55 protein-coding genes (2 of these 55 running past the window's edge) are annotated in these 55,720 nt (G+C 59.7%); 23 read left to right on the top strand and 32 right to left on the bottom strand.

The window, feature by feature from the left end:
- The 5 genes from J2Y86_RS00555 to J2Y86_RS00535 all read left to right on the top strand — a co-directional run.
- Window positions 1–1,189, top strand: the 3' portion of a protein-coding gene (locus J2Y86_RS00555; protein WP_253427292.1) for an L-lactate permease. The gene continues 575 nt to the left of window position 1, outside the view; the window shows 1,189 of its 1,764 coding nt (coding positions 576–1,764); its start codon lies beyond the left edge, outside the window; the stop codon is at window positions 1,187–1,189.
- Between the two features lie 936 nt (window positions 1,190–2,125).
- Window positions 2,126–3,625 (top strand): glycolate oxidase subunit GlcD, encoded by a 1,500-nt coding sequence (gene glcD, locus J2Y86_RS00550; RefSeq protein WP_253427291.1) that lies wholly within the window; start codon window positions 2,126–2,128, stop codon window positions 3,623–3,625.
- Window positions 3,625–4,689 carry a glycolate oxidase subunit GlcE gene (glcE, locus tag J2Y86_RS00545; protein WP_253427290.1) on the top strand — a complete coding sequence of 355 codons (1,065 nt, stop codon included), beginning with the start codon at window positions 3,625–3,627 and terminating at the stop codon, window positions 4,687–4,689. The genes glcD and glcE overlap by 1 nt, the downstream gene beginning before the upstream one ends.
- 3 nt (window positions 4,690–4,692) lie before the next feature.
- Window positions 4,693–5,934 carry a glycolate oxidase subunit GlcF gene (gene glcF / locus J2Y86_RS00540; protein WP_253427289.1) on the top strand — a complete coding sequence of 414 codons (1,242 nt, stop codon included), beginning with the start codon at window positions 4,693–4,695 and terminating at the stop codon, window positions 5,932–5,934.
- Window positions 5,931–6,332: a heme-binding protein gene (locus tag J2Y86_RS00535; protein WP_253427288.1), complete on the top strand. Its 402-nt coding sequence runs from the start codon at window positions 5,931–5,933 to the stop codon at window positions 6,330–6,332. Before glcF ends, J2Y86_RS00535 begins: the two co-directional genes overlap by 4 nt.
- 30 nt (window positions 6,333–6,362) lie before the next feature.
- Here J2Y86_RS00535 and J2Y86_RS00530 read toward each other — a convergent pair whose 3' ends face one another.
- The 3 genes from J2Y86_RS00530 to J2Y86_RS00520 form a co-directional block, all read right to left on the bottom strand.
- Window positions 6,363–7,847, bottom strand: coding sequence for a bacteriocin immunity protein (locus tag J2Y86_RS00530; protein WP_253427286.1), 1,485 nt, complete (start codon window positions 7,845–7,847; stop codon window positions 6,363–6,365).
- Between the two features lie 83 nt (window positions 7,848–7,930).
- Window positions 7,931–8,206: a bacteriocin immunity protein gene (locus J2Y86_RS00525; protein ID WP_253427284.1), complete on the bottom strand. Its 276-nt coding sequence runs from the start codon at window positions 8,204–8,206 to the stop codon at window positions 7,931–7,933.
- Window positions 8,196–10,760: an S-type pyocin domain-containing protein gene (locus J2Y86_RS00520; RefSeq protein ID WP_253427282.1), complete on the bottom strand. Its 2,565-nt coding sequence runs from the start codon at window positions 10,758–10,760 to the stop codon at window positions 8,196–8,198. The genes J2Y86_RS00525 and J2Y86_RS00520 overlap by 11 nt, the downstream gene beginning before the upstream one ends.
- A gap of 188 nt (window positions 10,761–10,948) precedes the next feature.
- Between J2Y86_RS00520 and yghX the strand changes: the two genes are divergently transcribed.
- Window positions 10,949–11,836 (top strand): YghX family hydrolase, encoded by an 888-nt coding sequence (gene yghX / locus J2Y86_RS00515; RefSeq protein WP_253427280.1) that lies wholly within the window; start codon window positions 10,949–10,951, stop codon window positions 11,834–11,836.
- Window positions 11,837–11,848: 12 nt separating this feature from the next.
- On the opposite strand, the gene J2Y86_RS00510 is transcribed toward yghX, so the two are convergent.
- Window positions 11,849–12,667 (bottom strand): aldo/keto reductase, encoded by an 819-nt coding sequence (locus J2Y86_RS00510; protein WP_253440048.1) that lies wholly within the window; start codon window positions 12,665–12,667, stop codon window positions 11,849–11,851.
- Between the two features lie 1,303 nt (window positions 12,668–13,970).
- Between J2Y86_RS00510 and J2Y86_RS00505 the strand changes: the two genes are divergently transcribed.
- Window positions 13,971–14,759: an alpha/beta hydrolase gene (locus J2Y86_RS00505; RefSeq protein ID WP_253427278.1), complete on the top strand. Its 789-nt coding sequence runs from the start codon at window positions 13,971–13,973 to the stop codon at window positions 14,757–14,759.
- A gap of 9 nt (window positions 14,760–14,768) precedes the next feature.
- On the opposite strand, the gene J2Y86_RS00500 is transcribed toward J2Y86_RS00505, so the two are convergent.
- From J2Y86_RS00500 to J2Y86_RS00490, 3 genes are all read right to left on the bottom strand, one after another.
- Entirely contained in the window at window positions 14,769–15,098 is a 330-nt protein-coding gene (locus J2Y86_RS00500) for a hypothetical protein (RefSeq protein WP_253427276.1), read from the bottom strand.
- Between the two features lie 91 nt (window positions 15,099–15,189).
- Window positions 15,190–15,510: a DMT family transporter gene (locus J2Y86_RS00495; RefSeq protein WP_214384298.1), complete on the bottom strand. Its 321-nt coding sequence runs from the start codon at window positions 15,508–15,510 to the stop codon at window positions 15,190–15,192.
- A 69-nt stretch (window positions 15,511–15,579) separates the two neighbouring features.
- Entirely contained in the window at window positions 15,580–16,035 is a 456-nt protein-coding gene (locus J2Y86_RS00490) for a carboxymuconolactone decarboxylase family protein (RefSeq protein ID WP_253427274.1), read from the bottom strand.
- 199 nt (window positions 16,036–16,234) lie between these two features.
- On the opposite strand from J2Y86_RS00490, the gene J2Y86_RS00485 reads away from it, so the two are divergent.
- The 3 genes from J2Y86_RS00485 to J2Y86_RS00475 all read left to right on the top strand — a co-directional run bounded on the left by J2Y86_RS00485 (window position 16,235) and on the right by J2Y86_RS00475 (window position 18,975).
- Complete coding sequence (locus J2Y86_RS00485) at window positions 16,235–16,888, top strand: FMN-dependent NADH-azoreductase (RefSeq protein ID WP_253427272.1); 654 nt, start codon at window positions 16,235–16,237, stop codon at window positions 16,886–16,888.
- A complete protein-coding gene (locus J2Y86_RS00480; protein WP_253427270.1) occupies window positions 16,854–18,272 on the top strand; it encodes a PLP-dependent aminotransferase family protein in 1,419 nt (472 codons plus the stop codon). The genes J2Y86_RS00485 and J2Y86_RS00480 overlap by 35 nt, the downstream gene beginning before the upstream one ends.
- Window positions 18,273–18,378: 106 nt before the next feature.
- The gene (locus J2Y86_RS00475; RefSeq protein WP_253427267.1) at window positions 18,379–18,975 is read left to right on the top strand and encodes a TIGR00730 family Rossman fold protein; all 597 of its coding nucleotides are present in this window, start codon (window positions 18,379–18,381) and stop codon (window positions 18,973–18,975) included.
- A gap of 10 nt (window positions 18,976–18,985) precedes the next feature.
- Here J2Y86_RS00475 and J2Y86_RS00470 read toward each other — a convergent pair whose 3' ends face one another.
- Window positions 18,986–20,026, bottom strand: a complete 1,041-nt coding sequence (locus tag J2Y86_RS00470) for a GGDEF domain-containing protein (protein WP_253427265.1) — start codon at window positions 20,024–20,026, stop codon at window positions 18,986–18,988.
- Window positions 20,027–20,157: 131 nt separating this feature from the next.
- Window positions 20,158–21,177, bottom strand: a complete 1,020-nt coding sequence (locus tag J2Y86_RS00465) for an ABC transporter substrate-binding protein (protein ID WP_253427263.1) — start codon at window positions 21,175–21,177, stop codon at window positions 20,158–20,160.
- 525 nt (window positions 21,178–21,702) lie between these two features.
- On the opposite strand from J2Y86_RS00465, the gene J2Y86_RS00460 reads away from it, so the two are divergent.
- A complete protein-coding gene (locus J2Y86_RS00460; RefSeq protein WP_437180675.1) occupies window positions 21,703–22,293 on the top strand; it encodes a helix-turn-helix domain-containing protein in 591 nt (196 codons plus the stop codon).
- Window positions 22,294–22,471: 178 nt separating this feature from the next.
- Here J2Y86_RS00460 and J2Y86_RS00455 read toward each other — a convergent pair whose 3' ends face one another.
- The 6 genes from J2Y86_RS00455 to J2Y86_RS00430 all read right to left on the bottom strand — a co-directional run bounded on the left by J2Y86_RS00455 (window position 22,472) and on the right by J2Y86_RS00430 (window position 28,066).
- Window positions 22,472–22,981 (bottom strand): hypothetical protein, encoded by a 510-nt coding sequence (locus tag J2Y86_RS00455; protein WP_253427261.1) that lies wholly within the window; start codon window positions 22,979–22,981, stop codon window positions 22,472–22,474.
- A gap of 136 nt (window positions 22,982–23,117) precedes the next feature.
- Window positions 23,118–23,465, bottom strand: a complete 348-nt coding sequence (locus tag J2Y86_RS00450; protein WP_253427259.1) for a hypothetical protein — start codon at window positions 23,463–23,465, stop codon at window positions 23,118–23,120.
- 8 nt (window positions 23,466–23,473) lie between these two features.
- A complete protein-coding gene (locus tag J2Y86_RS00445; RefSeq protein WP_253440042.1) occupies window positions 23,474–24,820 on the bottom strand; it encodes a glutamine synthetase family protein in 1,347 nt (448 codons plus the stop codon).
- 23 nt (window positions 24,821–24,843) lie between these two features.
- The gene (locus J2Y86_RS00440) at window positions 24,844–25,398 is read right to left on the bottom strand and encodes a helix-turn-helix domain-containing protein (RefSeq protein ID WP_253427258.1); all 555 of its coding nucleotides are present in this window, start codon (window positions 25,396–25,398) and stop codon (window positions 24,844–24,846) included.
- Between the two features lie 26 nt (window positions 25,399–25,424).
- Entirely contained in the window at window positions 25,425–26,714 is a 1,290-nt protein-coding gene (locus J2Y86_RS00435; protein WP_253427256.1) for an NAD(P)/FAD-dependent oxidoreductase, read from the bottom strand.
- A gap of 149 nt (window positions 26,715–26,863) precedes the next feature.
- Entirely contained in the window at window positions 26,864–28,066 is a 1,203-nt protein-coding gene (locus J2Y86_RS00430) for an NAD(P)/FAD-dependent oxidoreductase (protein WP_253427253.1), read from the bottom strand.
- 239 nt (window positions 28,067–28,305) lie between these two features.
- Here J2Y86_RS00430 and J2Y86_RS00425 point away from each other — a divergent pair, with 239 nt between their 5' ends.
- A complete protein-coding gene (locus J2Y86_RS00425) occupies window positions 28,306–28,869 on the top strand; it encodes an RrF2 family transcriptional regulator (RefSeq protein WP_253427251.1) in 564 nt (187 codons plus the stop codon).
- Between the two features lie 3 nt (window positions 28,870–28,872).
- Here J2Y86_RS00425 and J2Y86_RS00420 read toward each other — a convergent pair whose 3' ends face one another.
- Together J2Y86_RS00420 and J2Y86_RS00415 are read right to left on the bottom strand one after the other, a co-directional pair.
- Window positions 28,873–29,208 carry a hypothetical protein gene (locus tag J2Y86_RS00420; protein ID WP_253427249.1) on the bottom strand — a complete coding sequence of 112 codons (336 nt, stop codon included), beginning with the start codon at window positions 29,206–29,208 and terminating at the stop codon, window positions 28,873–28,875.
- 68 nt (window positions 29,209–29,276) lie between these two features.
- Window positions 29,277–29,486 carry a hypothetical protein gene (locus J2Y86_RS00415; RefSeq protein ID WP_214384326.1) on the bottom strand — a complete coding sequence of 70 codons (210 nt, stop codon included), beginning with the start codon at window positions 29,484–29,486 and terminating at the stop codon, window positions 29,277–29,279.
- A 170-nt stretch (window positions 29,487–29,656) separates the two neighbouring features.
- Here J2Y86_RS00415 and J2Y86_RS00410 point away from each other — a divergent pair, with 170 nt between their 5' ends.
- Complete coding sequence (locus J2Y86_RS00410; protein WP_253427247.1) at window positions 29,657–29,941, top strand: hypothetical protein; 285 nt, start codon at window positions 29,657–29,659, stop codon at window positions 29,939–29,941.
- 34 nt (window positions 29,942–29,975) lie between these two features.
- On the opposite strand, the gene J2Y86_RS00405 is transcribed toward J2Y86_RS00410, so the two are convergent.
- Window positions 29,976–30,179 carry a DUF2188 domain-containing protein gene (locus J2Y86_RS00405; protein ID WP_253427245.1) on the bottom strand — a complete coding sequence of 68 codons (204 nt, stop codon included), beginning with the start codon at window positions 30,177–30,179 and terminating at the stop codon, window positions 29,976–29,978.
- Between the two features lie 221 nt (window positions 30,180–30,400).
- Between J2Y86_RS00405 and J2Y86_RS00400 the strand changes: the two genes are divergently transcribed.
- Complete coding sequence (locus J2Y86_RS00400) at window positions 30,401–30,763, top strand: NUDIX hydrolase (protein ID WP_253427243.1); 363 nt, start codon at window positions 30,401–30,403, stop codon at window positions 30,761–30,763.
- Between the two features lie 12 nt (window positions 30,764–30,775).
- On the opposite strand, the gene J2Y86_RS00395 is transcribed toward J2Y86_RS00400, so the two are convergent.
- From J2Y86_RS00395 to J2Y86_RS00360, 8 genes are all read right to left on the bottom strand, one after another.
- Window positions 30,776–31,549, bottom strand: a complete 774-nt coding sequence (locus J2Y86_RS00395; protein ID WP_253427241.1) for a 1,6-dihydroxycyclohexa-2,4-diene-1-carboxylate dehydrogenase — start codon at window positions 31,547–31,549, stop codon at window positions 30,776–30,778.
- Window positions 31,550–31,724: 175 nt separating this feature from the next.
- Entirely contained in the window at window positions 31,725–32,738 is a 1,014-nt protein-coding gene (gene benC / locus J2Y86_RS00390; protein WP_253427239.1) for a benzoate 1,2-dioxygenase electron transfer component BenC, read from the bottom strand.
- 10 nt (window positions 32,739–32,748) lie between these two features.
- Window positions 32,749–33,237: a benzoate 1,2-dioxygenase small subunit gene (benB, locus tag J2Y86_RS00385; protein ID WP_253427236.1), complete on the bottom strand. Its 489-nt coding sequence runs from the start codon at window positions 33,235–33,237 to the stop codon at window positions 32,749–32,751.
- Window positions 33,234–34,598, bottom strand: coding sequence for a benzoate 1,2-dioxygenase large subunit (gene benA, locus J2Y86_RS00380; protein ID WP_253427234.1), 1,365 nt, complete (start codon window positions 34,596–34,598; stop codon window positions 33,234–33,236). The genes benB and benA overlap by 4 nt, the downstream gene beginning before the upstream one ends.
- 320 nt (window positions 34,599–34,918) lie before the next feature.
- Window positions 34,919–35,878, bottom strand: a complete 960-nt coding sequence (locus J2Y86_RS00375; RefSeq protein WP_301308627.1) for an AraC family transcriptional regulator — start codon at window positions 35,876–35,878, stop codon at window positions 34,919–34,921.
- Between the two features lie 222 nt (window positions 35,879–36,100).
- Window positions 36,101–37,030, bottom strand: coding sequence for a catechol 1,2-dioxygenase (catA, locus tag J2Y86_RS00370; protein WP_253427232.1), 930 nt, complete (start codon window positions 37,028–37,030; stop codon window positions 36,101–36,103).
- Between the two features lie 51 nt (window positions 37,031–37,081).
- Complete coding sequence (gene catC, locus J2Y86_RS00365; RefSeq protein WP_017339354.1) at window positions 37,082–37,372, bottom strand: muconolactone Delta-isomerase; 291 nt, start codon at window positions 37,370–37,372, stop codon at window positions 37,082–37,084.
- A 10-nt stretch (window positions 37,373–37,382) separates the two neighbouring features.
- Window positions 37,383–38,531, bottom strand: a complete 1,149-nt coding sequence (locus J2Y86_RS00360; protein WP_253427230.1) for a muconate cycloisomerase family protein — start codon at window positions 38,529–38,531, stop codon at window positions 37,383–37,385.
- A 127-nt stretch (window positions 38,532–38,658) separates the two neighbouring features.
- On the opposite strand from J2Y86_RS00360, the gene J2Y86_RS00355 reads away from it, so the two are divergent.
- Window positions 38,659–39,570, top strand: coding sequence for a LysR family transcriptional regulator (locus J2Y86_RS00355; RefSeq protein WP_253427228.1), 912 nt, complete (start codon window positions 38,659–38,661; stop codon window positions 39,568–39,570).
- Between the two features lie 27 nt (window positions 39,571–39,597).
- Here J2Y86_RS00355 and J2Y86_RS00350 read toward each other — a convergent pair whose 3' ends face one another.
- The 3 genes from J2Y86_RS00350 to J2Y86_RS00340 form a co-directional block, all read right to left on the bottom strand.
- A complete protein-coding gene (locus tag J2Y86_RS00350; protein ID WP_253427226.1) occupies window positions 39,598–45,462 on the bottom strand; it encodes a calcium-binding protein in 5,865 nt (1,954 codons plus the stop codon).
- A 275-nt stretch (window positions 45,463–45,737) separates the two neighbouring features.
- Window positions 45,738–46,637 carry a polysaccharide deacetylase family protein gene (locus J2Y86_RS00345; protein ID WP_253427223.1) on the bottom strand — a complete coding sequence of 300 codons (900 nt, stop codon included), beginning with the start codon at window positions 46,635–46,637 and terminating at the stop codon, window positions 45,738–45,740.
- A gap of 100 nt (window positions 46,638–46,737) precedes the next feature.
- Window positions 46,738–47,685, bottom strand: coding sequence for an ABC transporter substrate-binding protein (locus J2Y86_RS00340; RefSeq protein ID WP_253427221.1), 948 nt, complete (start codon window positions 47,683–47,685; stop codon window positions 46,738–46,740).
- A gap of 300 nt (window positions 47,686–47,985) precedes the next feature.
- On the opposite strand from J2Y86_RS00340, the gene J2Y86_RS00335 reads away from it, so the two are divergent.
- The 6 genes from J2Y86_RS00335 to J2Y86_RS00310 all read left to right on the top strand — a co-directional run bounded on the left by J2Y86_RS00335 (window position 47,986) and on the right by J2Y86_RS00310 (window position 52,281).
- The gene (locus tag J2Y86_RS00335; protein ID WP_253427220.1) at window positions 47,986–48,972 is read left to right on the top strand and encodes an aliphatic sulfonate ABC transporter substrate-binding protein; all 987 of its coding nucleotides are present in this window, start codon (window positions 47,986–47,988) and stop codon (window positions 48,970–48,972) included.
- A 62-nt stretch (window positions 48,973–49,034) separates the two neighbouring features.
- Window positions 49,035–49,877: an ABC transporter permease gene (locus J2Y86_RS00330; RefSeq protein WP_253427219.1), complete on the top strand. Its 843-nt coding sequence runs from the start codon at window positions 49,035–49,037 to the stop codon at window positions 49,875–49,877.
- A 3-nt stretch (window positions 49,878–49,880) separates the two neighbouring features.
- Entirely contained in the window at window positions 49,881–50,594 is a 714-nt protein-coding gene (locus tag J2Y86_RS00325) for an ABC transporter ATP-binding protein (protein ID WP_253427218.1), read from the top strand.
- Between the two features lie 41 nt (window positions 50,595–50,635).
- Window positions 50,636–51,316: an SOS response-associated peptidase gene (locus J2Y86_RS00320; RefSeq protein WP_253427217.1), complete on the top strand. Its 681-nt coding sequence runs from the start codon at window positions 50,636–50,638 to the stop codon at window positions 51,314–51,316.
- A 272-nt stretch (window positions 51,317–51,588) separates the two neighbouring features.
- Window positions 51,589–51,861, top strand: coding sequence for a hypothetical protein (locus tag J2Y86_RS00315; protein ID WP_253427216.1), 273 nt, complete (start codon window positions 51,589–51,591; stop codon window positions 51,859–51,861).
- Between the two features lie 192 nt (window positions 51,862–52,053).
- Window positions 52,054–52,281, top strand: coding sequence for a DUF6555 family protein (locus J2Y86_RS00310; protein WP_253427215.1), 228 nt, complete (start codon window positions 52,054–52,056; stop codon window positions 52,279–52,281).
- A gap of 674 nt (window positions 52,282–52,955) precedes the next feature.
- Here J2Y86_RS00310 and J2Y86_RS00305 read toward each other — a convergent pair.
- The 3 genes from J2Y86_RS00305 to J2Y86_RS00295 form a co-directional block, all read right to left on the bottom strand.
- Window positions 52,956–53,117: a hypothetical protein gene (locus J2Y86_RS00305; RefSeq protein WP_253427214.1), complete on the bottom strand. Its 162-nt coding sequence runs from the start codon at window positions 53,115–53,117 to the stop codon at window positions 52,956–52,958.
- 65 nt (window positions 53,118–53,182) lie between these two features.
- Window positions 53,183–53,494: an AzlD domain-containing protein gene (locus J2Y86_RS00300; RefSeq protein ID WP_193393033.1), complete on the bottom strand. Its 312-nt coding sequence runs from the start codon at window positions 53,492–53,494 to the stop codon at window positions 53,183–53,185.
- Complete coding sequence (locus tag J2Y86_RS00295) at window positions 53,494–54,192, bottom strand: AzlC family ABC transporter permease (RefSeq protein ID WP_253427212.1); 699 nt, start codon at window positions 54,190–54,192, stop codon at window positions 53,494–53,496. Before J2Y86_RS00295 ends, J2Y86_RS00300 begins: the two co-directional genes overlap by 1 nt.
- A 171-nt stretch (window positions 54,193–54,363) precedes the next feature.
- Here J2Y86_RS00295 and J2Y86_RS00290 point away from each other — a divergent pair, with 171 nt between their 5' ends.
- Together J2Y86_RS00290 and J2Y86_RS00285 are read left to right on the top strand one after the other, a co-directional pair.
- Window positions 54,364–54,765, top strand: a complete 402-nt coding sequence (locus tag J2Y86_RS00290; protein WP_253427209.1) for a DUF2784 domain-containing protein — start codon at window positions 54,364–54,366, stop codon at window positions 54,763–54,765.
- Window positions 54,766–54,817: 52 nt separating this feature from the next.
- Window positions 54,818–55,720, top strand: partial view of a LysR family transcriptional regulator gene (locus J2Y86_RS00285; protein WP_253427207.1) — the 5' portion only. 15 nt of this gene lie beyond the right edge of the window; only the first 903 of its 918 coding nucleotides appear in the window; it begins with the start codon at window positions 54,818–54,820; the stop codon falls past the right edge of the window.

Genomic DNA, 55,720 nt, shown 5'->3' with positions numbered 1-55,720 from the left:
GATGGTCGGTCGGCAATTGCCGTTTTTCTCGGTGATCGTGCCGTTCTGGTTGATCTGGGCTTTCGCCGGCTGGCGCAAGATGCTGGAAATCTGGCCGGCCATCCTGGTCGCCGGCGTCAGTTTTGCCGTGCCGCAGTTCCTGGTGTCCAACTACCACGGGCCGATGCTGGTGGACGTGATCGCCGCGCTGATTTCCATGGCCTGCCTGACCGGTTTCCTCAGGGTGTGGAAACCTGCGACCGTGCACACTTCTGCTGCACTATCCGGACGTGTCGACAACTCCAAGATAGCCGAGGAGCATGACGAAAAACCCGTCGCCAGCACGACCTTTGCCAGCGATGCCAAGCCTGCCGTCATGCGCGCGTGGATGCCGTGGATCATCCTTACGGTGTTCGTTTTCGCCTGGGGCACCCAGGGCTTCAAAAACATGTTCGATACCCGCCCGGCGATCGATCCGGTCACCAACTCCGCCAAGCTCGACCCTCAAGGCAAACCGCTGCGCGAAGCGAATCCGATCTTTGCCCCGGTCATCACCTTCGGCACGATCCACCAGCAAATCGAAAAGGTTCCGCCGGTGGTGCCTGCGCCTAAAACCGAGGAGGCGGTCTACAAGTTCACCTGGCTGACCAGCACCGGCAGCGGCATCTTGCTGGCGGCGATCCTGGGCGGGCTGTTGATGGGGTATTCCATCCCGCAACTGATCAAGCAGTACCTGAAAACAATCTGGGTTGTGCGTTATTCGCTGATTACCATTGTGGCGATGCTCGCCCTCGGCTTCCTCACCCGCTATTCGGGACTGGACGCCACCATGGGCCTGGCGTTCGCGGCGACGGGGATTTTCTACCCCATGTTCGGCACCCTGCTCGGTTGGCTCGGCGTGGCGCTGACGGGTTCGGATACGGCGTCCAACGTGCTGTTCGGCGGTTTGCAGAAAGTGACTGCCGAGCAACTCGGTCTGAGCGCGGTGTTGATGGCGGCGGCCAACAGTTCCGGTGGGGTCATGGGCAAGATGGTTGATGCGCAGTCGATCGTGGTGGCTTCCACTGCTACACGCTGGTATGGCCATGAAGGGGAGATTCTGCGTTATGTGTTCTTCCATTCCATCATTTTGGCGATTCTGGTGGGTGGGTTGGTGACGTTGCAGGCGTATGTGTCGCCGTTTACGCAGATGGTTGTGGGTGGGCATTAGCGGATGCGGTTGGCTTGGTTTTCGTTGTGCGGTTGGGGGCATATCCGTTTTTTGGTAACGGCGGCTATTGGTTCCGCCCTTACGGCGGGTTACTTGGAGAAGCGCCAAGTAACCAAGCGCCCAGCGCCCCTGACGTACGGTGGCTCGCTAATGCTCGCCATGCCCTCGCTCCGGTCCTGCTCCGTGGGCCCGCCGCCATCGGCCATCCATGGCCGGGGGCGGCTAACCCGGCATCCATGCCGGGTTGCCCACTGCGCAGAACCTGCGCTCGGCCTTCCGACGGGGCAGATCAAGATCAAAAACAAAGCGAGGCGGCCTGATAGCCGGCCTGAAGTTCGTCAGGATCATCGGGGGTGAACACCCATGTCATGCCCGCCAACAATCCACTGTGGGAGCGGGCTTGCTCGCGAATGCGGCCTGACAGACGACCTGTTCTTGCGGATGTATCCGGAACCCTGTGGGAGCTGGCTTGCCAGCGATGGACGTCCAGTCACCGCGTTCCTTCAGACCGCACGCGTTATCGTTAACGACCATCGCTGGCAAGCCAGCTCCCACAGGGGAATGCATACACCTGAAGAACCAGGTCGGCCCGCAGGCCGCCTCGGTTGCATTGGCGGTGGTCGCCCCCTCGTGAGGCCGAGTGGAGGTTCTGCGCAGTGGGCAACCCGGCATGGATGCCGGGTTAGCCGCCCCCGGCCATGGATGGCCGATGGCGGCGGGCCCACGGAGCAGGACCGGAGCGAGGGAACCCTGAGCCTAAGCGAAGGGCCGAACGAAAGGGGCAAAAGCGCTTGGTTACTTGGCGCTTCTCCAAGTGACCCGCCGTAAGGGCGGAACCAATAGCCGCCGTTACCGCAGAAACGGATATTCACCCAAACGCTCAAACAAACAGACCGCTGCCCCGGCAATGCACGAACGGAGTATCGTAAAACGACTATGAACATTCTCTACGATGAACGCGTTGATGGTGTGCTGCCGGACATCGACAAGGACGCCCTACTGCGGGCCCTGCAAACCCGCTTGCCGAAGCTGGAAGTGCTGCATCAGCAGGAAGAGCTGAAACCGTACGAATGCGACGGCCTCTCAGCCTATCGCACCACGCCCCTGCTGGTGGTGCTGCCCCGCCACCTCGAAGAGGTACAAGGCGTGCTTCGACTCTGTCATGAAATGCACGTCCCGGTGGTAGCCCGTGGCGCCGGTACCGGTTTGTCCGGCGGCGCGTTGCCACTGGAAAAAGGCGTGCTTTTAGTGATGGCCCGCTTCAACAACATTTTGCACATCGACCCCGCCGCCCGCACGGCACGGGTCCAGCCGGGTGTGCGCAACCTGGCGATTTCCCAGGCAGCCGCGCCGTTCGGCCTCTACTACGCGCCCGACCCGTCTTCGCAAATTGCCTGCTCAATCGGCGGCAATGTCGCTGAAAACGCCGGCGGCGTGCATTGCCTGAAATATGGCCTGACCGTGCACAACCTGCTCAAGGTCGACATTCTGACGGTCGACGGCGAACACCTGACGCTGGGCTCCGATGCCCTCGACTCGCCCGGCTTCGACCTGCTTGCGCTGTTTACCGGCTCCGAAGGCATGCTCGGGGTGATCACCGAAGTCACGGTCAAACTGCTACCCAAACCGCAGACCGCCAAGGTTCTGCTGGCGGCGTTCGATTCCGTCGAAAAGGCCGGTCGCGCGGTCGGTGACATCATCGCTGCCGGCATCATTCCCGGGGGCCTGGAAATGATGGACAACCTGGCGATTCGCGCCGCTGAAGACTTTATCCACGCCGGTTACCCGGTGGACGCCGAAGCCATTCTGTTGTGCGAACTCGACGGGGTCGAAGCCGATGTCCACGACGACTGCGACCGCGTGCGCCAGGTACTGGAAAACGCCGGCGCCACCGAAGTGCGCCAGGCCAAGGATGAAGCCGAGCGCGTGCGTTTCTGGGCCGGGCGCAAGAATGCCTTCCCGGCAGTGGGTCGCCTTTCGCCGGATTACTACTGCATGGACGGCACGATCCCGCGTCGCGAGTTGCCCGGCGTGCTGCGTGCGATTGCAGCACTGTCCACCGAGTATGACTTGCGCGTCGCCAACGTTTTCCACGCCGGCGACGGCAACATGCACCCACTGATTCTGTTCGACGCCAACCAACCGGGCGAGCTCGACCGTGCCGAAGCCCTGGGCGGCAAGATCCTCGAATTGTGCGTGAAGGTCGGCGGCAGCATCACCGGAGAACACGGCGTGGGTCGCGAGAAAATCAACCAGATGTGCGCGCAGTTCAACAGCGATGAGCTGACCGTGTTCCATGCCGTCAAAGCGGCGTTCGATCCGAGTGGTTTGCTCAATCCGGGCAAGAACATTCCGACCCTGCATCGCTGCGCCGAGTTTGGCGCCATGCACGTGCACATGGGTCAGCTGCCCTTCCCTGATCTGGAGCGATTCTGATGCGCAGCGAACGGGATATCGATGACAGCGCCGCGCTGCTGGAGCAGGTCAACCAGGCACTGGAAAATGCCACGCCACTGCGCATTCAGGGCTCCAACAGCAAGGCTTTTCTGGGCCGTATCGTCGCGGGTGAGGTCCTCGACACGCGCGCGCACCGTGGCATCGTCAGCTACGACCCGACCGAACTGGTGATCACCGCCCGTTGCGGCACCCCCTTGTCGGAGCTGATGGAAGCGCTGGATGAAGCACAGCAGATGCTGCCCTGCGAACCGCCCGCCTTCGGTGACGACGCCACCGTCGGCGGGATGATCGCCTGCGGACTGTCGGGCCCCCGTCGACCCTGGTCGGGCTCGGTGCGCGACTTCGTCCTCGGCACACGCGTTATCACCGGCCATGGCAAGCACTTGCGCTTCGGTGGCGAAGTGATGAAGAACGTCGCCGGCTACGACCTGTCGCGCCTGATGGCTGGCAGCTTCGGTTCCCTGGGCGTGATCACGGAAGTCTCGCTCAAAGTGCTGCCCAAACCACGGCAGTGCTTGAGCATCAGCCTGGAAATGGACAGCGAACGCGCCTTGTTGCGACTCGCGGAATGGGGCCAGCAACCGCTGCCCATCAGCGCCGCGTGCCATGACGGGCAGCGCCTGCACCTGCGCTTGGAAGGGGGCGAAGGCTCGGTGGCGGCGGCCCATGACCGGTTGGGGGGCGAGTTGTTGGACAGTGCTTACTGGACGGATCTCAACGAACATCGGCTGAGTTTCTTCGACGAGGATCAACCGCTTTGGCGCTTGTCCGTGCCGCACAACACCGCTCGGTTGTCCCTGCCCGGCCGGCAATTGATCGATTGGGGCGGCGCCCAGCGCTGGCTCAAGTCCGACGCTGAAGCGGCGTTCATTCGCAAGGTCGTCGAAGAGGTGGGCGGCCACGTCACCTGCTACAGCCATGGCCTGATCGACAACCCGTTCCAGCCGTTGCCGGCCGCGTTGATGCGCTATCACCGCAGCCTGAAGCAACAACTCGACCCACGGGGCATCTTCAACCCCGCACGCCTGTACGCGGAGCTTTGAACCATGCAGACCACCCTGAGCGACACCGCCCGACGCCTGCCCCGCGCCGAAGAAGCCGAAAGCATCCTGCGCACCTGTGTGCACTGCGGGTTCTGCAACGCCACGTGCCCGACTTATCAATTACTGGGCGATGAACTCGATGGGCCACGGGGCCGCATCTACCTGATCAAACAGGTATTGGAAGGCAACGAAGTCACGCAGAAAACCCAACAGCATCTGGACCGTTGCCTGTCCTGCCGCAACTGCGAAACCACCTGCCCCTCCGGCGTCGATTATCACAACTTGCTCGACATTGGCCGCGCAGTGGTCGATGCGGCGGTGCCCCGTTCCATCGACCAACGCCTGTTGCGCGAAGGATTGCGCAGCGTCGTGCCCAACCCGGGCCTGTTCAAGGCGCTGGTCAGCAGCGGTCAAGTGTTTCGGGCGCTGCTGCCCAGCGCCTTTCAGGCCAAGTTGCCTCGCCACGTTTATCCCTCCAGGCCTCGCCCCGTCACCCGCCATGCCCGCCAGGTACTGATGCTCGAGGGCTGCGTGCAACCGAGCCTGTCGCCGAACACCAATGCCGCGACTGCGCGGGTGCTGGATCGACTGGGCATCAGTGTCACCCCGTCCAGGGAGGCCGGCTGTTGCGGCGCCGTTGACTACCACCTCGATGCGCAGGCCGCCGGACTCGACCGCGCACGGCGCAACATCGATGCCTGGTGGCCGAGCATCGAGAACGGCGCCGAAGCCATCGTGCAAACCGCCAGTGGCTGTGGCGCCTTCATCAAGGACTATGGCCATCTGCTCGAACGCGATCCGGCCTATGCCGAGAAAGCGAAAAGAGTCAGCGCGCTGGCCAGGGACCTGGTGGAAGTGCTGGGCAACGAACCGCTGGAAACCCTCGGCGTCCACAGCGACCAGCGCCTGGCCTTCCATTGCCCCTGCACCTTGCAACATGCGCAAAAACTCGGCGGCGCGGTGGAAGCGATACTGATTCGCCTCGGTTTCAACCTCACGGCCGTGCCCGACAGCCATTTGTGTTGCGGTTCGGCGGGCACCTATTCGATCACCCAACCCGAACTGTCCCGGCAACTTCGCGATAACAAGCTGAACGCGCTGGAAAGCGGACACCCCGATGTCATTGTCACGGCCAATATCGGCTGCCAGTCGCACCTCGACGGTGCCGGCCGAACCCCGGTCCGGCACTGGATCGAACTGGTCGAAGCCGCGCTGCCCTCAACCATCCCCGGAGAAGCCCCATGAAGAGCAAAGCCATCCTCAGCCAGGCCGAAGTCAGCCAGATCCTCGCCGCCGCACGCACCGAAGCGCAGAACAACAAATGGGCCGTGACCATCGTGGTTGTCGACGACGGCGGCCATCCCCTCGCCCTCGAACGCCTCGACGGTTGCGCCCCCATCAGCGCCTACATCGCCACCGAAAAGGCCCGCACCTCGGCCCTGGGTCGGCGTGAGTCGGGGAGTTACGAAGAAATGATCAATGGCGGGCGCCAGGCGTTTTTGTCGGCGCCATTGCTGGTGTCCCTGGAAGGCGGTGTGCCGATCATCGTTGACGATCAGGTGATCGGCGCGGTCGGGGTGTCTGGCGTCAAGGCAGAGCATGATGCGCAAGTCGCCAGGGCCGGCGCGCAATGCCTGCACTGATGGATCGTTCCCACGGTGTCCGGTAAAAGTCTACTGTGCAGGTCGGTTGAAAACGATGTAAAGCGGGTCAATCCCAGACGAGACCGGGAATATCAGGATGTAGTCGTCGAATCGGTCATGCGCGTGCTCTGCATTGGCCTCAATCGTCGGTACTCGCGCGGACTGAACAAATCCCACACGACGCTGTTGGGTCGGTGTTGCATCCGGACCGGTTTCAAGGGAAACCGGCGCAGTCCAGTGGACAGCGACTCCAGAAGAATCCTCCGGAGTAAAACTGAAACGGTTCCGATGCTGATCCTGCTTCACCGCCCTGACCCTGACGCCAGTGATCGAACGACAGCCTCTGCAAGCCGTGACGTAAACCTGAGACAACGTTTTGATCTCGCGCAAACCCTGGAACATTTTTCCGGGCTTGGCGGGGACTGCCGTTGTGCTTATGCGGAAAGGCACATCGAACTCAGTCTGGTTCGCGGCCAGGTGCTGCCAATCCTGACCTTCGATGGGCAAAAGTTCGGACAACGGGACGCTGACACCGAACAGCTGAGCGTCTGCCCGACTGGAAAAGGCGAAGCTCAAAACGGCAGCTCGCTGGTTTTCAGCGTCCAGATTGCCTGATGTGTTCTGCCAGGAAAACTCGGCAACCGTCGAGCGTATCGCGTTAAGCAGATCCGCCTGCTGAGATGCCAGCATTACCGGCGAACCGCCAGTCAGTAAAAGATCGGGACGTTTATCGGCAGAAGCGAGCGAGGCGCTGATCGTGTGCACCGTTTGTGTCGTACTGCGCGAATCAATCAAGTGTTGATGCGCCGCTATCAGCAATGTTTCCGCGTCATCATGCAGAGCGCGATGGCGCTGGTTAAAACTCGCTGAACGAGTCACGTAGCGCTTCTGGATATCGTTGCTCTGTTGCACGACGCTCTGCCATTGCGCTTGCTCGGATCGCGCATAGGTCAGGTTGCGCTGGGCAGCGCTTTGGACGAATTCCACTCTCATTTTCCAGGACTCAAACTTTCTGACGGCTATCAGTGCTTCATGCTGGGCATGTTCCAGCGCGCGTATGCCGGTTTCCTGATTGAGGATGTCCGGACGGGTGTGCTTTTGACTTTGAAAGTTCCTGGTCTGTAGCTCGAAATGACCGAAAGCCTCTTCAACAACCTGTCCTGAAACAGCCACATCCGCCGCGATTTTTTCGACTTCGGCCAGGCTTCTGGCCAAAGGGGTTAGTGGCGCAACAGGTGGTTTGGCAACAGGAACATCCTCGCCTTTGAATGCCGGCATTCCTTGTTGGTGATGCCATTTCCTGACGTGGTGGACAACGGCTTCCGGGGTGTTGGAGTTGTACTTGTCCGTCGGGTAGAACAGCAGATCTGCACCTTGGGGATGACCGACGATCCGGTCGAAATGGTTGATCAGTTGGTCGTGGTCCGGTTTCGGCAGGTCAACGGCCCATATTTGGTTGACCAATGCCTGGAATTCCGACGCGGTGTAATCCTTGAGTGTGGTTTTAAGTTCCATCTTGGTTCTTCCTTGTTCTTTCGCACGACGAAGACGGCGCACCTGCTCGCTTCCATGAGCAGGTGCGAATCTGATACGGCAAGTTATTCCGGTTTGAATCCCGGTTTGTTATTGGCTGCGCGCCATTCCTTGACTTCTTTCAGGATGCCTTCGGGGCTGTCTTCCTGGCCTTCCTTTGGGTAGAAGATGACGTCGGAACCATCCGGGTGCTCTGTAATGACCAAAAAGTGTTCAAGAAGACGATCCAGATGCACCTCCAAGGCTTTACCGTGAAGCCCCTCGGGAAAGAGGCTAAACCCTTGCAGGAAAGCCAAAAATTCCGCTTCGGTGTAGTCCTCTAATCGCTCTTTAAAGATCATGATTTTTTCGCTCCTTGTGTAGCTGTATATGGCGCCGTGGCGTCATGACTGAAATGTTATCAATCCCGTAAACATCGCCTCCCATTGCAACTTCGAGGTCATGATGGAGTTCGAAAGTTTGGCGTCCGCCACTTTGGTCGCTGAGTTTAGGATAGGGAGCCAGCCCCTCGCGCATCCGGTTTAAGTTGTGGGAATTGAACTGTTTTCGTAGTTCCGCATCCATCTCTACCGCCTTCCAGAACGCCCGCCTAAACTCATGAAAATTACGAAACTCCTTCCACCGCAACTGTTCTGCAATTTCCCATGGCACTGGTGCTCCCTCACCCCGCGCATCGTCTCCAAGCCAAACCTCCGAGACGTCTGATCCCCATCCTGTAGCAATGCCGGGATCATCACGTCGATCTCGGAACAGCACATCCGACGAGGGCAGCTCCATATCCCCCGGGAACCCGGGAATACTCGCACCAATCTCCCCTTCATCAACCGCCGGAAATGTCTCGTTTTGCGGTAGGACCGGGATGGCCGGGTTGCCGGGATAAACCGCGGGTGGAATGGACGGGATTGGTGATGTCGTCGTACCCAGATGCTCACTGCCCGGCGGCACCAACGGTGTCCAGGTGCCAACCGGCGGAATCGGCCAGGGCACAACGGCCGGTACGATGCCCAACCACCCTTCGGCAGTTTGCGGTGTCTTGATGCTGATTTTGTCGAGGTTGAACGGATCGACCCAGAACTCCGGCCGTTCCTGATACCGCAGTTCGAATTCTCGGTTTGCACCCACCCATGTGCTTTTCGGCGCGTAAGGGGCGAAGCCTTGTTCGACTCGTTTCTTGTTCACCTCATCGAGTGGACGGGTCAGGGCCGAGTGTTCACCGAGCGATCGCCACAAGGCTTCGTCGAACGCCTCGAACGACTTGAATTCCCGGCCCCGGAACTGATCGCCAATCTGACTCGGGATCGCAGCGCCGGCCGTCTGGCTGACGCCCTTCCACCAATCAGCCGTCGGCGGCTGACCGGTTCCAGTGACAACGCCAGTGCCCATGGCCGGAACGTTGAAAGACAGGTAGGTCGGTGGCAGACCAGGCACGCAGACAATGCAATCCTGAATGCGCCAATCAACACCTGTCGGGCTGTCCTGAATCTGCGGTTCCGTGACGGTCAGTCGAGTCTGGCCGGTGATGTCCGCTTGAGGCGTGGCGTCTGGGGTGAACTGCACATGCCGGGTGGGTGATCCGGGAATCTCGGCGGTGTAGATGCCTGTCTGCAGGTCGAGCACGGCATTCACGACCGAAACGCGGGAATCGATATCGCCCCCCGTCGCGGCGACAACGATCGCGGTTCCTTCCGGTGTCGCTACAGGTTTGAGCCGGTATTCCACCTCCACCGAACCGCCTGCCTCAGCAGCGGCCCGCATCTCTTGAGGGTCATAAAGCTCCAGGGTTTGAGCCGGGACGGCGACGGCCTCGGACAATCGATGTCGTTGCTCGGACGTCAACTCGCCATTGCCCAGTTCGCTGGGATAGGCCATCCCCACCACGAAAATTACGGCTTGCCCTACCGTGAGCGTCGCGACGACGGAGCCCAGTTCGGTGATTGCTCGCGAAGCGGCAATGACCAGTTTGTCGGCATCAACCCATTCCCCGCCGTGACTGGGCAGTACGCCGGCAGAAAGCGCTGACGATGTGGCAGGTAATTGGAAGGTGTTGGCCTGCCTGACCTGTTCGAGGCGAGCATCCTCATCAACCTGTTGCTTGAACCGAATGCGCGCATCACGCTGTTCGGCGTGCTGCCGATGGCGTTCCCAGAGTGCCTCCCGCTCATGCCAGATGATGGTCTGCTCGGCATGATGAGCGGCCAACGCATTGGATTTATCGTTGAGCGCGTCGATTTGCGTTGGCAGCAACCGGGCTTCATGAGCCGCGTTGTAAGCGCTCTCCCAGAGCTGATGGCCACCCGTCAGCGCATCACCGAACTGCCCGAGTCGGGCCTGATAGTCGTCGGCGGTTCGCGTGAGTGGATCGTGCCCGTCGAATGACAGGGCAAGCGCATTTTTTTCGTTGAGCTCCGCGTTTTTTCGGGAGATCAACCCATCGATTTCGTTCTTGTCTTTGGTGATGAGATAGAGCTGCCAGCGCTCACTCGAGTCGCCAGCATGGTGCCGTTTTGCCGCCGATATTTCGTTTTCGAGTGACGAAGCGAGTTGCTCGGCTCTGGCGGCAAAACTGCGGTCAATTTCGGTTCTGGTTACGTTTTGAAGCTGGGTGAATTGAGCGAGTAATTGATTGCGCGCATAGATGCGTGCCTGCTCCCGGGCTTGCGCAGCGGCGGCCACTGCCTGCGCTTCCTGCTCTGCCTGAATCCGGTAGTGCTCTTCCTTGGCCCACTTTCTGGCCTGTTTCGTGTTTTGGCTTGGGCCGCTGAATGCACCGGAGGCCCCGACGCGGTTGCCTCCAGAACCTCCACCACCGCCCCAGCCACCACCGCCGCCCGAAGCAGGCGGCCCGGACCTGATGACGACGTCTCCTGACGTCCCATCGTTGAATCGTTGTGCCATACAGTCTCTCCTTGTCTGTAGGGCACAGCATGTCGATGGGGGAATGGCGAGGTGCGGTACATATGTATCGCGGGGGGATTCATTTCGGGAGTTGGCGCTTTATGAATGGCTGTGTCGCGAGCCTACAAAAACCCGGTTCATGCGCTTAACTGACAGGGGTCCGTCAACGTCAAAGAGGAAGCGCACCGATGACCCGTCTTACTGCGAAAGACTTCGCCCCGGAACTGCTCGAACTCTACGACTACTACGCCCACGGCAAGATCAACCGGCGCGAATTCCTCGACCGTGCGGCGTTGTTCACCCTGGGCGGTTTGACGGCCGGCGCCCTGCTTGCCGCGCTGAGTCCCGACTATGCGCTGGCCGAGCAGATTGAGTTCACCGACCCGGACATCATCGCCGAGTACGTCACTTATCCCTCGCCCAAAGGCAACGGGTCGGTTCGCGGTTATCTGGTGCGCCCGGCCAAGGCCACAGGCAAGGTGGCGGCCGTGGTGGTGGTTCATGAAAACCGCGGGCTCAACCCGTACATCGAGGATGTCGCGCGGCGGTTGGCCAAGGCCGGTTTCATCGCGCTCGCGCCGGATGGACTGACCTCGGTGGGCGGTTATCCCGGCAACGATGACAAAGGTCGGGAGCTGCAGGCGACCGTTGACCCGGAAAAGCTCATGAATGATTTTTTCGCCGCCATCGAATGGCTGATGAAACACGACGCGAGCAGCGGAAAAGTCGGCATCACCGGCTTCTGCTACGGCGGTGGCGTGGTCAACGCCGCAGCCGTGGCCTATCCGGAGCTTGGCGCCGGTGTGTCATTTTATGGCCGCCAGGCAGAGGCCAAGGATGTTCCTCGAATCAAGGCACCGTTGATGCTTCATTACGGTGAACTGGACACGCGCATCAACGAAGGATGGCCCGCCTATGAGAAGGCGTTGAAAGCGGCGGGTAAAACCTACGAAGCCTATATCTATCCCGGCGCCAACCACGGTTTCCATAACGACTCCACGCCCCGATACGATGACGCCGCCGCCAAACTGGCCTGGGACAGGACGCTGGGGTGGTTTCGGCGTTATCTGGTGTAGCGATAACCCCCCCTACCCCACCACATCGATCAACTGCTCGCGCTGCGCCCCCGTCAGCATCGGGCCGAAACCCGCACCGGCATTTTCCGCCATGTAGCGCGGGTTACCGGTGCCGGGGATGACGCAGGTCACCGCCGAATGCGCCAGCAAATACTTGAGCGTCAGTTGCGCCCAACTGGTGACGCCCACTTGCGAGGCCCATCCCGGCAGCGGCTTGCCCTTCAAACGAGCGAGCAAATCACCGCCGCCGAAGGGCCGGTTGCAGATCACTGCCACGCCGCGTTCGCGACACAGCGGCAGGATGCGTTTCTCGACGCCGCGGTCGTCCAGCGCATAGTTGATCTGCAAAAAATCCAGTGGCTCGGCTTTCAGCACTGCTTCCACTTCGTCGTACGCCGAGGCGGTGTAATGGGTGATGCCGATGTAGCGAATGCGCCCTTCTTCCTTCCATTCGCGCAGGGTGGGCAAATGGGTTTTCCAGTCCAGCAGGTTGTGAATCTGCATCAGGTCGATCCGGTCGGTCTGCAGCAATTTGAAGGACTGCTCCATCTGCGCAATGCCTTCTTCGCGGCCACGGGTCCACACCTTGGTCGCCAGAAACGCCGGTGAGCGCGGCCTGTGGATCGACAGCAATTCACCGGTGGTCTGCTCGGCGCGGCCATACATGGGCGAGCTGTCGATCACCGTCCCGCCCTTTTCGAACAACGCACTGAGGACGGCGGCCAGGTTCTTGTAGGCCGGATCGGCAGGCGCGACATCAAAGCCGCGATAGGTGCCCACGCCGACAATGGGCAATGGCTCGTTGCTGGAAGGAATGGCGCGGGTCAGCATGTTCTTGCCTCCTGTTTCCTTCGACGGCGCGGTGGCTGCAAAGGCCGGATCGAAAGTGAGCACCGCCGTAGCACCGGCAGCCAGCGTGAGTATTTGTCGACGCGTGTATCCATCAGTGTGGCTCATGGTTTCGTCTTTCCACTTTTTACTGCCTGCCTGTTGCGCGGTCAGCCACACACATAAACCGGCAAACGATACGATCAACAGCGCCACCCAGGCTGCTGCTGGCTACAACAGAATAGCTGTCGGTGACAATTAGTCCCGGCTCGGAATACAACGAGGTTGTAAGGGAAGGTGTGCAGCGGCTATCGCTTAGGTGAATGTCCGTTTTTTGGGTGATGGCTGATATTGGTTCCGCCTTTACGGCGGGTTACTTGGAGAAGCGCCAAGTAACCAAGCGCTTTTGCCCCTTTCGTTCGGTGCCTCGCTAGTGCTCGCCATGCTCTCCTTCCGGTCCTGCTCCGTGGGGGCGACTACCGCCACAGCACCGCGAGGCGGCCTTCGGGCCGACCTGGCTCTTCAAGTGTGCGCATTCCCCTGTGGGAGCTGGCTTGCCAGCGATGGTCGTTAACGATGACGCGTGCGGTCTGAAGGAACGCGGTGACTGGACGTCCATCGCTGGCAAGCCAGCTCCCACAGGGTTCTGGGTACATCCGCAAGAACAGGTCGTCTCCCACAGGGTTCCGGATACATCCGCAAGAACAGGTCGTCTGTCAGGCCGCATTCGCGAGCAAGCCCGCTCCCACAGTGGATTGTTGGTGGGCGTGACATGGGTGTTCACCACCGATGATCCTGGTGGACTTCAGGCCGGCTATCAGGCCGCCTCGCTTTGTTTTTGATCTTGATCTGCCCCGTCGGAAGGCCGACCGCAGGTTCTGCGCAGTGGGCAACCCGGCATGGATGCCGGGTTAGCCGCCCCCGGCCATGGATGGCCGATGGCGGCGGGCCCACGGAGCAGGACCGGAGCGAGGGAATGGCGAGCCTAGGCGAGCCACCGTACGTCAGGGGCCAAAGCGTTTTGGTTACTTTGGCGCTCTTCCAAAGTGACTCGCCGTAAGGGCGAAACCATGAGCGGCCGTTACCGCAGAAATGGATATGTACACCATCAAAATCCATGTCACCTGACACACCGCCATCGCTGGCAAGCCAGCTCCCACAAGGGTTCGGAGAACCACCGCAAGTCCACGCCGAGAACAATTTCTCAAGCGGACACCAAAAACCCCGGACCCGGCGCGCCCCGCTGTCGTTCAACTACACTCTGACAGCGATCAAGCCGTCGCAGCCGTCAGGCCCAGAGCAGTCAATGCCACTCACTAACGCCAGCCGAATGTCCCGCGCCCTGATGTATATCGTCGTCATCGTCGTCGCGCTGTACCTGACGCTATGTGTCGCGCTGTTCGTGTTTCAGCGCGCCCTGATCTACTTCCCGCAACCCTCTGCGCTCGGAGCGCCCGAAACGCTGCTGACGCTGACAGTGGCAGACGCACAGGTGCAGGTCAGCGTCAGACCGCACGCCGGGCCCAATGCATTGATCTATTTTGGTGGCAACGCCGAGGACGTTTCGCGAAACCTGCCGGAGTTCTCCCAGGCATTCCCCGACCACGCACTCTATTTACTGCATTACCGGGGTTTTGGTGGCAGCACCGGGTCGCCTTCCGAGGAAGCGATTTCACGTGATGCCATGACCTTGTTCGACAAGGTCTACAACACTCATCCGCACATTGCCGTGGTGGGCCGCAGCCTAGGTTCGGGCGTCGCCGTGCGCCTCGCGAGCCAGCGCCCGGCCGCGCGACTGATCCTGATCACGCCCTACAACAGCCTTGAGGACATCGCCGTCCGCCAGTACCCGATTTTCCCGGTGAAATGGTTGCTGCAGGACAAGTTCGAATCATGGAAATACGCCACGCATATCTCGGTTCCGACACTGTTGCTGGCGGCCCAACAGGACGAAGTCATCCCGCGTTCAAGCACGGAAAAACTCTACGAACATTTCGCCAAAGGTGTGGCCACCCTGAAAGTGATTCCGGGCGTGGGGCACAATTCGATCTCCGACAGCCCCGAGTACCTGAAGCTGATGGAGAACGGGCTATAGCCCACTCGATCATTTGCGCGCCAACTTAAAGCGTACACAATCTTCATAGAAACTCTGCCGCAGCGCCGCGGGCTTGATCCGCGACGGGCTGTCGTAGGTTTGCTCGGTAATCCCCATCGCCGTCATGCGCATCCACGGCTTGCTGAACTTGAAGGTCTGCAATTTCTGCCGGGCGGCGTACAGCGAAACGCCCGCCAGTTTGAGTTCCTGGGCTCTTGCTGCGGTGCCCGCGCCCCAGCTGCACATATACCGGTCATTGCTTTGCAGCTCTTTGGCCTGGGCCGAGGCGGCGCTGCCCGCCAGGCCCAACGAAATCAGTGCGATCCATACATTGCGCATTTAAAGCCAGCCCTAACCACCTGAAATTAAAGTGATTCTGTCTGTAACTTTGAGGCTTCGGGGCCAGCAAAATGCCTTGATTGGAACCGCCTCAGTTTCCCGAGACCAGTTTGAGGCCGATCACGCCGCCCAGGATGACAACAATGCACAACACCCGCAGCAGTGTGGTGGAGTCGCCCAACACCGCCATCCCCAGAATGGCGGTGCCCGCCGCGCCAATCCCGGTCCACACCGCGTAGGCAGTGCCCACCGGCAATGTTCGCAGCGACAGTGAAAGCAGGAAGACACTCGACAGGCCGGTCGCGGCTGCCAGCAGTCCGGGGGTCAATCGGGTAAATCCATCCGAGCCCTTCATGAAGAAGGCGAAGGCGATTTCGAGAATGCCTGCGATGCCGAGTAGTGACCAAGCCATGATATGGGCTCCGTTGGTTGACCCGCCGAGCCAGACAGCCCGGCAGGTGCTACTGATTCAAGAGGATGCTCAGGCGTTGTTGGCCGCGGCGGGTTTCGCACGGAACGTCACGCCGAATCGGTTGAATGCGTTCATCAGGCCGATTGCATAGGTCAGGTCCGCCAGTTCCTTGTCGCCGAATTCGGCAGCGGCGGCGGCATAGTCGGCATCGGGAACGCCGGTTTCCGCGACGCGGGTCACCGTTTCAGCCCAGTTCAGCGCGACACGTTCGCGAGCACTGAAGACGGCACCGGCGTCACGCCATACCGGCACCAGGACCAGTTTTTCCACGCCGACGCCGAGCTTGACCAGATCGCGGGAATGCATGTCGATGCAGAAGGCGCAGCCGTTGATTTGTGACACTCGCAGATAGACCAGGTCGATCAGTTCGTGGGAAAGGCCGCTGTTCTGCAGGTAGACATAAACCCCGCCGAAAGCCTTGTAACCTTCAGGTGAAGCCTTGGCGTAGTCGAGACGATTGCTCATGATGAATCCTTGTGATGGCTGATTGAGAGACACCATCGTGTCGCTTCTTGGCCTTGCTGATAAGGTCCATGATCGGCCTTGAGTTCTGGGCCATGATCCTGCAAACATGGCCCAGTCATTAACCCGATTCATGGACCTTTGGCCTGGGTCATCGGCTCCATAGAATGATTCCCCTCTCACACTGAAAACCGGGTGAATCATGAAAATCCTCCACGTAACCTGCAGCCCTCGCGGCGAAACATCCGAAAGTTATCGACTGTCGAAAAACATCATTGGTTTTTTGCTGAAGGCCCATCCAGCGGCAACCGTGATCAACCGGGTGGTGGGTGGTGACGCGCTATCCGCTATCGATGAGCCTTACGCGATTTCCCAACAGGCGTCCGCCGACGTCACGGAGACAGGCTCCATCGCCCGTTCGGATGCACTGATCGAGGAATTGCAACAGGCCGATGTGCTGGTGATCGGAACGCCGATGCATAACTTCACCGTGCCCTCGACGCTGAAGCTCTGGATCGATCATGTCGCTCGCGTCCGGCGCACGTTCAATGTCGGCGCGCAAGGCAAAACCAGCCTGCTGCGGGATCGTCCGGTGTATGTTGCGGTGTCCTCGGGCGGCAGGTTTTCCGGGGTGACGCCGCGTCAACCGGATTTCCTGACGCCCTACCTGAAAGCCGTGCTGGGTATGATCGGACTGCATGACGTGAATTTTTTCTCTGTAGAGGGGACCGCCATGGGGCCGGACGCCGTTGCCGCCGCCCGGAACAAAGCGGGCCAGGCGCTACGAGACCATTTCTCTGCGAACCTTTCGGTTGAGGCTGATGACCCTTCAAATCAAACACTTCTCACCCCTTGATCCGGCCTCCCCGGAGCCGATCTACCGGCAAATCTACTGGCGGTTCCGCGGTGCGATCAGCGACGGACTGCTCGCCCCCGGGGACCGGATTCCGGCGGCCCGGGCGCTGGCGAAAGAACTTGGCCTGGCGCGAGGCACCATCGACACCGCGTATTCCCTCCTGACGGCGGAAGGCTATTTGCAGGCGCGGGGTCAGGCCGGCACGGTGGTGGCTCCGGGGATCAGCGTCAGAAAGCCTTCCGCGCCCATGGAACAACCCTTCAACGCTGCCGCCAGCACCTCGATCAGGCACAAGGCACCGGTGCTGCCCTTTCAAATGGCCTTGCCCGCGCTGGATGCCTTTCCGAGAAAGATCTGGTCGCAGATCGGTGCCCGCTGCGTGCGCGCCACGCGCATTCCGGACATGGCCAATCCGTCGGTGTTGGGGCTGGAATCGTTGCGCACCGCGATTGCCACTTACCTGCAGGTCGCGCGGGGAATTACCTGCTCGCCCGCACAAGTGTTCATCACCTCGGGCTACCGCAACACCCTGGCGCTGATCGCCCACGCATTGCTCAAACCCGGGGACCGTGTGCTTGTCGAAGACCCCGGCTACCTGCCGACCCGACAATTGCTGGCGCATCTGCAGATCGAAGTGGCCCCGGTGCCGGTCGATCAGGACGGCATGCAGGTCGCACTAGGGGTGAACAGCGCATTGGACGCGCGGGCGGCCATCGTCACACCGGCGCATCAAAGCCCGCTGTGCGTGTCGCTGTCGCTGCCGCGAAGGCTGGAATTGCTTGAGTGGGCGGCCCGGCAACAGGCCTGGATTGTCGAGGACGATTACGACGGCGAGTACCGCTACGTCAGCCGGCCGTTGCCCGCACTGAAGAGCCTGGACCGCGATGGCCGCGTGCTCTATGCCGGCACGTTCAGCAAGGTGCTGTTTCCGGGCATCCGCCTTTCGTACCTGGTGGTGCCGCCGGCGCAGGTCGAACGCTTCGAACACGTCAGCGAAACCTTCCTCGGCGGCTGTCCGGAACTGACGCAAGCCATCGTCACCACGTTCCTGACCGAGGGCCATTTCGCGCGCCATATCCAGCGCATGCGCAAACTCTATGGCGAACGCCGGGAAGCCACCGCGCGCGGACTGAAGAAAGCCCTGGGCGATCGCATTCGCATCGATCCACAGCCCGGCGGCATGCACCTGATCCTGCGATTGACGGCACCACTGTCCGACCGCGCGTTGGTCGAGCGCCTGCTGGCGGCCGGCATCTACGCCGAGGCGCTGACCGACTGGCGCGTCCGTGGCGAGACCGATTCCGCGTTGCTGCTCGGGTTTGCCAACATCGATTCAGAGGACACCGCCGAGCAGTTGGGGAAACGGATACTGGCGTTGATGTGAGGGTCGCGGCCGGGATCATGGCCCAATCCGGCAGCCCGATCTTGGACCTGTCTGCCCTCGCCGGGGCATCGCATCATGAGCGTTTAACCTCACCGGAAGAAAACCGATGCCCACCCCTCCTCCCCTTCGCAGCATTGCCGTGTTTTCCGGCTCCAACTTCGGCTTCAACCCCGACTACGTTGCAGGCGCCCAGGCCTTGGGTCGCGAGATCGCCAAGCGCGGCATACAACTGGTCTACGGCGGCACCGACAAGGGATTGATGGGCGTCATGGCCGACACCGTGCTCGCCGAAGGCGGTGAAGTGGTCGGCATCATTACGCGCCTGCTGTTCGACCTCGGGCATCTTCACCGCGGCCTGACCCGCCACGAAGTGACGCCCGACATGCGCAGCCGCAAGGCGCGCATGAGTGAGTCGGCGGACGCCTTCATTGCACTGCCCGGCGGGCTGGGGACGTTTGAAGAGTTGTTTGAGGCAGCGACCCTGACTCAACTGGGCGAACACCACAAAGGCGTCGCCTGCCTGAACATCGGCGATTTTTTCAACCCGGTGCGCAGCCTGTTCGACCACGCAGTGAAGGAAGGCTTCATGAAAGCCGAGCACAGCGAGATGCTGATTCTCGACAACGACCCGGTGGCACTGATCGACGCGCTTGAGCAGTGGCAAGCGCCGACCGTCACCAAATGGATCGGGCCTGTGGCTTGAAAATGCTCGACTAGCTGTTCACCCGGTTACGCCCGTTGCGCTTGGCCTGGTAGAGCGCGTCATCGGCGCGGGTCACCAGGCTGTCGAGACTCTCGCCGGATTGCGCGAAGGCCACGCCAAACGACGCGGTGATCGTGTCGAGTACTTTGCCGTCGACACGCGCCTTGATCCGCAATGACTGGACTTTCACTCGCAGTTGCTCGGCAAACACCCCGGCACTCGCCAGGTCGGCGCAGTGTTCCAGAATCACGCAGAACTCCTCGCCACCGTAACGCGCCGCTGTGGCGTGGGGCGGCAACGAACTGCGCAGGACTTGCCCGACATGTTGCAGGACCCGGTCGCCCAACGGATGGCCGTACTGGTCATTGAATTGCTTGAAGTGATCGATATCCAGCATGACCAGCGCCACGCCCCGGGCCGTATTGGTCAGCGCCTGCTCCAGCAAACGGCTGAAGGCGCTGCGGTTGAGCAGCTCGGTCAGGCCATCGAGCGTCGCCGCCAGTTGTGCCCGTTCAAGCTTGCTGCGCAGGCTTTTGATCTCGTTCTGGGCCGAGTGCAATTGGGTGAGGAAGCGTTCCTGCTGGTTCTGCATGAGCTGGGTGCTCTGTTGCAGCTCGCTCAAAATATCCGGCAAACGCTCGTCGGCGGGTAACTCAAGCATTTCCAGGCAACGTCCCAGGCTGTTTTGAAAGTTGAGGTTGCCCTCGACGCTGCGCGAAACATCGCGCTGCATGTCATCCACCAGATTGATTGCCTGCTGCTGCCCGGCGCGGGCCTCCGCCAACTCGTCGCGAATGATGTAGTCGCGAAACAGGCGCGTGGCGGATTCTGGCGGGAAACAATCGAAGTCCTTGACCACCCGGTCCAGATGACGATTGAGCTCGGGGTCCAGGCCTTTGCTGTAGGTGTACCAGAGCGCGTAATGCACCGGATTGGGCGGGATGTTGTGACGCACCATCAGCGGGATGGCTTGTTTGAGCAGCGCCGCAGCCTCGCGGGAATCTTCCGGATACAGCGCCAGGGCAGTCGCACGCGTCTCTATTTGGCTCATTTCATCACTGTGGTTGTTAATGATTGGCAAATGCAAAACGTTGCGAGCATAACCAGACGCGTGGCAAACAGCCATCTCAAATGTGTGGTCTTGTAGTAGCGAGCAAGCTCGCTCCTGCAAGATGGGGTGACTCAGCTACCCGCGCCACCGTGCGCCTCTTCGAAAAAGTACTCCTTCCAGCTGGCCGCCCGGTTTTTCAGTACGCCCAACTCCTGCAGTTTTTCGGCGTAGATCGCGGTGCGCTGCGGCACCACCGTAAAGTTGATTTCGGGGTCGTTGACGATTTGCTCAACCAGCGGCAGGGACAACTTCGATTGCTCAACGCGGATGTAGGTCTGGGCGGCGGCGGACTTGTCGGCCTTGATGATTTTTTCCGCTTCGGCAAGCGCGTCGTAAAACGCCTTGTAGGTCTTCGGGTTTTCGTCGTGGAATTTTTCCGTGGTGTACAGCACGTTGAACGTGGCCTGCCCGCCCAACACGTCGTAGGAACTCAGCACCTTGTGTACGTTGGGGTTCTGCAGTTCCTGGTACTGGAACGGCGGGCTGGAAAAGTGTGAGTTGATTTCAGAACCGCCGGCGATCAGCGCCGCCGTCGCATCCGGGTGGGCCAGGCTGATCGAGATGTCATCGAATTTCTTGTAGTGCTCATTGCCAAACTGCCTGGCCGTTTCGATCTGCAAGGTGCGCGACTGGAACCCTACCCCGGCCGCCGGCACGGCAATGCGATCCTTCTCGGTGAAATCTTTCAGGCTTTTCACATTGGGGTTGTTGGTCAGCAGGTAATTGGGCATCGAGCCCAGCGAGGCGATGGCCTTGACGTTCTGTTTACCCTTGGTTCGATCCCAGATAGTCAGCATTGGCGGCACGCCTGCCGATACCACATCCAGCGCACCGGCCAACAGCGCTTCATTCATCGCCGTGGCACCGGAGATGCTGTTCCAGTCGACCTTGATGTCCAGGCCCTGTGCCTTGCCGTGTTTCTCGATGAGCTGCTGATCGCGAACCACATCCAGAATCAGGTAACCGATACCGAATTGCTGGGCGATGCTGATCTTGCCTTCAGCCTGCGCACCGGGACTGAGTAACGCGCTGACCGCGGCTATAGAGGCCGCCAATAAGGTCAACGCTGAACGCTTGTGGGGAATCGCCATGAAAATCTCGCTGTGAGTGACCCATACGCAAAAAAAGCGCGACACCCAAATGCAGCGCTCCGTTGAGCCATAAAGCTAATCGATCTTAAAAATCACAAATAAATATCATTTTCGCATTAGCTTAAACCTTTGCATTGCTCCCTAAGCTCTGCGCTTGCAGGCTGATCCAATTGCCTGTCGCGAGGCTCCTGAAGACGACATCAAAGATAACCAAAAGGAATTAATAAATATAAAATCAGTATTTATCGTTATAAAAATATCCGCGTAGTCTCAAGCCATTCCGTCATTCATCACGACAGTGAAGTGCCCTATGAATCCGACTGCCAACGTTATCGATTTCGTCAGCCGCCACAAACGCAAACAGGCTCAGCAACGGGCACGGGCCATGTGGGAGATGTACGCTCGGAATGCCGGTTTACAGGCTTTTCAATGGGTACAGCCTGCTGATTCGACAGGGACCCGTCAGGCGTGAACAGCCGTGAACCCTCGCGCTTTCTGGCGAGCGCCGACGAACCCGTGCTGGACCTGAATACTCTGGAGTCGCTGGAGGAGGACCCGATCTGCGAGCGGGTCGCGCAAAACCTGCAGCGTTTGCGCGGCAAGCGTCATCTGTCCCTCGATGCCCTCGCGCGGAGTTGCGGTGTGAGTCGGGCGATGCTGGCGCAGATCGAATCCGGACGCAGCGTTCCCTCGATCAAAGTGCTGTGCAAGATCGCCAAAGGCTTGAAGGTGTCGGTGGCCGCGTTTCTGGAACATCGGGCGTTCGAAGGAGTGGCGGTGTTGTCGGCGAACCAGAGCAAACGCCTGGTCAGCGCCAGCGGTGCTTTCGTCAGCCGGGCGCTGTTTCCGTTCGACGTGGCGCGCCAATCGGAGTTTTACGAACTGCGCCTGAGTCCGTTGGGTGAGGACGTATCCGAGGGTCACGGCCCAGGCGTGCAGGAGAATCTGGTGGTGTCACAGGGCGTGCTGGAAATCAGCGTCAACGATGAACGCTACCTGCTTTCCACCGGCGATTCGATTCTGTTTTATGCCGACCAGCCCCACCGCTATCGCAACCCGGCGGACAGTGAAGCGGTGGCGTATCTGGTGGTGACCTACCCGGAGCGCCTGGACTGAAAGACAAACTAATGTGGGAGCGGGCTTGCTCGCGAAGGCGGCGTGTCAGCCAACATCAATGTTGAATGTAAAACTGCATTCGCGAGCAAGCCCGCTCCCACATTTTGATCCGCGTTTAAGCCAATAAAAAAGCCCCCGGGGCCATATGACCGCGGGGGCTTTTTTGTGCTGTCAGAAATCAGCAGGTGCAGCACATCAACGGCATGCCGTTGCAGCTCATCATCATCGGCATGCTGCAATCGTTCATCATTTTCATCATCAGGGCGCAGCAGTTTTTCATTATGTCCATGTTCATGCCGGCCATCGGCATGATTTTGCACATCATGCCGTCGGCCATCATGGTGCATTCCATCACGCACTTCATCGACGGCATCGGCATGCCCATCATCGGCATTGGCATCATCATGTTCATCATCGGCATCGCCATGCTCGCCGGGGACATGCACATCATGCTCATGTTGCCGCAGTGCATCATCATCGGCATGCCGCAGTTCATCATCATCTGCATCATTTCGGCGCTGTTCTTGAACATCGCCATGTCCATACCGGCGGCCGGCATCATCTTGCACATCATGCCGTCGTCCATCATTTCGCAGGTCATGGTCGCCATCATCATCGGCATGCCCATCATTGGCATCATCGGCATGTTGGCGTTCATCGGCATTTGCATCTGCATGGCGTTCATCATGGTGTTGCTCCCTGAAGGATTGAATAGTTGGATGAAGCTGATGGGGCCGATTCTAGGGATTGAGTCAGGGGCGACAAGATGACCATCGAACAGCGGAACTGGATGCTGAAGCCACTTTAACGAGGTGGACGGAGCGTCAATTTCTGCTGTGGCGGCTATCTGGATTTGATTGCAGACATAACGAAATCCACAACGTCGTTTTCGCTGTGATGGATATGCAGAGCAGATCTATATAAATAACCGAAAGAAATAAATGTTCTAACTGATCGAACGATTTTTCAATCGCCGTATATTTCAGGCAAAAAAAATCCCGGGCAGCTGATGGACGCCCGGGATTTAAAAATGCATAAACCGTGGTGGTGAACGCGGGGCGGATATTACGGAATATTTCACCGTGTAACAAGATATTTTGACTCACAATCGGGTCACTAAATTTCCTAACCCCTTCAATATCCACACTTTTTTTAAGGTCGAGTGACGACAAACGGTCTTCTACAAGTACCAGCGATATTCACGGGCACTGATGTCCTGCAGAAATGCCAAATGATCCTGGCGCTTGTTTTCGCAATATACATTCACGAACTCTGCGCCCAATCCTTCGCGCAATTGCGCATGGCTTTGCATTGACCGCACGGCCTCCAACATCTCCAGCGGGAACTCGATACCACTGCCACGATCTTCGTTGAGCGGGGCGATCGGTTCACGACGAGCTTCCAGTCCTTGTTCCAACCCCACCAGAATCGCTGCCAATACCAAGTAAGGGTTGGCGTCGGCGCCGGCGAGGCGATGTTCGATCCGCAGATTTTTAGCGTCCGACTCCGGCACCCGCAGGCACGCGTCCCGATCTTCAAACCCCCAACTGGCGCGTGACGCGACATTCACTGTGCCGCTCAAGCGACGCATTGCGTTGTGGTTCGGCGCAAAGATCGGCATGCAATGCGGCAACAGTTCCAGGCAACCGGCCACCGCATGGCGCAGCGGTTGTTGGTCGTTGGCCGCCAGCAGGTTGTTGCCCGCCTCGTCATACAGACTCACATGAACATGCATGCCGCTGCCGGGGTGTTGCAGGTAGGGCTTGGCCATGAAACTGGCGCGGTAGTTGTGCTTCATGGCCACGCCACGGGTGCTGCGGCAAAACAGCGCCGCCCAGTCAGCGGCCCGCAAGCCGTCATCGAGGTGGCCGAAGTTGATCTCGAACTGGCCAGGGCCCAATTCGGCGGTGATCACCGTAGTGTCGATGCCTTGGGCCCGCGCGGTCTCGACCATTTCATCGAGCACCGGCGCAAATCGCGACAGTCGTTCGATGTGCATGTTCGGTTGATCGTCTGCATCATCGGTCAGCGGATCCCGCGCAAACTGCGGCAAGCCGTCGCGCAACTGGCGATCGAACAGGTAGAACTCCAGCTCGAAGGCCACCACCGGGAAAATCCCTTTGCGCGCGAGGCGTTCCAGCACCTGCGCCAAGACTTCCCGCGGCTCGAAGACGATCGGTTTTTCAGTGCCGCTGGAGGTGATCAGCATCTGCCCCAGGGGCTGCTTTTCCCAGTCGACGATTTTCAGCGTGCCCGGCACCAGGCGGCGTGGTGCATCCGGGTCACCGTCGTTGAAACAGTAATCGCCAATCTTGAACAACCCGCCCTGGGTGCCCAGCAACACACAATTCTGCGGCAGCTTGAGGGCGCTGCCGGCGGCGACTTTTTCGAGCATTTCGATCGGGTAGCGCTTGCCGTAGAAATGCCCGGGGATGTCCAGGGAAATCAGGTCCACGTAGCGCACATCCGGAAAGCGCTGACGAAACGCGCGAACTTCAGCGAGCAGATCAGAGCAGACAGCATCCATCATGTTGTTCCTTGTTGTTTTTATCAGGTGTAGACCCAGAGCACCCGGGTGAGCTGGTCGGTGAGATTGCCGTAGCGGCAATGGGTATGGCTGGCGAGCTGAAAGCTGTCCCCGGCCGCCAGCGTGACCGGTTGATCGTCATCCAGCCAAAGTGTCAGTTGCCCTTCGAGCACATAACCGCCCTGCTCCGAGCTGTCGCTCATGTGGCGGTCGCCGCTGCTGGCGCCGGGCTCGAGCCGGCTTTCGAGCATCGAGAACGACGCGCGCATCTTCGGCGAGACCAGGATGTCGGTGATGCCGTCGGCGTAATACAGCGTGCGGCGCTCGTCCGGCCGGGTCACCCAGGGCAAGGCCATGGGTTTGGGCAGGCTGTAGAAATAGGTGGTCGGCACGCCGAGGGTTTCGCTGATGGCGGTGAGGTCCGCCACCGTCGGGCGTGACAGTCCGCGCTCGACTTGCGAGAGAAAACCGACGGAGCGACCGATTTTGTCCGCCAGTTCCTTGAGCGTGTATTTTTTGTGTTTGCGCAGGTCCTGAATCAGGATCGCCAACGCCGAGATTTCTTCTTGCCTGTCCATCTGAAAGCTTCCAGAAAATGTGCGAATCAAAGGCTGTCGCGCAAGCGATACCAGGCCTTGCCAATAGCTTCCAGCGGGGCGGCCATGTACTTGCCGCCAGGGAACGTCCCGTTGACCAGACCCTGATACAAGGCCAGTTCATCCGGCTGACCCAATATTGCGTCGGATACGGCACGGGCCCCGGCCAGGGTCGGTAGCACGCCGTGGCCTGAGTAACCCTGAAGCCAGTAGAGATCGCCGCGGCGACCGATATCAGGCGTGCGCTTGAGGGTGAGATCGATATGCCCGCCCCAGGCGAATTCCAGTTCTACCCCCTTGAGCTGCGGAAACACCCGTTGCAGAAAGGGTCGGGTCGCCGCGGCGATGTCCTTGGGCATGCCCCCCAGATAGGTGCAACCACCGCCAAACAGCAACCGGTTGTCCGGCGTACGACGGAAATAATCGAGCACGAATTGATTGTCGGTGACACAGACATTGCTCGGCAGCAGCGCAGTCGCCTGCGCTTCCGTGAGTGGCGCGGTGGCCACCTGATAAGTGCCGACCGGCAACACACAACCCGACAGTTTCGGATCAAGCCGATCTAGGTAAGCGTTGCACGCCAGCACCAGCACATCGGCACGAATACGTCCGCGCTCAGTGGTGACCACGTAGCGGCCACCCTCTTCGCGATAGTTCAGCGCCTTGCTTTGCTCATGAATGTTCCCGCCGGCGCGCTCGATGGCAGCGGCCAGGCCGAGCGCCAGTTTCAGCGGATTCAGGTGCGCACCTTCCGGGTCAAACAGCCCGGCCTGATAGCGCTCACTGGCGACCCATTGCGGTAACTGTTCACGCGGGATGAATTGCAAACCGTCGTGGCCCCACTTGTGGCTGGCCTCGTGTTGCCACTCGGTCAGCAGACTGACCCGACGCGCCAGCACTGACGTCCAGAGGTGACCGGCCCGGTAGTCGCAATCGAAATCATGGCGTTCGGGCAATGCCCGCAGTTCCTGTGCCGCCCAGCGCATGCCGTCCCACAACCGCCGCGCGCGTTCATAACCCAGCGCAGCCTCCAGCGGCGGCATGTCGCACGACCAACCGAGAATCGCCTGACCGCCATTGCGCCCCGACGCCGCCCACGCCACCCGACTGGCTTCCAGCAGAGTCACACGCTTACCGGCCAGGGCCAGTCGCAACGCGGTGTGCAAGCCGCTGAAACCGGCGCCGATGATCAATACTTCGGTGTCCTGCTCCCCCTCCAAAGCCGCGCGATCCAGCAGACGATCGGCGCAAGTGTGGGCGTAGTAACTGGCGACGTGCCGGGTGGATTGCTGGAACATGCAGGCCTCGTGAAATTTTCTATTTATAATTTCATGAAAAACTACACGTTAAATTTCACCATCGCAACGTTCCGGTCGCAAAAAAAATCCCGCCCAAGAACACTTGGGCGGGATTTTTTCAATCAGGCAGGGTTATCGAACAGCAGGTCTCAAGCGACCGGAATCATCGGGTCAGCCGCAGCCAACGCAGCGGCGCGGTCGGCGGCCGGTGGGTAGATCCACACCGTGTTGATCTGCGTCTTCAGGTTCTTGCCTTCCTGTTTGACCAGTTTGACCTGGCGGTCCCAACCCTCGGTGTACACCGCGCCCCAGCTGCCCAGATCCAGGCAGGTCACGTATTTAGGCTGGCTGTACGGCGTCGGATCAACGCCGAGGATGTGCGCTGCAACGTTGTTGCCGGCGTGACGCCCCAGGGAAATGGCGTGCTGGCAGGTCATCAACGCGTAGTTGCCGATGTCGTCGGAAGCGGCGTAGGCCACGTCGCCGGTGGCGTAGATGTCCTCCTGACCGATGACTTTCAGGTGGCTGTCCACGTGCAAGCGGCCCAGGTGATCGCGTTCCGCCGGGATCTGTTCGGTCAGCGAGCTGGCGCGCACGCCGGTGGTCCAGACCACGGTTTTCGCATCGATACGCTGGCCGTCGCTCAAGTTGACACCGTTGGCATCGACGGCAAGCACCGACGCCTTCAAGTGCCATGTCACACCGGTTTCAACGCTGGCCTCTACGATCGACTTGGCGATCTCGGCGCCCATCGACCCGCCAATCTTCTCGCCGCGATCGACGATGATCACTTCGACATCCGCCTGATCACCCAGGATGGCATGCAGACGTGCGGTCATCTCGGTCGCCGTTTCAATCCCGGTGAAGCCACCGCCTGCCACGACCACGGTGTTGCGGGCTTTACTTTCCGGCAGGCTGGCCAGGGATTTCAGGTGGTTTTCCAGGCGCTCGGCCTCTTCAATCTGGTCAACGTCGAACGCGTGTTCAGCCACGCCTGCGGTCGCCGGGATGGCGAGGCGGCTGCCGGTGGCCAGAACGAGTTTGTCGTAGCTGCACGTTTGTTTGGCACCCGACACATCGATGTAGCCAACACGTTTTTGCACGACGTCGATGGTTTCCGCAGCGCCCTTGATGAACTTCACGCCGACTGCGTCGAACAACTCGCCAATCGGGGCAGCCAGCTGGTGCGCATTCGGTTCATAGAAGCGCGGACGCACGCGCAGCTCGGCCTGCGGGGCCAGAACAGTCACTTCTACGTCGTCGTGACCATGAATGTCGAACAGACGCGTCGCACTCAAAGCTGTCCACATGCCACCGAAACCTGCGCCGATTACCAGGATGTGCTGTTTCATTTTTAACTCCGAGAGAAGGCCGATCAATGAATTCGCAAGAGGTCATGCGCTTGGAGCGCCGACCAGACAACGGCGACTATATTGATCCTAGTTATACCTTGCAATGGGTTTTTGCTGATAGCTGCTATCGAAAACTTCGATCCATCTTTCCGGCCCCGCCCTACCAATACGGGGCGGAGCTCGTTGTTTACCTATCGATCAGCTGGTAATATTTACGACAACATTAGTCGGAGATTCAGATGTCTCTTTATAGCGCGGGCGTTGAGTACGGCATTCACTGCCTGCTTTTTCTGGTAGGCAATTGCGGCGACACCCGTGAGGCGAGCGTGCGCGAACTGGCGGAGCTGCAAGGCGTGCCGCAGGACTATCTGGCGAAAATTTTCACCAAACTGGCCAAGGCAAAACTGGTGGTAGCCACTGAGGGCGTGCGCGGCGGCTTCAAGCTGGCCCGGCCCTCCGACGAAATCAGCGTGCTCGATATCGTCAATGCCATCGACGGCCAGAAGCTGATTTTTGATTGTCGCGAGATTCGCGGTCGTTGCGCCGTGTTCGAGGGTGAAACACCTGCTTGGGCACTGGCAGGCCCGTGTTCAGTGCATGCTGTCATGATGACTGCGCAAAAACGCATGGAGGACGCCCTTGCCCAGCAGACCCTTCTCGATCTGGCCAGGCGAGTAGGACGAAAGGCCCCGGCTGAGTTCGGTGCGAAGGTGGAAGACTGGATCAACGATCGCCGGGAAAAGAAAAGCAGTGCTCAGGCATCTGACGACCAGACGATCCCGGTCACCGAGATTTCCGGCTAAGCCTCACAGACAGTCGCGAACGGCCTGGCGCAGCGCGCCGGACTTGGCCCAGGGCGGCCCCTGGTAAAGCGATACCCGGCTGCCATCCCTGGATTTCACGATGTCGAGTATCTCGTCAGCCGTGATGATGCTGGGGGCCGTGATCCGGTAGCCATTGGAAATTCCCGTTTGAGCCGACGCGGGAATTTCCTTCTGCCACGCCGGCAGCACGCAGGCGGCATACTCCTTTGGTGGCTTTTCGCTGTATTTGCTGACATTCGGCTCACCCGGCACCACCGAAGCGGGCAATGAACACCCCGCCAGTAACGCCCCCACGACTCCCGCCATCAACGTCCGCATGACGCTTCCTTCTTCAAAAAAAGGAACTGTAGCCCGTCGTTCAGCAGACAGCCATTGATTGAACGCACTCACTGTGGGGCGTTTTCATCTTTGGGGGACCTGGCGTTCAAATAGGTCATCCACCGTTCATACGCCTCGTGCTGCCACTGGTTCACCCGCTCCCATTCCGGACCACTCAGTTGATGCGCCGAGATCAGCTTCATCATTTCCGTGGTCGCCGCGTCCAGATCGACGATCAGCTCATGCGCGTGAAATCTAAAATCATCTGTCGCCGTCATTTGAAGTTGCCTCGCCCTAGCAAAAGTTGACCACTTGAGTACGACACCAGATCTGTCCGTTCCCGTTCAACTTCCCGACCAAAGGCGGTACCGACTGTTCAGACGAACAAAACGCCCCGATCCACGAATCAGGACTAAAATTTTGTAGCAGAGATGTTCAGGAGGTTGTCATGTGGCTTAACGAATCTGAAAATGAACTTCGTCGCGACTTGCAAAGCGTTGCGTCGGATTTGAGGTGGTCGGCGGTAGACCTTCTACGACTGGAAGATCAATTTCGTCAGGCCGGCAACGAAGTGGATGCACAAGCGGTGCGCAGACTGCACGACCTGTTTCAGGGCGACGAACAGCGATTGGCGGGTTATGCCGAAGAAGTGAAGGCCAAGGTGATTACTCGAAACAAGCCTGGCACAAGCAGCAGTGGAGGGATGAGCGGAGGTGGCGGTTCTCCCAAATAATGAAAGCCCCGGAAAAACCGGGGCTTGCAGCTGACTATTTGTCGACCTTCCGGCTATCGGCCGGTCTTTTCGCCCGCGCCTTGTAACCGGGAAGAGACGCCGCAAAAGCCAGTGCCTCTTCCCTGCTGGCAAAGGCTGCCAACCGGTCGCCTTGGGTGCATACCCGCCAGGGGCCGTTGTTTACGCTGAGTACGTCATAACCGTTCATGTGCATCTTATTCAGCATCGGAACGCTCATAAGCTACCTCCATTTTCGGTACTGATTTCAGAACTAACCTGCCTACCTTACACCCACCCTTCGAACTGATGCCGACCAGACGTCGCGACAGGATTCCGGCATCCGGTTGCACTTTCGGCCCCTGAGACACCTCCAACCAGCCAGAGGCCCGGTTAAACCGGTGCCGGCCTGAATATTGCATTTTTATTACCGAATTATGACAACAGGCAATCAGGTAACACATGAAAGTGCGCGCAACCGTCATTTGTGAGCAGGACCGGTACATTCTCCTGGTGCGCAAGCCAAAGAGTCGCTGGACGCTGCCCGGCGGAAAGGTCGAGGCCGGCGAAACCGTCGCGGCTGCGGCCATGCGCGAACTGTGGGAAGAGACCGGACTGGGGGTCGACGACTTGCTCTACCTGATGGAACTGGATTCGGGCGGCACCCGGCACCATGTCTACGAGGCATCGGTGCTGAACTCGAATGAGGCGCGCCCGCAAAATGAAATCTTCGATTGCATGTGGTTTCCGCTGGACGCGGTGCACAATCTGAACACAAGCGACGCCACGCTGAGAATCGTCAGAGCGTTTCAGCGTCGCCTGTAGTTCTCGGTTTTTTCAGCCCTGGTCACCGCCACCCACCGGCATGATCATGCCGGTGATGTAGGACGCTTCGTCGCTGGCCAGAAACAGAATTGCGCCGGCCTGTTCATCCAGCGTGCCGTAGCGTTTCATCAGACTGCTGTCGAGCGTCTGGTCCACGATCTGCTGATACCACACCTTTTCCTCAGCACTTTGTTCAGCGCTGTTGCGCGGAATCAGCCGTGGCGGCGCTTCGGTTCCACCGGGCGCCGTCGCATTGACGCGAACGCCCCGGCCTGCGGTTTCGAACGCCAGGCAAGTGGTCAGCGCATTCACCCCGCCCTTCGCCGCGCCGTACGGCACGCGGTTGATGCTGCGGGTGGCGATGGACGACACGTTGACGATGGCGCCACTGCCCTGCTCCAGCATGAACGGCAACGCGGCATGGCAGCACCACAGCGTAGGGAACAGCGAGCGACGAACTTCGGCCTCTATCTGCTGCGCTTCGTAGTGTTCGAACGGCTTGGCCCAGATCGTCCCGCCGACATTGTTGATGAGGATGTCGAGACGCCCGAAACGCTCGATGGCGGTTTGCATCACCCGGCTGCATTCGGCGTACTGTTCAAGATCGGCGGTTAGCGCCAACACCTGGCTGTGCTGGGCCAACTGCTGTTGCACCTCGAATACCAGCTTGGAGCGATCGACCAGAATCAACCGTGCCCCTTCCGCTGCCATGCGCTCGGCGACGCGCCGGCCGATGCCTTGCGCAGCGCCAGTGATCAGCGCGATTTTTTCGTGAAATCTGTTCATGTGTACCTCGTGACGACGGAAGCCGGTCAACTGTGGGAGCGGGCTTGCTCGCGAAGGCGTCGTGTCAGGCGACAAGGATGCTGACTGACACGACGTCTTCGCGAGCAAGCCCGCTCCCACACTGGATCTGTGTCGAGGGCGGGTTTTGTGTACATCCCCGCTCCCGGTGCGCGACTCATGCAGCGCTGGCGGCAAATTTTTCGTAGTAGAAATTCACCGGCGCGATGCCTTGTTCGCGAATGTATTGGCTGACTGCCTCGACCATCGGCGGCGGGCCGCACAGGTAGACATCGACGTCGCCATCGTTCAAATGCTTCGGCTCGATGTGCTGGGTCACGTAGCCCTTGAGCGGGTGCTGACTGTCGGGGCTGGCCACGCAGGCGCTGAAGCTGAAATTCGGGATGCGCGCGGCGAAGGCTTCGAGTCGATCCATTTCCACCAGATCGAAATCGTTGGTCACGCCGTAGATCAGGTGCAGCGGATGCTCACTGCCCTGCTCGGCGATTTTTTCCAGCATCGCGGTGAACGGCGCCAGGCCAGTACCACCGGCCAGCAGCAACAGTGGTCGACGAATGTCACGCAGATAAAAACTGCCCAACGGCCCGGCCAGGCTCATGCTGTCGCCGGCCTTGGCCATGCCGGTCAGAAAGCTGCTCATCAAGCCGCCGGGGACGTTGCGGATGAGGAAACTGACTTCGCCGTCACGCTGCAACGAACTGAAGGAATAAGCGCGAGTCTGCTCGCTGCCGGGAATCCCGAGGTTCACGTACTGCCCCGGCAGGAACGCCAGTTTGCTCAGCGCCTCACCCTTGATCGACAACGCGATGGTGCTGTCGGACAACTGGCGCACGGCGCTGATGGTCGCTTCAAAACTGGCCTGTTGCGTGCGGCAGACCTCCGAGGAGGCTGGCACCCGCACCACGCAATCGCTCTGGGCGCGCATCTGGCAGGTCAGGACAAAACCCTGCTCGGCTTCGTCCGCCGTGAGGGCGTCTTCGATGTATTCCTCGCCCAGGTCGTAGCGGCCGGCCTCGGCAAAACACTTGCAAGTACCGCAGGCGCCGTCTCGGCAATCCAGCGGAATGTTGATGCCCTGGCGATACGCGGCATCGGCCACGGTTTCGCCCACATTGGCGTCGATGAACCGGGTGACGCCGTCTTCGAAATTGAATGCGATGGTATGAGTCATGACGGCCGCCTCACAGGTGGTAAACATCGATGACCTGGCGAACGTAGTCGTTCTTCAGGATCACTTTCTTGGCCTTGATCAGCGGGTTCTCGCCGCGCACATCAAGGGTGTAGAAACTGCTGCCGAAATAGCTGTCGACGGTCTTGTAGCGAAAGCTCAGGGTGTGCCAGTTGAAGCGCACCTTGCAGAGGCCATCGACCTGTTCCAGCAGCTCGATGTTGCTGATGTTGTGAGAGGTACGGGTGTCCGGCACCGTAGCGCTGGAACGCTCGGTCTTGATGCGGAAGACGCGGTCTTCCAGACCGGTGCGGTTGCCGTACCAGATCAGCGAGATTTCCCGCTGCGGGTCTTCGGTCAGCTCGTCGTTGTCGTCCCAGGACGGCATCCAGAACGTCGCGTCCGGGGCGTACAACTCCAGCCATTCGTCCCACTGCCGGTCATCGAGGTAACGGGCTTCGCGGTAGAGGAAGTCGCGAACGCTGTCGTAGGTAATCGTCATTGCACGGCCTCCACTGCAATCAACCGGGATTCTTCGGCAGCCAGCGCCTTGAGCATCGTTTGCTGCCAGTATTTGTGTTGCAGCACGAACAGGCCTTCGTCTTCGGTGCGCACACCGCTGAGCAGTGGATGCAGGTCGATTTCCTTCGCCGCATCGTCAGCGCCTTCGATCCAGTGCTCGGCACCACGGGACATATCGTTCCACGCGGTCACGCTGCCCTGATAGCTGGTCTGGCACGAGCGGAACTCCTCCAGATCGTCCGGCGTGGCCATGCCGCTGACGTTGAAAAAGTCTTCGTACTGGCGAATGCGGCTGGAACGGGCGTGGTCGCTTTCGCCTTTCGGGGCGATGCAGTAAATGGTGATTTCCGTGCGATTGACCGAGATCGGCCGGGCGATGCGAATCTGCGAGCTGAACTGGTCCATCAGGTACACGTTCGGGTACAGGCACAGGTTGCGCGAGTTCTCGATCATCCAGTCGGCGCGAGCCTTGCCGAAATCCTCGGCCAGTTCGTCGCGGCGTTCGTACAGTGGACGGTCTTCCGGGTTGGCCCAACGGGTCCAGAGCAGCATGTGGCCCTTGTCGAAGGAGTAGAAACCACCGCCCTGCTTGGCCCAGCTGCCGGCGCTCATGGTCGGATTGCTGTCGCCGGCCTCGCGCTGCTTGCGCTGGTTCTGGGTGGCGGCGTAGTTCCAGTGCACCGAGCTCACGTGATAGCCGTCAGCACCGTTTTCGGCGGTGAGTTTCCAGTTGCCTTCGTAGATATAGCTGGAGGAACCGCGCAGCACTTCCAGGCCATCGGCGGACTGGTCGACGATCATGTCGATGATCTTCGCCGACTCGCCCAGGTGCTCGACCAGCGGCAGGACATCCGCCTTCAGGCTGCCGAACAGGAAGCCGCGATAGGATTCGAACCGCGCGACTTTGGTCAGGTCGTGGGACCCTTCGCAGTTGAAGCTCGCCGGATAGCCGGCCGCGGCCGGGTCTTTGACCTTCAGCAGCTTGCCGGAGTTGTTGAACGTCCAGCCATGGAACGGGCAGGTGTACGAGCTCTTGTTGCCGGACTTGTGCCGGCAGAGCGTCGCGCCACGGTGACTGCAGGCGTTGAGGAAAGCGTTGAGTTCACCGTCCTTGTTGCGCGCGATGAAGATCGACTGGCGCCCCATGGTGGTGGTGTAGAAGTCGTTTTTGTTGGGGATCTGGCTTTCGTGCGCCAGGTACAGCCAGTTGCCTTCGAAGATGTGTTCCATCTCGAGATCGAACAGCCGTGGGTCGGTGAACATCTCGCGCTTGCAGCGATAGATTCCTTGTTCTGGATCGTCCTCAAGCAGGGAGTGAAGATATTCGGGTCGCAGGGTCATGGCCGCCGCCTCCATTGTTATTGTTCAGGCAAGGCTCATGCTAGGACGGGGCAATGGGGTGGACTATCCGCTGGGTGCAGACCTTTATCCGTTTAGTGCAGCAGGTGATGCGCACGTACACGTAGCAGCTGTCGAACTTGCGAGACTGTGGCTAGGGAATTTAGCGAAACGTCGCACCGCCCCGCTCGGCGGCGAAGCCGTCGTAATCCATTAGACGCGGTGTGGCTGGAAAAACAGGGGCCGCTTCACAGCCCAACGGGGCGGTGCGACGTGTCGCCAAATCCCCTCGCCACAGGTGATGCGTCGCTCTCTGGTATCAGTCAGAGGCGGCGCTTGAGGGTGTCGGAGGGCAATTCGCCGAACTGTTTGCGGTAATTGTCGGAGAACCGCCCCAAATGCAGAAACCCATAATCCATCGCCACCTCAGTGACGTTCCGCACATTGCAGGTCGGGTCGATCAGGCACGCATTGATGCGCTCCAGGCGTTTCTGCCGGATGTAGTTTTTCGGCGTGGTGCCGGCATTGCGTTCGAACAAGCCGTACAGCGAACGCAGGCTCATCCGTGCCTGGCGCGCCAGTTCTTCGCTGTCGATGTCCTGCTTGAGGTTGCGCGCAATGTAGTCGGCGATCACCTCGAACGTTGCCGTCTGTGAGCCAAGGCTGATGCGGCTGACGTTGGTCTGCATCAGGCTGAGCATCTTGCTGACGATGATCTGTGCGTAGTGTTCCTGCACTTTGGGAATCTGCTCGGTGGCTTCGGCTTCCTGGCAAATCATCGCCAGCAGGCCGACAAACCCTTCCAGCTCATTGAGCTGGTAACGGTTCTCCAGGAATCGCACGCCCTGCGTCGGATACCGCCAACGTTGCTCATCGCAGACCGATTCCAGCAATGACGTCGGGACTTTGAGGATGAATTTTTCGCAATCGTCGGAGTACGTCAGGTCCACCGGATCGTCGGGGTTGATCAGCAGCAACTCGCCGGGGGCGAAGTAATGTTCCTGACCGTGACCGCGCCACAGGCAATTGCCGCGCAGCAGCACTTGCAGGTGATAGATGGTTTCCAGCGCGCCGGAGGTGACGCGAACGCTGCCGCCGTAGCTGATGCGGCACAGGTCGAGACTGGCAAATTTGCAGTGATTTAGACTGGCCAGCGGTCGCCCGGCCCGGGGCATGAGGATGCAATGATTACCGACATGCTGATTGACGTAACCCGACACCGCGTATGGGTCGGCATGGTCGAATACGGAGCTGCGCTGACTCAACAGTTGCGCTTGCATCATCGGGTCACTCACGTTGTTGTTATAGGGTGCGTCGGGGCATTCTAAGGCAGTGTCTGCAGCAGTGTGTCAGTGGACCGACATGTGGAATGTTCCGGCCCCTTTCGCGGGCAAGCCCGCTCCCACATTCGACCGTGTTTCTCCAGAGCGAACGCGGTTAATTGTGGGAGCGGGCTTGCTCGCGAGAGCGGTATGTCAGTCAACGTTGATATTGAAGCTGATACATCAGTCCTCGAGTGCGCGAACCCGCTCGTGACGCTGCTGCTCTTCAGGCTGGGCGGACGATTGCAGGGTGAAATCGAATTCGATCTCGGCAAAGCGCCCGCTCACACCATAGGCCGCCGCACGCGCCTGATCATCGCTGAAGGTGATTTTCGCGATCAGTTCGTCACGGGTGGCATAGGCAAAATCGTCGTGCAGGTATTGATCGCCGTCGAGGTTGATCTGGGTGGTCAGGTGACGATGATCCGGCGCCGAGATGAAGAAGTGCACGTGCGCCGGGCGCTGGCCGTGACGGCCCAGTTGATCGAGCAGTTGCTGGGTCGGACCGTCCGGTGGGCAACCGTAGCCCGACGGCACGATGCTGCGGAAACGGTAACGGCCCTCGGCATCGGTGACGATACGGCGACGCAGGTTGAACTCCGATTGCGTGGTGTCGAAGTACGAATAAGTGCCGCCAGTATTGGCGTGCCAGACATCCACCACGGCGCCGGCCAACGGTTCGCCGGCGGTATTGAACACCCGGCCCTGCATGAACAGCGTGACACCCGGATCGACGCCATCATCCAGACGCGCTTCGCCCTGGGACAACGGTGCACCGGCCACGTACAGCGGCCCTTCGATGGTCCGCGGCGTGCCGCCGGCCTTGCCGGCCTGCTCGTCTTCGGCGTCCATCAGCAGGTCCAGGTAATGTTCCAGGCCAATCCCGGCCACCAACAAACCGGCTTCCTGGCGCGCACCCAGCACGTTGAGGTAGTTGACGGCTTTCCAGAATTCTTCCGGGGTCACGGCGAGGTCTTCGATGATGTTCACCGAGTCGCGCAGGATGCGGTAGATCAGTGCCTTGACCCGTGGGTTGCCGCCGTCATTGAGCAGGCCGCTGGCCTCTTCGAGAAATTTCTGGGCGCTGGCAGTGTGGGAAATCTTGACGTTCATGGTGGTTCCTCATCTTGTAATTATTAGCGTGGCGAACTGAACAGGCTGGGTTCAGCGGTCATCCTCGCGGATGGAAGAAGGATGCCGGCACATCGCGGTGACTTCGATCGCCATGTACGGGTACAGCGGCAATTGCATCAGCAGGTCGTGCAGCTCCTGGACGCTGTCGACATCGAACACGCTGTAATTGGCATAGAGCCCGGCGATGCGCCACAGGTGACGCCACTTGCCCTGCTCTTGCAGGCGCTGGGCCAGGGCTTTTTCGTCAGCCTTCAATCGGGCGGCGGCTTCAGGATTCATGTCGACCGGCAGGTTCACGGTCATTTTTACGTGGAACAGCATAAGGCTCTCCTCAGGCTAGATGAATGGCAGTAGAGGTTTTATCGCGGCGGAAGAACGCCAGGCGTTCTTCATCGATGCTCAGGCCCAGGCCCGGGGTTTTCGGCACGTGCAGTTCGAAATCGCGATAGACCAGCGGCTCGCTGAGGATGTCTTCGGTCAGCAGCAGCGGGCCGAACAGCTCGGTGTCCCACGCCAGTTTGTTCAGCGTGACAAACGCATGGGCCGACGCCAGGGTGCCGATACCGCCTTCAAGCATGGTGCCGCCATACAGGCCAATGCCGGCCGCTTCGGCAATCGCTGCGGTGCGCAACACGGCACGCGGGCCGCCGTTCTTGGCGATCTTCAGGGCGAACACCGAAGCGGCACCTTCACGGGCCAGGTTGAACGCGTCTTCCACGCACTCGATGGATTCGTCGGCCATGATCGGCGCCGGACTCATGGCGTTCAAGCGCGCCATGCCGGCGCGGTTGTTGCGCGAAATAGGCTGTTCGATCAGGTCGATGCCGTTGGTGCCGAGGATCCGGCAGGCACGCAGCGCGACCGCTTCGTCCCAGGCCTGATTGACATCGACCCGCACGCTGGCGCGATCGCCCAAGGCTTTCTTGATCGCGATGACGTGGGCCAGGTCGCGGTTGACTTCGCCGGCACCGATTTTCAGTTTGAAGATGCGATGGCGACGCAGGTCGAGCATTTTTTCCGCTTCGGCGATGTCCTTGTCGGTGTCGCCACTGGCCAGGGTCCACGCCACCGGCAGTGCATCGCGAACCCGTCCGCCCAACAGTTCGCTGACCGGCAGGCCGAGGCGTTTGCCCTGGGCGTCGAGCAACGCGGTTTCGATACCTGACTTGGCGAACGTGTTGCCTCGGATGCTGCGTTCCAGGCGCAACATCGCGGCGTTCACGTTGGCGCTGTCCTGGCCCAGCAACAGCGGCGCGAAATGCCGGTCGATGTTGGTCTTGATGCTGTCCGGGCTTTCATTGCCGTAAGCCAGGCCACCGATAGTGGTGGATTCGCCAATGCCTTCAATGCCATCGGCGCACCGCACGCGAATGATCACCAGGGTCTGGTTCTGCATGGTGTGCATCGCCAGCTTGTGCGGGCGGATGGTCGGCAGATCGACGATGATCGTCTCGATCGATTCAATGGCAGTGTCAAGCATGGCGATACCCGTCAGGTTCTTAAAGTTCTGCAACCGATTCTGGTACGGCTTTTTTCGGGAAGCCAATATAGAATTGGTCTGACTTGATACCTTAAAGGTATGAAACTGATTTATTAGCGGAGGCCCCATGGAACTGCGTCACCTGCGGTATTTTCAGGTGTTGGCTCAAACCCTCAACTTCACCCGCGCCGCTGAATTGCTGCACATCGCCCAGCCACCGCTGAGCCGGCAGATTCAGCAGCTGGAAGACGAACTCGGGGTGTTACTGCTGGAGCGCGGGCGGCCGCTGAAGCTGACCGACGCCGGGCGGTTCTTCCATGAGCATTCCACCGCCCTGCTCGAGCAACTGGGCAAGGTCTGCGACAACACGCGACGAATTGGTCTGGGTGAAAAAACCTGGCTGGGCATCGGTTTTGCGCCGTCGACACTCTATGGCGTGCTGCCAGAACTGATCCGCCGTTTGCGCAGCGGTGAACCTCTTGAGCTTGAACTGGGGCTCTCGGAAATGACCACACTGCAACAGGTGCAGGCGCTCAAGGCCGGACGGATCGACATCGGTTTCGGACGGATCCGCATCGACGACCCGGCCATCATCCAGACTGTTTTGACCGAAGACCGCCTGGTCGCCGCCCTGCCCGCCGGCCATCCCTTGCTGGCCGGGCCGATCAGCCTCCGCGACCTGGCGAAGGAACCCTTCGTTTTGTACCCCGGCAACCCGCGCCCGAGCTACGCCGACCATGTGATTGCCTTGTTCGAATCCTATGGCGTGAGCATCCATGTGGCGCAATGGACCAACGAGCTGCAAACGGCGATTGGCCTGGTAGGTGCAGGAATCGGGGTCACGCTGGTGCCGGCCTCGGTGCAATTACTGCACCGTGACGACATCGGTTTCACGCCGCTGCTGGAAGACAACGCAACTTCGCCTATCATCCTTAGCCGGCGCGTGGGTGATGTCTCGCCGGGGTTGAATCATTGTTTGCGGATGATTGATGAGCTGTTGCCGCAAGCGGTCTCAAGCAACCCGGGGCGAGCACTGTAGGCTCGCCCCGGATCATGGCACTGCGATTTAGCCGATTTCGATATCGGACTGCGTCAAACTGGTAACCCCGGTGAGCTGGATCGCGAAGTCAGCCTCGGCCCCCAGATCCGTTGTCCCGTACAGCACACCGTCAATCAACTTCAGTTGCCCGACATCGGTGAAGGCCGTATTGCTGTCGAGCAGCTGGAAACTCCCCAACCCTGACAGATCAATATGATCGATACCGGATTTGAAGTCGGTGATGATGTCCCAAGTCGCACTGGTCTTGCCCAATTGAGTCGGGTCGTCGAACTTGAACGTGTCACTGCCTAATCCCCCGGTAAAGACGTTCTGCGACGTATTGCCGGTCAGCACGTTGTCCAGGGCGTTGCCGACCAGGTTGAGCTTGACGCCAGCGATGGTATTGCTGAGGTCCAGGTTCTCCAGATTGGCGCCCAGGGTGATGGTGGCCACCTTGGTGCTGACAACCCCGCCGAAAACGAAAACAGTGTCGTTACCCTCGTTAGCCGACTCGACCAGTTTGTCTTCCAACGCATTGGTGCTGGTCAGGTCGACATTGTATTGGTCGTTGCCCGCGCCCCCCACCAATGTATCAACCCCCTCCCAGCCATCGAGTTTGTTGTCGCCACTGTTGCCGGTGATGATGTTGGCCAGTGTGTTGCCGTCACCATTGATGTTGCCGGTTCCCGTCAATGTGAGGTTCTCGACGCCGTTCTCATCCAGGTTGAAGGTGATGCTGGACAGGACGGTATCCACCCCGGAGCTGTCGGAGATCTGGTCACCGATGTTATCGACGATGTAGGTGTCGTTGCCGGCGCCACCGATCATCAAATCGGCGCCCACTCCACCATCGATGCGGTTGTTGGCCGCGTTACCTGTGAGGATATTGTCCAGGTCATTACCGGTCAGGTTGAACGCTACGGCGTTGACCAGCGTCGCATTCTCCACGTTGGCGCTCAGGGTGTAGGTACCCCCTGCGGCGGCAATGGCGACCTTGACCAGATCAGTACCCTCGTCTGCGTTTTCCGTCACGCTGTCGCTCAGGTTGTCGACCGTGTAGGTATCGTCGCCCAGCCCGCCGATCAGGATATCAACGCCCAGCCCGCCAATGAGTATGTCGTTGCCTGCACCGCCTGTGAGCGTATCGTTGCCGGCACCGCCGTCGAGGGTATTGTTCGCGCTGTTGCCGATCAGTTCGTTGTTCAGCGCGTTGCCCTTCAGGTTGAGCAGCGTGTTGCCGGTCAGGCTCGCATCGAGATTTTCCAGATTCGCGCCCAGGGTCAGCAGGGTGAAAGTCGCCAGTGCCGCACCGCCCTGCAGGCGCACGGTATCGATCCCCTCGCTGGCGTTTTCAGTCAGGGTATCTTCCAACTGGTTCTTGGCGTTCAAATCGACCAGATACAGGTCATCACCCTTGCCACCCTTGAGGATGTCGACTCCCAGACCACCGTAAAGCTGGTTGTTGCCGGTGTTGCCGATCAGCGTATTGCTAAGGGCGTTACCCGTCGCATTGATATTGGCACTGCCAATCAGGGTCAGGTTTTCAACATTGTTGGTCAGGGTATAGTTGACCGTCGACTGGACCAGATCGGTACCCTCGTTGGCCAGTTCCTGCACGATGTCGCCGGCCCCCACAATGTAGGTGTCATTGCCCTTGCCGCCGGTCAGCAGGTTGGCGGCACTGTTTTGCGAGCCGTCCAGGATGTTGGCTAACGTGTTGCCCGTGGCACTGACGACGGCGCTGCCGGTCAGCGTGATGTTTTCCAGGGTCAGCTTGTCGGCCAGAGTGAAATCAAGGCCGGTTTCCACCGTGTCAATGCCGGCGGTATCGGTGATTTTGTCGCTGACGTTATCGACCACGTAGGTATCGTTGCCCGCCCCGCCCTGCATATCGTCAGCACCCAAGCCACCATCAATGCGGTTGGCAGCCGCGTTACCCATCAGGATGTTGGCCAGCGCATTACCGGTCACATTGAAGGCCACCGTGTTGGTCAGCCGGGCGTTTTCCACGTTGTCGCTCAAGGTGTAAAGCCCACCTGCCGCAGCGATAGCGATATTGGCCTGGTCGATCCCTTCATCGGCCAGCTCTTCGATTTCGTCACCCACGTTATCGACCACGTATGTGTCGTTGCCCTCACTACCCGCCATGAAATCGGCACCGGCCCCGCCGTCGATAAGGTTGGCAACGTCATTGCCTACCAATGAGTTGTCGCCAGCACCGCCTTTCAGGTTGAGCTTGACCCCAATCGCCTGCGAAGCGTCAATGTTCTCGACGTTCGCCACGAGCCCCAGGGTGACGGTCGTGGCGAGACTTGAATTACCTCCGTAGACCAGCAGCCAGTCATCGCCCTCGTTGGCCTTTTCAATGACTTTGTCGACGATGGTATTGGTCTGGCTCAGCTCAACCCCGTAACCGTCATCGCCCTTGCCTCCTTGCACGGTGTCAACACCACCTGCACCCACTATCAGGTTGCTGCCATCGTTACCGGTGATGATGTTGGCCAGACTGTTGCCAAAACCGTCGGTGTCGGCGCTCCCCAACAGCGTGAGGTTTTCAACGTTGTTGCCTAACGTGTAACTCAACTCGGTCTTGACCAGATCGATACCACCGTTCAAGCCTTCGATCACCGAGTCGCCAGCACCGACGATGTAGGTGTCGTTGCCGGCCAGGCCGGTCAGCACGTTGGCGGCGCTGTTTTGCGAACCGTCGAGGACGTTGGCTATCGCGTTACCCGTGGCGTTGACCGCGGCATTGCCGGTCAGCGTGATGTTTTCCAGGGTCGGCTTGTCGAGCAGGGTGTACTCGAGGGTGGTTTCCACGGTGTCGATACCGGCGGTATCGGTGATTTTGTCAGCAACATTATCCACCACATAGGTGTCGTTACCCGCGCCACCGTTCATCGTGTCGGCGCCCGCACCGCCATCGATGCGGTTGGCCGCCGCGTTACCGGTCAGGGTGTTGGCCAGTTCATTCCCGGTCAGGTTGAAGGCCACGGTGTTGGTCAGTGTGGCATTTTCCAGGTTCGCTCCCAGCGCGTAGGTGCTGCCCGCCGTAGCGATGGCTACGTTGACGGTGTCGGTCCCGGCGTCGGCCTCCTCGGTGACGGTGTCACCGACGTTGTCGACGACATACGTATCGTCACCCAGGCCACCGATCAGGGTATCGGCGCCCAGCCCGCCATTGAGGGTGTTTTTGCCGGCATTGCCCTGGATGATGTTGGCAGAAGCGTTGCCGGTGAGGTTCAGCGACAGCGTGCCGGTGTCGCGGGCATCCACGTTCTCCAGATTGGCGTCCAGCACCAGTGTGGTGACCGTGGCGTTGCTGATCGCACTGGCCAGCGTCAGGGTGTCGATGCCTTCGCCGGCCTTCTCGATCACCTTGTCTTCCAACTGGTTGGTGGCCGTCAGATCGACCACATACTGGTCATTGCCCTTGCCACCGATCAGCGTATCCACGCCCTCGACACCGTCGAGTTTATTGTTGCCGTCGTTACCGGTGATGATGTTGGCCAGGTCATTGCCTTTGCCATTGATGTTGTCACCGCCGATGAGCGTGAGGTTCTCGACGTTGTCATCCAGCAAGTAGGTCTGGTCGGTCTTGACCAGATCGATACCACCGTTCAATCCTTCGATCACCGAGTCGCCAGCACCGACGATGTAGGTGTCGTTGCCGGCCAGGCCGGTCAGCACGTTGGCGGCGCTGTTTTGCGAACCGTCGAGGACGTTGGCTATCGCGTTACCCGTGGCGTTGACCGCGGCATTGCCGGTCAGCGTGATGTTTTCCAGGGTCGGCTTGTCGAGCAGGGTGTACTCGAGGGTGGTTTCCACGGTATCGATACCGGCGGTATCGGTGATTTTGTCAGCAACATTATCCACCGCATAGGTGTCGTTACCCGCGCCACCGTTCATCGTGTCGGCGCCCGCACCGCCATCGATGCGGTTGGCCGCCGCGTTACCGGTCAGGGTGTTGGCCAGCTCATTCCCGGTCAGGTTGAAGGCCACGGTGTTGGTCAGCGTGGCATTTTCCAGGTTCGCTCCCAGCGCGTAGGTGCTGCCCGCCGTAGCGATGGCTACGTTGACGGTGTCGGTCCCGGCGTCGGCCTCCTCGGTGACGGTGTCACCGACGTTGTCGACGACATACGTATCGTCACCCAGGCCACCGATCAGGGTATCGGCGCCCAGCCCGCCATTGAGGGTGTTTTTGCCGGCATTGCCCTGGATGATGTTGGCAGAAGCGTTGCCGGTGAGGTTCAGCGACAGCGTGCCGGTGTCGCGGGCATCCACGTTCTCCAGATTGGCGTCCAGCACCAGTGTGGTGACCGTGGCGTTGCTGATCGCACTGGCCAGCGTCAGGGTGTCGATGCCTTCGCCGGCCTTCTCGATCACCTTGTCTTCCAACTGGTTGGTGGCCGTCAGATCGACCACATACTGGTCATTGCCCTTGCCACCGATCAGCGTATCCACGCCCTCGACACCGTCGAGTTTATTGTTGCCGTCGTTACCGGTGATGATGTTGGCCAGGTCATTGCCTTTGCCATTGATGTTGTCACTGCCGATGAGCGTGAGGTTCTCGACGTTGTCATCCAGCAAGTAGGTAAGAGCCGACTTGACGAGATCGATGCCACCGTTCAAGCCTTCGACCACTGTGTCATCCGCGTCGACGATATAAGTGTCGTTGCCGAGCCCGCCTTGCAGAGTGTCGGCACCTGCGCCACCGTCCAGCACGTTGGCGGCAGCATTACCGATCAGCACGTTATTGAACGAGTTGCCGGTGAGGTTGAACGCAACGGTATTGACCAGCGTGCCGTTCTCAAGGTTGCCACCCAGCACGTAAGTGCCGCCGGCCGTTGCGATGGCGACCTTGACGGTATCGGTTCCCTGATCGACCCCTTCGTTGATCACGTCAGCGAAGCTGTCGACAATATAGGTGTCGTCACCTGCCCCACCGCTCAGCGTGTCGGCGCCAGCACCACCGTCGAGAATGTTGGCTGCGTCGTTACCGATGATGTTGTTAGCCAGCGCATTGCCCGTAATGTTGATCTGCACACCACTGTTGCTGAAACTGGCGTCGGCTTCTTCAAGGTTCGCGGCCATGGTGATGTTGACCGGCCCCAGGCTGGAATCCCCACCCCAGATCTCGACAAAATCGTAACCTTCACCCGCTTTCTCGATAATGACGTCGACCACTTTGTTGTCGTCGGTCAACTCGATGACATAACCATCGTCACCTATGCCGCCCTGATAGGTGTCCGAACCGCCGAAGCCGTCAAAAAAGTTATTGCCGGTATTGCCGATCATCAGGTTATCAAGGGCATTGCCCTTGGCCTTGACGTTGCCGGTGCCAGTAAAAGTCAGGTTTTCAATATTGTCCCCGAGCCGGATAGTGACCGACGATTTGACGGTATCGATTCCCCCCGCCGCACCCACGCCGGTTTCACTGACGACATCGCCCAGATTGTCGACAATATAAGCGTCGTTGCCAGCACCACCATCAAGCTTGTCGGCCCCGGCCCTGCCATCGAGCAGGTCGTTGCCGGCGTAACCCAGCAAGGTGTCATCACCCGAACTGCCAGTGATTGTGTCATTGCCACTCAGGATGAAGGCATAGGTCGCCTGGGTATCGCCCGGCGTTTGGGCGAACTCGGCCAGTTGCGCTGCACTTTTGGATATCCCGGTGAGGGTATATATCGGCACTCCGTTTTCCGCGTAGGTACTGCCCGTCACGGTACCGGCGACAACGCCTGGAGAGGGGTAAGTGAAGCTCCCGGTAAAGACTTGCGTATGCACCCCGTCGCTGATGGTCAGCGAATTACTGGTAGCAACGGTGACAACCCAATCCCAATCCTGATCCGCTAGAAAACTGAAGCTGTTCGATAAGGTTAAAGACGCCATGGTTAGTCACCTGATTATCAGTATTTTTTTAGTGGAGGTGTGTTGGAAGGGCTCACTGAAACGACACAAGGCCAGCAGAGAGCCATCATCCGAGCATAGTTGGATCCATCTAAAAAAAAACGTCAGAAGTGACTAATTCCAAACTTTCCCGCCGAGCGGTTAGACCCAGACGGAATAGGGGTCAAACAAGGGTGCGGCAGTGCAGATTCGATTGAAATTTGACGTCAGGCAATCGTCTTTCAACCCCTCCTGAAGGGTGTAGCAGGGACGGTTTTTTAGTGCCTGTCGCCATCCCAGATCCAGTTCCAGATTCCCGGCAGTTTTACCGCCTCAGAGTTGTCGCGAACGGTACGCGCCATGGCCGCTCGTTGCAGCGCTGCAGTGTCGTCATAAAACGCCTTTTCAGCCAGCTTCACCCCAGTAGCCTGGGCACTGTCGAGCAGGATTTGCAGGTACTCCCGGGCATGCCGGGCGGTGTAGCGATTGAGGTCATGGAAGGTCACCACCACCGGGATCACGCCGTCCACGGTGGGCAGCTCGCCCGACGCGATGCGTTCGCGCACTTCCGACAACTGCCGCAGCATGTTGGCCCGCCGCCGGGGACTGGCGTTGAAGCCCCAGATCTTGCCGTCGTTGGCGCTCAGGTCGGTCAACAACACGTGCAAGCCGTGCTTTTGATAGGCCGCGAAGACCCGTTTGTCGTAGTTCCAGAAGGGAGGACGCACCAGGGTCGGCGGCGTGCCGGTGATCGCGGTAATAGCGGCACTGCCCTTGGTCAGCGACTGTTCCAGTTCTTCCGGGCTCAGGGAACGGTGATTGGTGTGCCAGTGGGTGCCCGTGTGGAAACCCAGTATCTGCCCATCGGCGTGTTCACGGCGCATGACCTCGCGGCCAATGTCGCTGTCGCCCGCCCGTGGCGCGCCGGTCTGTACGAAGAACACCGCTTTGAGGTTCGGTTGCACCGGGTTCGTGGCCAGGCTGTCGAGAATCGTCATCGTCGGATTCCAGAAACTCGACGCGCTGGGACCGTCATCGAAGGTCAGCAGAAAACGGATCGGCGGTTGCGCGCGCAGCCGCTGTTCGGTCTGCGCGGTCATTTCGATGGGAGCCGCGATGCAACCCACCAGCCCGACGGCAATGGCGAGTGCGCAGAAAACCTTGAACAGCTGATTCATTGTGTGCCCTGGGCAAGACCGTTGAGCCCGCACACGTGTGCGGGCGCCGGTTGGATCAGGTTACACAGTGTTTGGTTCCGATGCTGCCGTGCATTGTCGGTTACTGGGCCAATGCGTGCTGGAACGAGCTGTCGATGATCGGCGCGGTGGCCAGTGCCGAGGGCAGCGCCTTGACCTTGAACAGGAAGTCCGCCGTGCTCTGCAAATCCTTGGCCGCCTGCGCGTCTACCGGGCCGACGGTCATGTGCGCCTGACGCAACCAGTGGCGCGAAACGTTCTGGTCGAGATTGGCCTTCTTCGCCCACAGATCGGCGTACTCGTCGGTGTGGTTGTCGACCCAGGCCCGAGCCTTTTTCAGGCGCACCAGGAAATCGGCGATGGCTTCGCGCTTGCTGTCGATCGACGGTGTCGAGGCAGCGATGGCACTGAGGCCTGGCATGAGGTTCTTGGCGGTGAGAATCGGTCGGGCGCCGGAGAACAGGATCTGCTGGGAAATGTAGGGTTCCCAGACCGGGAAGGCATCAATGCTGCCCTGTGGCAACGCGGCGGCGGCATCGATCGGCATCAGTTTGATGAAGTCGACGTAGTCCTCTGGCAGATCAGCTTGCTGTAAAGCGCGCAGGGTCAATTGCTGGCTCCAGGCACCGGGCCAGTAGGCGACTTTCTTGCCCTTGAGGTCGGCGATGGTTTTGACCGGCGAATCCTTGGGTACCAGTAAGGCAATGGTGTCCGGGTTCTGCCGCGAGACGCCGATCAGCTTCACCGGCGCCTGTTTGGCGGCGAGGAACAGGAAGCCCGAATCACCCAAAAAGCCTAAATCCAGTGCGCCGGTGTTCAACGCTTCGGCCAGCGGCGCGGCGGCCTGGAAGTGCTTCCAGTCGACGGTATAAGGCGCCCCTTCCAGCACCCCCGACGCCTCCACCGAGGCCCGCACGTTGTAGTAGTTCTGGTCTCCGACGTGCAGGACGACGGGATCGGCGGCGTAGGCCATTGGCGCGGCAAACAGCGCGCTGGTCAACAGACCGCGCACAAATCGGGACAGGTTCATCAGGGGGGCTCCTTGAGAGTGAATGCCATAGACCATAACGCTCTTACAGATAGCTTTTTAAATTCTATTTCTGCATAAGCTCATGACCGTCAGGCAACACTGTTTGCCCAGCAACAGTGACTCGACAGACTGTTTTCCCGGCAACATCCCCGTGGCTTCAGCCCCCCGCGCCAAGCCTTGATCCAGCGCGAAATCGGCAACATGGCACAGAGCCTGCAATATTCCCTTTATGCGGGACTCATTCATAAAAAATGATCTTTTAGAAATAAGACATACCAACGCCTTGCCGGAGCCGATCTCATGAAGTCCACCTTCCGTTTCTCCACCGTCAGGTATCTGCTCAGCGCCTGCGCCCTGGCCTTGAGCCTGCAACCCGCCGCGCAGGCCGCCGAAACGCCACCGGCCGAAGTGCATCTGGATTATGCCTATTACTCACCGGTCAGCCTGGCGCTCAAGCACTTCGGTTTCCTGGAGAAAGCGCTGCCCCAGACCAAAGTCAGTTGGGTGCTCAGCCAGGGCAGTAACCGCTCATTGGAATACCTCAACAGCGGCGGCGTCGACTTCGCGTCCTCCGCCAGCCTCGCCGCGGTGCTCAGCCGCGCCAATGGCAGCCCGATCAAATCGGTTTACGTCTACAGTCGCGCCGAATGGACCGCGCTGGTGGTACGCAAAGACTCTCCCTACAAGACCGTCGCCGACCTGAAAGGCAAGAAGATTGCCGCCACCAAAGGCACCGACCCGTACCTGTTCACCCTGCGCAGCCTGCAACAGGCCGGCCTGAGCAAGGACGATGTGGAACTGGTGCACTTGCAGCACCCGGACGGTCGCACCGCGCTGGAAAAAGGTGACGTTGACGCCTGGGCCGGTCTCGATCCGCACATGGCCGCCAGCCAGGTGCAAGCCGGTTCGCGCCTGCTGTATCGCAACACCAATTTCAACAGTTACGGCGTGGTCAGCGTCACCGACAGCTATGCGAAAGAACACCCGCAGACCATCGAAACCGTCCTGAAGGCGTACGAACAGGCCCGTGAGTGGGCGGTGAAAAATCCTGAAGAGCTGGCGAAATTGCTCGCCGCCGAGTCAGGTCTGCCGCTGGAAGTGGCCAGGCTGCAACTGTCGCGCACCGACCTGAGCAGTCCGCAACTGACCGCCGACGACGTGATCGCCTCCAAGGCCGCCGCGCCGATTCTGGTCTCCGAAGAGCTGGTTCGTCGCGGGGTGAATGTCGATCAGGTGATCGATCAACTGATCGACACCGGCTTCAAAGAGACCGTGGCTCGTCAGTAACAACCGCCAACGGCAAGAGCGAATCCGCGCCCGTCGCGGATTCGTCGTGACTGGAGAATTCCATGACCAGCAAAAGCAAACCCCTGCCCCTCGAATTGCCAACGCCGCGTCGCGCCACGCTTTACTTGAACAACGCCTGGCGCCTGCGCCTCAAGGGACTGGCCTTGCCGGTGCTGATCATCCTGGTGCTGGAATCTGTCGTACGCATCGGCTGGCTACCGTCCTACCAAATGCCGGCGCCCAGCGAAATCGCCCTGACCCTCAGAGACCTCGCTGAGGGCGCGCTGTGGAAACACATCAGCGCCAGCCTGTTGCGGGTGCTACTGGGTTTCGCCATCGGCGCCGGCCTGGCCCTGGTGTTTGCCGCGTGGGTCGGATTGAGTCGCGAAGCCGAAGCCTGGCTGGAGCCGACGTTCGCCGGCCTGCGCTCGATTCCGAGCCTGGCCTGGGTGCCGCTGTTGCTGCTGTGGCTGGGCATCGACGAGACGTCGAAAATCGTCCTGATCGCCATCGGCGCATTCTTCCCGGTGTACCTCAACGGCGTCGCGGCCATTCGCGACATCGACCGCAAACTGGTGGAAGTCGGGCAAATGTATGGTTTCAGCCGGACGCGGCTGGTCCGGCGAATTCTGCTGCCGGCCGCCCTGCCCGGCTTGTTCACCGGGCTGCGCAGCGGCATGAGCCTGGCGTGGATGTTTCTGGTGGCCGCCGAGCTGATCGCCGCGACCAAAGGCCTGGGTTATCTGCTCAGTGACGGTCGGGAAACTTCACGCCCGGACATCGTGCTCGCGGCAATCATCGTGCTGGCGCTGCTGGGTAAACTCAGCGATGGCATTCTCGCGGGCCTGGAGAAACGTTTCCTGGCCTGGCGCGACACGTTCAACGGCCAAAGCGCAGAGGATTGAGCCATGACCGAGCACCTGCTGGACATTCGCGTCGAGCGCAAAACCTTCGCCAGCACCACCGTGCTGCACAATATCCACCTGCAATTGCAGCCCCGGGAAACCGTCAGCCTGTTGGGCCCCAGCGGTTGCGGCAAAAGCACGTTGCTGCGGATCGTCGCCGGACTGGAAAAGGACTTTCAGGGTGAACTCAACAGTAGCGCCGGTGAAGTTGCGTTCGTGTTCCAGGAACCGCGACTGATGCCGTGGCTGACGGTCGAGCAAAACATCGGCTTCAGCGCCGACAACCATTACGACAAGGCCTGGGTGACGCAACTGATCGAGGAAGTCGGCCTGACCGGTTTCGCACACGCCTTGCCCAAGGCGCTTTCCGGCGGCATGGCGCAACGGGTCGCCATCGCCCGCGGCCTCTACTCGCGCCCCGATGTGCTGCTGCTCGACGAACCTTTCAGCGCAGTGGACGCCTTCACCCGGATGAAACTTCAGGACCTGTTGCTGCAACTGGCCGAGCGTCACGCCATCGCCCTGTTGCTGGTCACCCACGATGTCGATGAAGCGCTGTACCTCAGCGACCGGGTGCTGGTCATGGACAATCGCCCCAGCCGCATTCGCCAGGAGCTGGCCGTGCAACTGGCGCATCCCCGCGACCGGCGTGATCCGCTGCTGGCACAACTCAAGGCATTGTCGTTGACCGAGTTGCAGCGGGCCCATGTGATCTGAGGCGCGACTATGCTGAAACCTCTGGCCGGAGGATTCGCTCGATGTGCGGACGACTGTCGCAGTACCGGGGCATTCACGACTTCGTGGCGGTGCTGAGCATTCCCGACGCGCTGATCAACCATGTCGGCGATGAGCCGTTGGCCCGCTACAACGCAGCACCCACCAATCAACTGGCGTTGTTTCATCAGGAGGACGCTGGGCTGGTGGCCGACAAGGTGCGTTGGGGCTGGCGTCCGCACTGGGCGAAGGATCGCGCGGCGCCGATCAATGCGCGAATTGAAAAGGTCGCGCATGGGCCGTTCTTCCGCGCAATCTGGCCACACCGCGCAATCGTGCCGATTGATAACTGGTTCGAATGGGTCGATGCCGGAGATTCGACCCGGCAGCCCTGGCTCATCCGGCGACAGGACCGCGCGCCGATTTTCTGCGCGGCGATTGGCCGATTTCCTACAGGTAATGAGGAACCGCGCGACGACGATGGTTTTGTGATCATCACCGCGGACAGCGCCGGCGGCCTGCTCGACATTCATGACCGCCGGCCGGTGGTGCTCTCACCGGAACTGGCCAGGGAATGGCTCGACCCCGCCACGCCCCTGGAACGTGCCGAACAGATCGCCTTGTGGCAAGGCGAAGGCAGTGAGGTATTCGAGTGGTACAAGGTCGGCAAAGCCATCGGCAACGTCAGAAACCAGGGCGCAGAGCTTATTCAGAAACTGACATGAACTGATCAATACCGATACAAACGCTGGCGTATTTCACATTGGTATCTACAGGCCAATACTTCAGCGTTACAAAGAGTGTTTCACTCAAGAAACACCTACCGAAGTTTGGCGATTCGTTTCTTCAACCGCTTGTCTGACATCTGCATCGACTTACATACATTTAGAATGACTACAGATAGCATGCGCGCCGCATTTCCATTGGCACCGCCCAGTTGACCAAAGAGTCAATAACTTAGGAAATCCCCACTACAACAAGCCTTGCAGAGAACTAAATGCGCGACGATTTTGCAATTGATCAAGTCGTTAGTCTGGAGTGCGTTTATCTTTCGACGACAGAACACTTTCGACTTAACTGTTTTATTGAACAATACATCCGGACCCGGAACCTGCGATCAGTTCCGGGGATCGACGGCGTCCTGCGTTCAACCCTTGGGCACTATCCGGGCAAGCCTCCGGTGATGGTCAACGAACTGAATGCATGGATCGACAAGTCCCTGGGCTATCGGGCTTCCCATCCCGATGTGTTGCAGCTGGACGACGCTTGAAACCGCGCTCGGGGACCCGTTTGGCAAAAGAACTGAACGAACCCGTCGTCGATGGACTCTCAACAGCTGAGGCTCGCTGAGCCTCATCCGTTTTCAGCCGTCTTATTTCTGCACGATGCTCGCCCCGCAGATCTCTCTGAATGTCCTGTTCGACGACTAAGCCAACGACTTGGCTGGCTTCACGAGAAGTACATGAGCGAACTCGTTCCTTATGCCGTGCATTACATGTTCGATGGCGTGAGAAAGCACTTTTTCCAACTGGCTGTGCATTTTTCTGATGTGGATGCCATACATTCGGCGTCTGCGCATGCTTATCCGGAGTCTGGCCGAAAGATCGCGGTACATGCCTCCCTTGAAACGGCACGGATCAAGGCGCGGCAATTGGGCATTACCCAGATTCGCTGGAATGTTTCAATCTGATTGGCCTGTACAGCAAAGCCCCGGTTGATTCGGGGCTTTTTTGTAGGTGTAGATTGGTTGAGGTTGGGGGCGGCTAACCCCGCATCCATGCCGGGTTGCCCACTGCGCAGAACCTCCATTCGGCCTCTCGAGGGGCGACCACCGCCAATGCAACCGAGGCGGCCTACCGGCCGGCCTGTCATTTGAAGCGTTCGCGTTCCCCTGTGGGAGCTGGCTTGCCAGCGATGGTCGTTAACGATGACGTGTGCTGTCTGAAGGAACGCGGTGCCTGGACGTTCATCGCTGGCAAGCCAGCTCCCACAGGGATTGTTGGGGGCATGACATTGGTGTTCACCGCCGATGATCTGAAGGACTTCAGGCCGGCTATCAGGCCGCCTCGCTTTGGCTTTGGCTTTTGATCTGGCTTTTGATTTTGATCTGCCCCGTCGGAAGGCCGAGCGCAGGTTCTGCGCAGTGGGCAACCCGGCAAGGATGCCGGGTTAGCCGCCCCCGGCCATGGATGGCCGATGGCGGCGGGCCCACGGAGCAGGACCGGAGCGAGGGCATGGCGAGCATTAGCGAGCCACCGTACGTCAGGGGCGCTGGGCGCTTGGTTACTTGGCGCTCTTCCAAGTAACCCGCCGTCAGGGCGGAACCATAAGCCGCCATTACCCCAAAAACGGATATGCCCCCAATCAGGGCTTCAGCGGAAACTCCATATCACGATCCGACAGTTCTTTCCCATCATCAGGATGCTTCCAGGTCGGCGACGAACGCCTCTGCCGCTCGAGCTCTTCTTCCGTCGGTTCATCCATGTCTTCATCATCCGGATCCGGACGCTTTTGTTCAGTTGCCATGCTCACCTCTCTTCCTAAGGGATCAGTCATCAACTTTAAGCGTAGATCAGTTTCGAACACCCCGTTCACAGCCACCAACGCAGCAAAAAGAAAAACCCCATGCTCAACAGCATGCTGAGCAAGGTGTTGCGGGTGTACAGCACCAGTCCCACCGCCACCAGCGAACTGATCAGATACGGGTTGTCCCACTGCAAATTCAGCTGTTTATCCGGCATGAACACAATCGGACCGCAAATCGCGGTGAGCATGCCCGGCACCGCAAAACCGAGAAATTGCCGGGCATTGCTGCTCAGGCGCAGCGGCAGGCGCGGTTCGAGAAACACGTAGCGGTTGAGGAATACCAGAATCCCCATTCCGATAATCACTGCCCAGACCATCATGTGCGTCCACCGTAGAATTTGTTGCAGACAAAGCCCGCCGTCATGCCCGCCAGCCCCGACAGCACCAGCGCCGAGCCCCATTGCCAATAGCTGAACAACACCGAACAGAACAGCGACACCGCCACGCAGACCACCGTCGGTACGTTGCGCACCACCGGGGTGATCAGGGCAATGAAGGTCGCGGCGATGGAGAAATCCAGACCCAGATGTTCCAGCCCCGGAATACTGCTGCCGAGCACAATACCGGCGAGGGTAAACAGGTTCCAGGCAATGTAAAACGTCAAGCCCACGCCCAGGGCATACCAGCGATTGAACTGCTGTTTGTCATGCTGGCTGGTCAGGGCAAACAACTCGTCGGTGAGCAAAAAGCCCAACCCGGCACGCCAGCGACCCGGCAGCGGCGAAATCACCGAGCGCATGCTCATCCCGTAGAGCAAATGCTGGGAGGTCAGCAGCAACGTGGTCAGCAGGATCGAAAAGATCCCGGCACCGCCCTTGAGCATGCCGATGGCCACCAGTTGCGCCGCACCGGCAAACACGATGCTCGACAACCCCTGGCCTTGCAGCGGCGTGAGGTTGGCTTCGATGGCCATGGAACCGGCCAGCAATCCCCACGGCGCGGTCGCCAGGGACAGCGGCATGATCGCCGCGGCACCGCGAAGAAACGCGCTGCGGGGCATGAGTGAATTGGACATAACGCTCTACAACCGGAGAAAGACGTCAGACTGTGCCAGCAGTTGCCGCCGATGGCTTGAACAATCTTGCGCACTGCCGTGAACGTCCAAAAGGCCAGAGTTCACTGATTTCGTGATCAACGCTCCGCCCGAGTACCATGGAGCGATCGCATAACGTGTCAGGGAGTCGACATGCTTTACCGAATCGCCGCCGACGGGCTGGTGCTGTTTCACCTGTTGTTCATTCTGTTCGTGCTGTTCGGCGGGCTGCTGGTGCTCAAATGGCATCACCTGATCTGGTTGCACCTGCCGGCCGCCGCGTGGGGCGTGTGCGTGGAGTTTTTCCATTTGTTCTGCCCGCTGACAGACTGGGAAAATCTCTTGCGCCATGCCGCCGGGCAAACCGGCTATGGCGGAGGCTTCATTGAACATTACGTGTGGCCAGTCATTTACCCGGCGAGCCTGACACCCGCTATTCAACTGGGCCTCGGCAGCGTGGTGCTGGCGCTCAACGTGCTGGTCTATCTTCGGTTGTTCAGGCTGCGCAAGTCACGCCGATCGGGTACAACCTCAAATTCACCACGACACCTGTAGGAGCGAGTGGCGTTCCGGACATTTCCATCCCGTTCGTTCGAGGAATCACAAGATGTTGTCCATCGAAGACCTGGCCTTGCTGCAAGCCATTCGGGAAACCGGCAGCCTGTCGCGAGCGGCGGTGCATCTGGGCAAGGCGCCGTCGACGGTGTCCTATGCGGCGCGGCAACTGGAAGAGCGCTTCGACGCGCTACTGTTCGATCGGCGCCGCTACCGCCTGCAGCTCACCCCCGCCGGGGAGCTGCTGGTGAACGAAGCGGCGCGGCTGATGCAGGACGTCTCGCGCCTGACCCAACGGGTGCAGCAAGTGGCCAACGGCTGGGAGAGCCGGCTGTGGATCGTCACCGACGAACTGCTCGAGTTCGAGGCCTTGATCCCGGTGATTCACGAATTCGACGCGCTGCAATCCGGCGTTCCGCTGCGCATCACCCAGGAAGTGTTGAAAGGTGTGTGGGAAGCCCTGCGCGAGGGCCGTGCGGACCTGATCATCGGCGCCACCAACGAACCGCCGGCCATTGCGTCGTTGCGCTGGATGCAACTGGGGGAAATGGAATGGGTGTTTGCCGTCTCGCCCAGGCATCCGCTGGCCAAGGCTAAAGAACCGATTTCCCGGGCAACGGTGACGCAGCACCGGGCGATCGTCGTCGCGGACTCGTCCAGAGCCACCGAAGGCAGCACCTATGGTGTTTCCGGTGGGCAACCGGTCCTCGCCGTGCCGACCATGCGCGCGAAAATCCTCGCCCAGTGCGACGGCCTGGGCGTGGGCTGGCTGCCCAGGCATCGGGTTGGCTCATTACTGAAGAACGGCACGCTGGTCGAGAAGCAGATGGCCGATCCCCGGGAACCGAACATTCTGTACGCCGGCTGGCGCGGCGATCATGACGGCCGCGCCCTGGGCTGGTGGCTGGAAAAACTCAAGCAATCGTACCTGGCGACCCGACTGGTCCAGGGCAGC

This window comes from Pseudomonas migulae (assembly GCF_024169315.1).
In the GTDB taxonomy this organism is placed as follows: domain Bacteria; phylum Pseudomonadota; class Gammaproteobacteria; order Pseudomonadales; family Pseudomonadaceae; genus Aquipseudomonas; species Aquipseudomonas migulae_B.
Note: the sequence above shows the minus strand (reverse complement) of the source record. Positions and strands in the feature narration are given on the sequence as shown.

Bases quoted from the DNA above. Each gene is read 5' to 3' on its own strand.
- J2Y86_RS00300 (WP_193393033.1), bottom strand. From the start codon at position 53,494: ATGGTCTGGGCAGTGATTATCGGAATGGGGATTCTGGTATTCCTCAAC.
- J2Y86_RS00520 (WP_253427282.1), bottom strand. From the start codon at position 10,760: ATGGCACAACGATTCAACGATGGGACGTCAGGAGACGTCGTCATCAGG.
- benB (WP_253427236.1), bottom strand. From the start codon at position 33,237: ATGACGATTACCTACGACAGCGTTCGCGACTTCCTCTACCGCGAAGCC.
- J2Y86_RS00305 (WP_253427214.1), bottom strand. From the start codon at position 53,117: ATGGCAACTGAACAAAAGCGTCCGGATCCGGATGATGAAGACATGGAT.
- J2Y86_RS00480 (WP_253427270.1), top strand. From the start codon at position 16,854: ATGACCCTTCAAATCAAACACTTCTCACCCCTTGATCCGGCCTCCCCG.
- catC (WP_017339354.1), bottom strand. From the start codon at position 37,372: ATGCTGTTCCACGTAAAAATGACCGTGAACCTGCCGGTCGACATGAAT.
- J2Y86_RS00400 (WP_253427243.1), top strand. From the start codon at position 30,401: ATGAAAGTGCGCGCAACCGTCATTTGTGAGCAGGACCGGTACATTCTC.
- J2Y86_RS00345 (WP_253427223.1), bottom strand. From the start codon at position 46,637: ATGAATCAGCTGTTCAAGGTTTTCTGCGCACTCGCCATTGCCGTCGGG.
- J2Y86_RS00535 (WP_253427288.1), top strand. From the start codon at position 5,931: ATGAAGAGCAAAGCCATCCTCAGCCAGGCCGAAGTCAGCCAGATCCTC.
- J2Y86_RS00440 (WP_253427258.1), bottom strand. From the start codon at position 25,398: ATGGACAGGCAAGAAGAAATCTCGGCGTTGGCGATCCTGATTCAGGAC.
- catA (WP_253427232.1), bottom strand. From the start codon at position 37,030: ATGAACGTCAAGATTTCCCACACTGCCAGCGCCCAGAAATTTCTCGAA.
- J2Y86_RS00420 (WP_253427249.1), bottom strand. From the start codon at position 29,208: ATGCGGACGTTGATGGCGGGAGTCGTGGGGGCGTTACTGGCGGGGTGT.
- J2Y86_RS00340 (WP_253427221.1), bottom strand. From the start codon at position 47,685: ATGAACCTGTCCCGATTTGTGCGCGGTCTGTTGACCAGCGCGCTGTTT.
- J2Y86_RS00325 (WP_253427218.1), top strand. From the start codon at position 49,881: ATGACCGAGCACCTGCTGGACATTCGCGTCGAGCGCAAAACCTTCGCC.
- J2Y86_RS00410 (WP_253427247.1), top strand. From the start codon at position 29,657: ATGTGGCTTAACGAATCTGAAAATGAACTTCGTCGCGACTTGCAAAGC.
- J2Y86_RS00470 (WP_253427265.1), bottom strand. From the start codon at position 20,026: ATGAGCCAAATAGAGACGCGTGCGACTGCCCTGGCGCTGTATCCGGAA.
- J2Y86_RS00295 (WP_253427212.1), bottom strand. From the start codon at position 54,192: ATGTCCAATTCACTCATGCCCCGCAGCGCGTTTCTTCGCGGTGCCGCG.
- J2Y86_RS00375 (WP_301308627.1), bottom strand. From the start codon at position 35,878: ATGATGCAAGCGCAACTGTTGAGTCAGCGCAGCTCCGTATTCGACCAT.
- J2Y86_RS00490 (WP_253427274.1), bottom strand. From the start codon at position 16,035: ATGAGCAATCGTCTCGACTACGCCAAGGCTTCACCTGAAGGTTACAAG.
- J2Y86_RS00355 (WP_253427228.1), top strand. From the start codon at position 38,659: ATGGAACTGCGTCACCTGCGGTATTTTCAGGTGTTGGCTCAAACCCTC.
- glcD (WP_253427291.1), top strand. From the start codon at position 2,126: ATGAACATTCTCTACGATGAACGCGTTGATGGTGTGCTGCCGGACATC.
- glcE (WP_253427290.1), top strand. From the start codon at position 3,625: ATGCGCAGCGAACGGGATATCGATGACAGCGCCGCGCTGCTGGAGCAG.
- J2Y86_RS00525 (WP_253427284.1), bottom strand. From the start codon at position 8,206: ATGATCTTTAAAGAGCGATTAGAGGACTACACCGAAGCGGAATTTTTG.
- J2Y86_RS00350 (WP_253427226.1), bottom strand. From the start codon at position 45,462: ATGGCGTCTTTAACCTTATCGAACAGCTTCAGTTTTCTAGCGGATCAG.
- J2Y86_RS00510 (WP_253440048.1), bottom strand. From the start codon at position 12,667: ATGCTGACCCGCGCCATTCCTTCCAGCAACGAGCCATTGCCCATTGTC.
- yghX (WP_253427280.1), top strand. From the start codon at position 10,949: ATGACCCGTCTTACTGCGAAAGACTTCGCCCCGGAACTGCTCGAACTC.
- glcF (WP_253427289.1), top strand. From the start codon at position 4,693: ATGCAGACCACCCTGAGCGACACCGCCCGACGCCTGCCCCGCGCCGAA.
- J2Y86_RS00435 (WP_253427256.1), bottom strand. From the start codon at position 26,714: ATGTTCCAGCAATCCACCCGGCACGTCGCCAGTTACTACGCCCACACT.
- J2Y86_RS00405 (WP_253427245.1), bottom strand. From the start codon at position 30,179: ATGAGCGTTCCGATGCTGAATAAGATGCACATGAACGGTTATGACGTA.
- J2Y86_RS00465 (WP_253427263.1), bottom strand. From the start codon at position 21,177: ATGGCGATTCCCCACAAGCGTTCAGCGTTGACCTTATTGGCGGCCTCT.
- J2Y86_RS00425 (WP_253427251.1), top strand. From the start codon at position 28,306: ATGTCTCTTTATAGCGCGGGCGTTGAGTACGGCATTCACTGCCTGCTT.
- benA (WP_253427234.1), bottom strand. From the start codon at position 34,598: ATGACCCTGCGACCCGAATATCTTCACTCCCTGCTTGAGGACGATCCA.
- J2Y86_RS00485 (WP_253427272.1), top strand. From the start codon at position 16,235: ATGAAAATCCTCCACGTAACCTGCAGCCCTCGCGGCGAAACATCCGAA.
- J2Y86_RS00335 (WP_253427220.1), top strand. From the start codon at position 47,986: ATGAAGTCCACCTTCCGTTTCTCCACCGTCAGGTATCTGCTCAGCGCC.
- J2Y86_RS00395 (WP_253427241.1), bottom strand. From the start codon at position 31,549: ATGAACAGATTTCACGAAAAAATCGCGCTGATCACTGGCGCTGCGCAA.
- J2Y86_RS00430 (WP_253427253.1), bottom strand. From the start codon at position 28,066: ATGAAACAGCACATCCTGGTAATCGGCGCAGGTTTCGGTGGCATGTGG.
- J2Y86_RS00475 (WP_253427267.1), top strand. From the start codon at position 18,379: ATGCCCACCCCTCCTCCCCTTCGCAGCATTGCCGTGTTTTCCGGCTCC.
- J2Y86_RS00290 (WP_253427209.1), top strand. From the start codon at position 54,364: ATGCTTTACCGAATCGCCGCCGACGGGCTGGTGCTGTTTCACCTGTTG.
- J2Y86_RS00315 (WP_253427216.1), top strand. From the start codon at position 51,589: ATGCGCGACGATTTTGCAATTGATCAAGTCGTTAGTCTGGAGTGCGTT.
- J2Y86_RS00330 (WP_253427219.1), top strand. From the start codon at position 49,035: ATGACCAGCAAAAGCAAACCCCTGCCCCTCGAATTGCCAACGCCGCGT.
- J2Y86_RS00445 (WP_253440042.1), bottom strand. From the start codon at position 24,820: ATGGATGCTGTCTGCTCTGATCTGCTCGCTGAAGTTCGCGCGTTTCGT.
- J2Y86_RS00360 (WP_253427230.1), bottom strand. From the start codon at position 38,531: ATGCTTGACACTGCCATTGAATCGATCGAGACGATCATCGTCGATCTG.
- J2Y86_RS00310 (WP_253427215.1), top strand. From the start codon at position 52,054: ATGAGCGAACTCGTTCCTTATGCCGTGCATTACATGTTCGATGGCGTG.
- J2Y86_RS00505 (WP_253427278.1), top strand. From the start codon at position 13,971: ATGCCACTCACTAACGCCAGCCGAATGTCCCGCGCCCTGATGTATATC.
- J2Y86_RS00455 (WP_253427261.1), bottom strand. From the start codon at position 22,981: ATGATGAACGCCATGCAGATGCAAATGCCGATGAACGCCAACATGCCG.
- J2Y86_RS00415 (WP_214384326.1), bottom strand. From the start codon at position 29,486: ATGACGGCGACAGATGATTTTAGATTTCACGCGCATGAGCTGATCGTC.
- J2Y86_RS00500 (WP_253427276.1), bottom strand. From the start codon at position 15,098: ATGCGCAATGTATGGATCGCACTGATTTCGTTGGGCCTGGCGGGCAGC.
- J2Y86_RS00495 (WP_214384298.1), bottom strand. From the start codon at position 15,510: ATGGCTTGGTCACTACTCGGCATCGCAGGCATTCTCGAAATCGCCTTC.
- J2Y86_RS00530 (WP_253427286.1), bottom strand. From the start codon at position 7,847: ATGGAACTTAAAACCACACTCAAGGATTACACCGCGTCGGAATTCCAG.
- J2Y86_RS00320 (WP_253427217.1), top strand. From the start codon at position 50,636: ATGTGCGGACGACTGTCGCAGTACCGGGGCATTCACGACTTCGTGGCG.
- benC (WP_253427239.1), bottom strand. From the start codon at position 32,738: ATGACTCATACCATCGCATTCAATTTCGAAGACGGCGTCACCCGGTTC.